The 56,666-nt window shown below is 68.6% G+C and carries 52 protein-coding genes and 2 riboswitches (2 of these 54 running past the window's edge); of the genes, 26 read left to right on the forward strand and 26 right to left on the reverse strand.

Annotation, left to right across the window (positions count from 1 at the left end; all coding sequences use genetic code 11):
* Both BCM27_RS09100 and BCM27_RS09105 read left to right on the forward strand, forming a co-directional pair.
* Positions 1 to 200: the 3' portion of a DUF3017 domain-containing protein gene (locus BCM27_RS09100; RefSeq protein WP_004021699.1), read on the forward strand. 64 nt of this gene lie to the left of the window's left edge; only the last 200 of its 264 coding nucleotides appear in the window; its start codon lies beyond the left edge, outside the window; its stop codon occupies positions 198 to 200.
* Positions 201 to 367: 167 nt separating this feature from the next.
* Positions 368 to 1,945 (forward strand): Hsp70 family protein, encoded by a 1,578-nt coding sequence (locus BCM27_RS09105; protein WP_004021698.1) that lies wholly within the window; start codon positions 368 to 370, stop codon positions 1,943 to 1,945.
* A gap of 33 nt (positions 1,946 to 1,978) precedes the next feature.
* Here the strand turns inward: BCM27_RS09105 and metX are convergent, their stop codons facing one another.
* Both metX and BCM27_RS09115 read right to left on the reverse strand, forming a co-directional pair.
* Positions 1,979 to 3,133, reverse strand: coding sequence for a homoserine O-acetyltransferase MetX (gene metX / locus BCM27_RS09110; RefSeq protein ID WP_004021697.1), 1,155 nt, complete (start codon positions 3,131 to 3,133; stop codon positions 1,979 to 1,981).
* A 16-nt stretch (positions 3,134 to 3,149) separates the two neighbouring features.
* Positions 3,150 to 4,487, reverse strand: a complete 1,338-nt coding sequence (locus BCM27_RS09115) for a bifunctional o-acetylhomoserine/o-acetylserine sulfhydrylase (protein ID WP_004021696.1) — start codon at positions 4,485 to 4,487, stop codon at positions 3,150 to 3,152.
* 62 nt (positions 4,488 to 4,549) lie between these two features.
* A riboswitch (SAM riboswitch) is annotated at positions 4,550 to 4,670 on the reverse strand.
* Positions 4,671 to 4,939: 269 nt separating this feature from the next.
* Here BCM27_RS09115 and BCM27_RS09120 point away from each other — a divergent pair.
* Both BCM27_RS09120 and BCM27_RS09125 read left to right on the forward strand, forming a co-directional pair.
* Positions 4,940 to 6,724 (forward strand): cutinase family protein, encoded by a 1,785-nt coding sequence (locus tag BCM27_RS09120; RefSeq protein ID WP_004021695.1) that lies wholly within the window; start codon positions 4,940 to 4,942, stop codon positions 6,722 to 6,724.
* 128 nt (positions 6,725 to 6,852) lie between these two features.
* Positions 6,853 to 8,130: an MFS transporter gene (locus BCM27_RS09125; RefSeq protein WP_004021694.1), complete on the forward strand. Its 1,278-nt coding sequence runs from the start codon at positions 6,853 to 6,855 to the stop codon at positions 8,128 to 8,130.
* Positions 8,131 to 8,205: 75 nt separating this feature from the next.
* On the opposite strand, the gene bfr is transcribed toward BCM27_RS09125, so the two are convergent.
* Together bfr and BCM27_RS09135 are read right to left on the reverse strand one after the other, a co-directional pair.
* Positions 8,206 to 8,691: a bacterioferritin gene (bfr, locus tag BCM27_RS09130; RefSeq protein ID WP_004021693.1), complete on the reverse strand. Its 486-nt coding sequence runs from the start codon at positions 8,689 to 8,691 to the stop codon at positions 8,206 to 8,208.
* Positions 8,692 to 8,791: 100 nt separating this feature from the next.
* Entirely contained in the window at positions 8,792 to 8,974 is a 183-nt protein-coding gene (locus BCM27_RS09135) for a (2Fe-2S)-binding protein (protein ID WP_010841902.1), read from the reverse strand.
* A gap of 146 nt (positions 8,975 to 9,120) precedes the next feature.
* Here BCM27_RS09135 and BCM27_RS09140 point away from each other — a divergent pair, with 146 nt between their 5' ends.
* The 3 genes from BCM27_RS09140 to BCM27_RS09150 all read left to right on the forward strand — a co-directional run bounded on the left by BCM27_RS09140 (position 9,121) and on the right by BCM27_RS09150 (position 12,253).
* Complete coding sequence (locus tag BCM27_RS09140; protein ID WP_004021692.1) at positions 9,121 to 9,972, forward strand: exodeoxyribonuclease III; 852 nt, start codon at positions 9,121 to 9,123, stop codon at positions 9,970 to 9,972.
* A gap of 23 nt (positions 9,973 to 9,995) precedes the next feature.
* Positions 9,996 to 11,051, forward strand: coding sequence for a tryptophan--tRNA ligase (gene trpS / locus BCM27_RS09145; protein WP_033203737.1), 1,056 nt, complete (start codon positions 9,996 to 9,998; stop codon positions 11,049 to 11,051).
* An 80-nt stretch (positions 11,052 to 11,131) separates the two neighbouring features.
* Complete coding sequence (locus BCM27_RS09150; RefSeq protein WP_004021690.1) at positions 11,132 to 12,253, forward strand: YhjD/YihY/BrkB family envelope integrity protein; 1,122 nt, start codon at positions 11,132 to 11,134, stop codon at positions 12,251 to 12,253.
* A gap of 31 nt (positions 12,254 to 12,284) precedes the next feature.
* Here the strand turns inward: BCM27_RS09150 and BCM27_RS09155 are convergent, their stop codons facing one another.
* The 4 genes from BCM27_RS09155 to BCM27_RS09170 form a co-directional block, all read right to left on the reverse strand.
* A complete protein-coding gene (locus BCM27_RS09155; protein ID WP_004021689.1) occupies positions 12,285 to 13,574 on the reverse strand; it encodes a D-alanyl-D-alanine carboxypeptidase family protein in 1,290 nt (429 codons plus the stop codon).
* 10 nt (positions 13,575 to 13,584) lie between these two features.
* Positions 13,585 to 14,361: a type 1 glutamine amidotransferase gene (locus tag BCM27_RS09160; RefSeq protein WP_004021688.1), complete on the reverse strand. Its 777-nt coding sequence runs from the start codon at positions 14,359 to 14,361 to the stop codon at positions 13,585 to 13,587.
* Between the two features lie 87 nt (positions 14,362 to 14,448).
* On the reverse strand, positions 14,449 to 14,847 hold the full coding sequence (locus BCM27_RS09165) for a hypothetical protein (protein WP_004021687.1): 399 nt from the start codon (positions 14,845 to 14,847) through the stop codon (positions 14,449 to 14,451).
* 117 nt (positions 14,848 to 14,964) lie between these two features.
* The gene (locus BCM27_RS09170) at positions 14,965 to 16,233 is read right to left on the reverse strand and encodes a cytochrome P450 (protein WP_004021686.1); all 1,269 of its coding nucleotides are present in this window, start codon (positions 16,231 to 16,233) and stop codon (positions 14,965 to 14,967) included.
* A gap of 162 nt (positions 16,234 to 16,395) precedes the next feature.
* Here BCM27_RS09170 and BCM27_RS09175 point away from each other — a divergent pair, with 162 nt between their 5' ends.
* Positions 16,396 to 16,950 carry a TetR/AcrR family transcriptional regulator gene (locus BCM27_RS09175; protein WP_004021685.1) on the forward strand — a complete coding sequence of 185 codons (555 nt, stop codon included), beginning with the start codon at positions 16,396 to 16,398 and terminating at the stop codon, positions 16,948 to 16,950.
* A gap of 86 nt (positions 16,951 to 17,036) precedes the next feature.
* On the opposite strand, the gene BCM27_RS09180 is transcribed toward BCM27_RS09175, so the two are convergent.
* From BCM27_RS09180 to sdhC, 4 genes are read right to left on the reverse strand one after another with little or no spacing between them, the layout of a single operon-like run.
* Entirely contained in the window at positions 17,037 to 17,825 is a 789-nt protein-coding gene (locus BCM27_RS09180; protein ID WP_004021684.1) for a succinate dehydrogenase iron-sulfur subunit, read from the reverse strand.
* Positions 17,825 to 19,579, reverse strand: a complete 1,755-nt coding sequence (sdhA, locus tag BCM27_RS09185; protein WP_004021683.1) for a succinate dehydrogenase flavoprotein subunit — start codon at positions 19,577 to 19,579, stop codon at positions 17,825 to 17,827. Before sdhA ends, BCM27_RS09180 begins: the two co-directional genes overlap by 1 nt.
* 14 nt (positions 19,580 to 19,593) lie before the next feature.
* A complete protein-coding gene (locus BCM27_RS09190) occupies positions 19,594 to 20,049 on the reverse strand; it encodes a succinate dehydrogenase hydrophobic membrane anchor subunit (RefSeq protein WP_004021682.1) in 456 nt (151 codons plus the stop codon).
* Positions 20,050 to 20,061: 12 nt separating this feature from the next.
* Positions 20,062 to 20,466 (reverse strand): succinate dehydrogenase, cytochrome b556 subunit, encoded by a 405-nt coding sequence (gene sdhC, locus BCM27_RS09195; RefSeq protein ID WP_004021681.1) that lies wholly within the window; start codon positions 20,464 to 20,466, stop codon positions 20,062 to 20,064.
* A 224-nt stretch (positions 20,467 to 20,690) separates the two neighbouring features.
* Here sdhC and BCM27_RS09200 point away from each other — a divergent pair, with 224 nt between their 5' ends.
* The 3 genes from BCM27_RS09200 to BCM27_RS09210 are packed head-to-tail and all read left to right on the forward strand — an operon-like array spanning position 20,691 to position 23,556.
* The gene (locus BCM27_RS09200; RefSeq protein WP_004021680.1) at positions 20,691 to 21,095 is read left to right on the forward strand and encodes a cytidine deaminase; all 405 of its coding nucleotides are present in this window, start codon (positions 20,691 to 20,693) and stop codon (positions 21,093 to 21,095) included.
* The gene (locus tag BCM27_RS09205) at positions 21,092 to 22,429 is read left to right on the forward strand and encodes a thymidine phosphorylase (protein WP_004021679.1); all 1,338 of its coding nucleotides are present in this window, start codon (positions 21,092 to 21,094) and stop codon (positions 22,427 to 22,429) included. Before BCM27_RS09200 ends, BCM27_RS09205 begins: the two co-directional genes overlap by 4 nt.
* Positions 22,426 to 23,556: an adenosine deaminase gene (locus tag BCM27_RS09210; protein WP_004021678.1), complete on the forward strand. Its 1,131-nt coding sequence runs from the start codon at positions 22,426 to 22,428 to the stop codon at positions 23,554 to 23,556. Before BCM27_RS09205 ends, BCM27_RS09210 begins: the two co-directional genes overlap by 4 nt.
* Before the next feature lie 42 nt (positions 23,557 to 23,598).
* Here the strand turns inward: BCM27_RS09210 and BCM27_RS09215 are convergent, their stop codons facing one another.
* The 3 genes from BCM27_RS09215 to BCM27_RS09225 form a co-directional block, all read right to left on the reverse strand.
* Complete coding sequence (locus BCM27_RS09215) at positions 23,599 to 24,891, reverse strand: hypothetical protein (RefSeq protein WP_004021677.1); 1,293 nt, start codon at positions 24,889 to 24,891, stop codon at positions 23,599 to 23,601.
* 124 nt (positions 24,892 to 25,015) lie between these two features.
* Entirely contained in the window at positions 25,016 to 25,972 is a 957-nt protein-coding gene (locus BCM27_RS09220) for a C40 family peptidase (protein ID WP_004021676.1), read from the reverse strand.
* Complete coding sequence (locus BCM27_RS09225) at positions 25,969 to 26,343, reverse strand: type VII secretion target (RefSeq protein WP_033203583.1); 375 nt, start codon at positions 26,341 to 26,343, stop codon at positions 25,969 to 25,971. Before BCM27_RS09225 ends, BCM27_RS09220 begins: the two co-directional genes overlap by 4 nt.
* Positions 26,344 to 26,463: 120 nt before the next feature.
* Between BCM27_RS09225 and upp the strand changes: the two genes are divergently transcribed.
* Positions 26,464 to 27,093, forward strand: a complete 630-nt coding sequence (gene upp / locus BCM27_RS09230) for a uracil phosphoribosyltransferase (RefSeq protein WP_033203581.1) — start codon at positions 26,464 to 26,466, stop codon at positions 27,091 to 27,093.
* Positions 27,094 to 27,184: 91 nt separating this feature from the next.
* A complete protein-coding gene (locus BCM27_RS09235; RefSeq protein ID WP_004021673.1) occupies positions 27,185 to 28,447 on the forward strand; it encodes an HNH endonuclease in 1,263 nt (420 codons plus the stop codon).
* 94 nt (positions 28,448 to 28,541) lie between these two features.
* Here the strand turns inward: BCM27_RS09235 and BCM27_RS09240 are convergent, their stop codons facing one another.
* Together BCM27_RS09240 and BCM27_RS09245 are read right to left on the reverse strand one after the other, a co-directional pair.
* Positions 28,542 to 29,228, reverse strand: coding sequence for a hypothetical protein (locus tag BCM27_RS09240; protein WP_004021672.1), 687 nt, complete (start codon positions 29,226 to 29,228; stop codon positions 28,542 to 28,544).
* A gap of 40 nt (positions 29,229 to 29,268) precedes the next feature.
* Entirely contained in the window at positions 29,269 to 30,072 is an 804-nt protein-coding gene (locus BCM27_RS09245; protein ID WP_004021671.1) for a purine-nucleoside phosphorylase, read from the reverse strand.
* Positions 30,073 to 30,174: 102 nt separating this feature from the next.
* Between BCM27_RS09245 and BCM27_RS09250 the strand changes: the two genes are divergently transcribed.
* Together BCM27_RS09250 and BCM27_RS09255 are read left to right on the forward strand one after the other, a co-directional pair.
* Positions 30,175 to 30,873 (forward strand): enoyl-CoA hydratase/isomerase family protein, encoded by a 699-nt coding sequence (locus BCM27_RS09250; protein WP_004021670.1) that lies wholly within the window; start codon positions 30,175 to 30,177, stop codon positions 30,871 to 30,873.
* A complete protein-coding gene (locus tag BCM27_RS09255) occupies positions 30,873 to 32,072 on the forward strand; it encodes an amidohydrolase (RefSeq protein ID WP_004021669.1) in 1,200 nt (399 codons plus the stop codon). Before BCM27_RS09250 ends, BCM27_RS09255 begins: the two co-directional genes overlap by 1 nt.
* A gap of 11 nt (positions 32,073 to 32,083) precedes the next feature.
* Here BCM27_RS09255 and BCM27_RS09260 read toward each other — a convergent pair whose 3' ends face one another.
* Positions 32,084 to 32,563: a gamma-glutamylcyclotransferase family protein gene (locus BCM27_RS09260; protein WP_004021668.1), complete on the reverse strand. Its 480-nt coding sequence runs from the start codon at positions 32,561 to 32,563 to the stop codon at positions 32,084 to 32,086.
* Between the two features lie 247 nt (positions 32,564 to 32,810).
* Between BCM27_RS09260 and BCM27_RS09265 the strand changes: the two genes are divergently transcribed.
* The 3 genes from BCM27_RS09265 (at position 32,811) to BCM27_RS09275 (ending at position 36,219) form a co-directional block, all read left to right on the forward strand.
* Entirely contained in the window at positions 32,811 to 34,214 is a 1,404-nt protein-coding gene (locus BCM27_RS09265) for an NAD(P)H-quinone dehydrogenase (RefSeq protein ID WP_004021667.1), read from the forward strand.
* Positions 34,215 to 34,322: 108 nt separating this feature from the next.
* Positions 34,323 to 35,744: a hypothetical protein gene (locus tag BCM27_RS09270; RefSeq protein ID WP_004021666.1), complete on the forward strand. Its 1,422-nt coding sequence runs from the start codon at positions 34,323 to 34,325 to the stop codon at positions 35,742 to 35,744.
* Between the two features lie 34 nt (positions 35,745 to 35,778).
* On the forward strand, positions 35,779 to 36,219 hold the full coding sequence (locus tag BCM27_RS09275; protein WP_004021665.1) for a hypothetical protein: 441 nt from the start codon (positions 35,779 to 35,781) through the stop codon (positions 36,217 to 36,219).
* A gap of 13 nt (positions 36,220 to 36,232) precedes the next feature.
* On the opposite strand, the gene glpK is transcribed toward BCM27_RS09275, so the two are convergent.
* Positions 36,233 to 37,720, reverse strand: coding sequence for a glycerol kinase GlpK (gene glpK, locus BCM27_RS09280; RefSeq protein WP_004021664.1), 1,488 nt, complete (start codon positions 37,718 to 37,720; stop codon positions 36,233 to 36,235).
* Between the two features lie 76 nt (positions 37,721 to 37,796).
* Here glpK and glpD point away from each other — a divergent pair, with 76 nt between their 5' ends.
* Both glpD and BCM27_RS09290 read left to right on the forward strand, forming a co-directional pair.
* Positions 37,797 to 39,539, forward strand: a complete 1,743-nt coding sequence (gene glpD / locus BCM27_RS09285; RefSeq protein ID WP_004021663.1) for a glycerol-3-phosphate dehydrogenase — start codon at positions 37,797 to 37,799, stop codon at positions 39,537 to 39,539.
* 86 nt (positions 39,540 to 39,625) lie between these two features.
* Positions 39,626 to 40,048, forward strand: coding sequence for a pyridoxamine 5'-phosphate oxidase family protein (locus BCM27_RS09290; protein ID WP_004021662.1), 423 nt, complete (start codon positions 39,626 to 39,628; stop codon positions 40,046 to 40,048).
* A gap of 16 nt (positions 40,049 to 40,064) precedes the next feature.
* Here the strand turns inward: BCM27_RS09290 and BCM27_RS09295 are convergent, their stop codons facing one another.
* A complete protein-coding gene (locus BCM27_RS09295; protein ID WP_004021661.1) occupies positions 40,065 to 40,856 on the reverse strand; it encodes a DNA-formamidopyrimidine glycosylase family protein in 792 nt (263 codons plus the stop codon).
* Between the two features lie 8 nt (positions 40,857 to 40,864).
* Positions 40,865 to 45,478, reverse strand: coding sequence for an ATP-dependent helicase (locus BCM27_RS09300; RefSeq protein ID WP_004021660.1), 4,614 nt, complete (start codon positions 45,476 to 45,478; stop codon positions 40,865 to 40,867).
* A 61-nt stretch (positions 45,479 to 45,539) separates the two neighbouring features.
* Positions 45,540 to 45,676, forward strand: a riboswitch (cobalamin riboswitch).
* 75 nt (positions 45,677 to 45,751) lie between these two features.
* Between BCM27_RS09300 and BCM27_RS09305 the strand changes: the two genes are divergently transcribed.
* The 4 genes from BCM27_RS09305 to BCM27_RS09320 all read left to right on the forward strand — a co-directional run bounded on the left by BCM27_RS09305 (position 45,752) and on the right by BCM27_RS09320 (position 48,713).
* Positions 45,752 to 45,988: a CbtB domain-containing protein gene (locus BCM27_RS09305; RefSeq protein ID WP_004021659.1), complete on the forward strand. Its 237-nt coding sequence runs from the start codon at positions 45,752 to 45,754 to the stop codon at positions 45,986 to 45,988.
* A 41-nt stretch (positions 45,989 to 46,029) separates the two neighbouring features.
* Positions 46,030 to 46,860 (forward strand): CbtA family protein, encoded by an 831-nt coding sequence (locus BCM27_RS09310; protein ID WP_004021658.1) that lies wholly within the window; start codon positions 46,030 to 46,032, stop codon positions 46,858 to 46,860.
* Between the two features lie 19 nt (positions 46,861 to 46,879).
* A complete protein-coding gene (locus tag BCM27_RS09315; protein ID WP_004021657.1) occupies positions 46,880 to 47,371 on the forward strand; it encodes a histidine phosphatase family protein in 492 nt (163 codons plus the stop codon).
* A gap of 115 nt (positions 47,372 to 47,486) precedes the next feature.
* Positions 47,487 to 48,713 (forward strand): acyl-CoA dehydrogenase family protein, encoded by a 1,227-nt coding sequence (locus BCM27_RS09320; RefSeq protein WP_004021656.1) that lies wholly within the window; start codon positions 47,487 to 47,489, stop codon positions 48,711 to 48,713.
* Positions 48,714 to 48,761: 48 nt separating this feature from the next.
* Here BCM27_RS09320 and BCM27_RS25940 read toward each other — a convergent pair whose 3' ends face one another.
* Positions 48,762 to 49,103, reverse strand: a complete 342-nt coding sequence (locus BCM27_RS25940) for a three-helix bundle dimerization domain-containing protein (RefSeq protein WP_174316850.1) — start codon at positions 49,101 to 49,103, stop codon at positions 48,762 to 48,764.
* A gap of 136 nt (positions 49,104 to 49,239) precedes the next feature.
* Between BCM27_RS25940 and ppk2 the strand changes: the two genes are divergently transcribed.
* Both ppk2 and BCM27_RS09335 read left to right on the forward strand, forming a co-directional pair.
* Complete coding sequence (ppk2, locus tag BCM27_RS09330; RefSeq protein WP_033203579.1) at positions 49,240 to 50,073, forward strand: polyphosphate kinase 2; 834 nt, start codon at positions 49,240 to 49,242, stop codon at positions 50,071 to 50,073.
* A 65-nt stretch (positions 50,074 to 50,138) separates the two neighbouring features.
* Positions 50,139 to 52,919, forward strand: a complete 2,781-nt coding sequence (locus BCM27_RS09335; RefSeq protein WP_004021653.1) for a cation-translocating P-type ATPase — start codon at positions 50,139 to 50,141, stop codon at positions 52,917 to 52,919.
* Between the two features lie 12 nt (positions 52,920 to 52,931).
* Here BCM27_RS09335 and BCM27_RS09340 read toward each other — a convergent pair whose 3' ends face one another.
* The 4 genes from BCM27_RS09340 to BCM27_RS09355 all read right to left on the reverse strand — a co-directional run.
* Positions 52,932 to 54,269, reverse strand: coding sequence for a diacylglycerol/lipid kinase family protein (locus BCM27_RS09340; protein ID WP_004021652.1), 1,338 nt, complete (start codon positions 54,267 to 54,269; stop codon positions 52,932 to 52,934).
* Complete coding sequence (locus BCM27_RS09345; protein ID WP_004021651.1) at positions 54,266 to 55,717, reverse strand: hypothetical protein; 1,452 nt, start codon at positions 55,715 to 55,717, stop codon at positions 54,266 to 54,268. The genes BCM27_RS09340 and BCM27_RS09345 overlap by 4 nt, the downstream gene beginning before the upstream one ends.
* Before the next feature lie 28 nt (positions 55,718 to 55,745).
* A complete protein-coding gene (locus tag BCM27_RS09350; RefSeq protein ID WP_004021650.1) occupies positions 55,746 to 56,174 on the reverse strand; it encodes a DUF7144 family membrane protein in 429 nt (142 codons plus the stop codon).
* 159 nt (positions 56,175 to 56,333) lie between these two features.
* Positions 56,334 to 56,666 carry the final stretch of a molybdopterin-dependent oxidoreductase gene (locus BCM27_RS09355; protein ID WP_004021649.1) on the reverse strand. It continues 2,433 nt past the right edge of the window, so only the last 333 of its 2,766 coding nucleotides appear in the window; the start codon falls outside the window, past its right edge — the gene reads right to left on this strand; it ends in the stop codon at positions 56,334 to 56,336.

A 56,666-nucleotide genomic window follows, 5' to 3' on the forward strand; every position in this document is an offset into this window, starting at 1 on the left:
TGTTCGATCGCTGGCGGCGTGGGTCGTTCGTCTTCGGGGCGGCGCTGCTCGTCGGCGCCGTGCTACGAGCCTTCATTCCTTCGTCGCAAGCCGGGTTGCTGCAGGTCAGGGGTAAGACGTTCGACGTCACGGTGATGGCGACGGTCGGCGGTGTGATGCTGTGGCTGGCGGCGTCGATCGACTCCTTGGGCACGGATTGATTACAATAGAGACCTGAGCGTGACCTGACGGCCAGTCGTCCGCTCGACCAGGCACTTTCCGCTGCCCTGCCGCAGACGCACCGACCGCTGGAGTTTGTATTACCTCATCACCAACCGACGACACCGTGAGCGAAGTGACGTCCATGGGCGTGTCAGCAGGTGCTGGCATGATCCACTACGTCCTCCTGACGCGTGACGATCTCGGTCGCAGTGTGGTCGACTCGCGCGTCATCGACGTCGACCCCACCGACGGTCTCGATGCCGCCGGCCGCGTCAACGCCGGGATCGACGTGATGCTGACCGCGGCTCGCGAGTCCGCGACGAGGGTGGGACCCATCGGGGTGGCCGCACGCACGGGCAGTCAGCGCCGACAACTGCGTTCGAGGGGCAGCGGCCCCCGCCGCCAGGTCCGCCTCGCCGGCGAGGACGAGGCCGTTCTGGCCTACCTCGCCGACACCGGGGAGGTCGACCGCTTCACCGCCGCGGTCGTCGTCGACTGCGGCGACACCGGTATGTCTCTCTACACCGTCGACCCCCGCGAGGGCCGGATCGGCAATCCCGAACACTCGACGGTTCTGAGCGGCCGTCGCCTGGACCGATCCATCGTCGACCAGCTGACCGCGGACAACCCGGCCCTCGGTGAAGCCGGCCGCACCCGGGCCGATCGCAGCGAGTTGCGCAGCGCCTGCCGGACCGCGAAGGAAGAGATCTCCTACGGCGGGACTTCGTCCGCGGCCGAGTCCGTGGTGGCGGTCTCGGCGGGCGCGGGGCGCGTGACGCTGTCGGCGGCGCATGTCGAGCAGGCGATCGAGCCGATGATCCGGGACGCGAGAGAGGTGTTCACCCGGTACATCGACGCCGCACGATCGCGCGGCGTACGGCCGGACGCAGTGATCTTCATCGGCGGCCTCGCCAACCTTCCCGCGGTGCGCACGATCGCATCTGGGCATGATCTGGAAGTTGTCGGTCCGACCGCTCCGGAATTGGTCGTGGCCACCGGCGCAGCCCTGCTTGCACTCCAGAGTTATTCGGGCGCAGCGCGTCTGGCGTTCATCGGCGGCAAACCGCAACGTGAGTGGCTCTCCGCGACACCCATCGCGGTCGCCGGAGCCGTCATCGCCGCCACGCTCATGACGATCTACGCGGTGAGCTCGTCATTCGCGGATCGTCCGGCCGTTGATCCGCAGCCCTCGGTCAGCAGCAGCGTGCCACCGGCCGCGGCGACCAGTGACAGCGACCCGCCGGTCGCCCCGAGACCCCCCTCGCAGCCGATCACCCGGATTCCGGATGAGCCCGTCGAGCCGACCGTCGTGGCCCCTGTCCCGACCCAACAGCCCGTGCCGCAGACCGGCTGGAACGATCCGCCGGCCTGGGCGACCACGGAGTTGCCGCCGACGCGCCCGTCGACGAGCACCAGCACCCGCACGCTGTCGCCGTTCCCGTGGCCGGAGTTGCCGTTCCCGCCCGGATCGACGCCGACGATCCCGCCGGAACTGTTGCCGCCGGGTTTCCTCCCGCCGAGCGCCGCGCCCACGCCTCCGCCTCCGACGTATACGACGCCGACGCCGGAGTCTCCGCGCACCGGTTCGGCACGGCCGAGCAGCACGCGCGCCCAGGGGGAGACCCAGGCGCCGTCGGTGCCCGACTCAGGGCGGCCCGCTGATCGGGGCGGGGAGTCGGCACCGCAGATCCCGCCGTCGCCTCAGCCCAGCAGTCCGGTGCCCACGGTTCCCGCGCCGCGCTGACGAGAGGTCGCCGACGGCCGGATCGGGACGCCCTCAGGCGTCGCGTCGCGCGAGTTCGACTGTGCGCTTGAGTAGATCGCTGATGGCGTCGAACTCGGTCAGGAAGCCGTCGTGACCGGTGTCGGAGTGGACGACCTGGAGGCCGCCGACGCAGTTGCCCAGCTCCTCGGCGAGTTCGACCTGGAGCCGGATCGGGTAGAGGCGGTCGGAGTCGATTCCCCCGACGATCACCGGAACGGTGCATGCGTTGAGCGCCTTGGCGACTCCGCCGCGACCGCGCCCGACATCGTGATGGTTGAGGACCTCGGTGAGGACGACGTAGCTCGCCGGGTCGAAGCGCGACATCAGCTTCGACGCCTGATGGTCGAGGTAGCTCTGCACCGCGTAGCGCCCGCCGGTCAGCGGATTCTCGTCGCCCTGGGCGTCGTTCGCGAATCGGCTGTCGAGCTCGGGTTCGCTGCGGTACATGAGATGGGCGATTCGACGAGCGATTCCCATGCCCTGCAACGGGATTCGTCCAGTGCCGTGATAGTCGCCACCGCGCCAGTCCGGGTCGGCCTTGATCGCGGCGATCTGAGCGGACTGGATACCGATCTGGTCCGCGGTCGCGCGGGCGCCGACGGCGAGGACGAGTGCACTGCGCACCCGGTCGGGGTACTCGATGACCCACTCGAGGGCGCGCGCGCCACCCATCGACCCGCCGAGAACCGCACCGACGCTGGTGATTCCGAGGCGATCGAGGAGTGCCACCTCGGCGCGGACCTGGTCGAGGACGGTGATCTGTGGGAAACGCGAACCCCACGGACGGCCGTCGGGGGCGATGGAACCCGGGCCGGTGGACCCCTTGCATCCCCCGAGGACGTTGGCAGAGATGACGCACCACTCGTCGGTGTCGATGGCCTGCCCGGGCCCGATCAACCCGTCCCACCATCCGGCCGAGTCGTGGTCGGCGTCGGCGGGGCCGGTGACATGCGAGTCACCCGTCAGCGCATGAAGAGTGAGGATCACGTTGTCGCGGGACGGCGACAACGTCCCCCAGCGCTGGAACGCCAGGGTGACGTCGTCGATCCGTGCTCCGCTGTCGAGAGGCAGCGACCCGATCGGGATGCCGACGAGTTCCCCGTCCGGGAGAGACTCCCAATCGGGCTGATCAGACGCTGTCGCGTTCAGGTCGATACTCACCGACAAAGCTGCCTCACCTGTTTCACTTGGCCGCCGCGAATCCCTGTTCGAGGTCGGCCAGGATGTCGTCGATTCCCTCGATGCCCACGGCCAGTCGGACCAGTCCGGGGGTCACGCCCGCGGCGAGTTGCTCCTCGGGGGTCAACTGACTGTGCGTGGTCGAGGCCGGGTGGATCACCAGCGAGCGCACGTCGCCGATGTTGGCGACGTGGCTGTGCAGGCTGAGCGCGTCGACGAACCTCTTGCCGGCGTCCACGCCGCCGGTGATCTCGAAGGCGATGATCGCGCCCTGACCCTTGGGGGCCAGTTCCTGGCCGCGCTTGTACCAGGGGGAGGACTCCAGGCCGGCGTACGCCACCGACTCGACCTGGCCGTGTCCCTCGAGGAAGGCGGCGACCTTCTGCGCGTTGGCGACATGGCGCTCGATGCGCAGGCTCAGGGTCTCCAAACCCTGCGCGAGCAGGAACGCGTTGAACGGCGCGATGGCCGCACCCGTGTCACGCAACCACTGCACGCGGGCCTTGAGTGCGAACGCGGGCGCCCCGAGGTCGGCGAAGACCGCGCCGTGGTAGCTGGGGTCCGGGGTGGTGAAACCGGGGAACAGGTCTTTCCCGTCGCGCTGGACACGCCAGTCGAAGGTCCCGCCGTCGACGATGACGCCGCCGATCGCCGTGCCGTGGCCGCCAATGTACTTGGTGGCCGAATGCACGACGATGTCGGCCCCGTGGGCCAGCGGATTGATCAGGTACGGCGTGGCGACCGTGTTGTCGATGATCAGCGGTACGCCGTTGCGGTGGGCGACCTCCGAGATGCCGGGGATGTCCAGGATCTCGTTGTTGGGGTTGGAGATCGACTCACCGAAGAACGCGCGGGTGTTGTCCTTGACCGCGGCCTGCCACGACGCCGGATCCTCGGGATCGTCGACGAACGTGACCTCGACGCCCAGCTTCGGCAGCGTGTAATGGAAGAGATTGAAGGTGCCGCCGTACAGGCGCGGGCTCGACACCACGTGGCCGCCGGTCTCGACGATGTTGAGGATCGCGTAGGTCTCCGCGGCCTGGCCCGATGCCACGAGCAGCGCGGCGACGCCACCCTCGAGTGCGGCGATCCGCTGCTCGACGGCATCCTGGGTCGGATTCATGATGCGGGTGTAGATGTTGCCCGGCTCGGCGAGCCCGAAGAGGTTCGCGGCGTGCTGTGTGTCGTTGAAGACGTACGACGTCGTCTGGTAGATCGGCAGCGCCCGCGCGTTCGTCACCGCATCGGCGGCCTGTCCGGCGTGGATCTGCTTGGTCTCGAAGCTCCAGTTGTCCACTGGGGAGGTGCCGTCGGCGGAAGTGCCGTCAGGGGCATCAGACATGGCGATTGATCACTTTCTACGGTCGGCAGGGCCAACTCGACCCTGGTGGGGTCCGACCTTCGGACCCGCGCTTGCCGGGGATCGTCGCTGCGATCCCACAACCCGGTCATCACCCGGAGCACCCCACCGCGGTTGGAGGGTTGCCGATCAGCCAGCCGGGGCTTGACGCTGATGCTCATGACCTGGCGACAAGGATATAACACGGATGTGAGTGCCGGAGAACCGTCCCGGTCAGGCCGCGTCCAACACTTTCCAAGCGCGGTCCGAAGGTGGCATGAGCTGTCCTCCGACCGAGTGAAATCACGTGTGGTCAGGGGCATAGTGCCAGGTCACGGTCGTTAGCGTCCCTCAGCGTGCTGTCGGTTTCACCGTCGCGGATCTAGCGTTCGGACCAGCCCCGGCTGCGTCGGAGGATTCCGATCGGGTGGTCCGGGTTCGCACAGGAGCGCCCCATGGCCGCGATCGCTCGTCTCCGAACCCGACGGACCTCGCTCACGATCGCCGCTCTGACCGCCCTGGCGGTCGCGGCAGCTCTCAGCCTGTCCGGGGCCCCTCCCGCGACGGCCGCCGAATGCAGCGACTCGGGCGCGGTCATCATCGTGGCCGGGACCAACGACCCGGAGAGCGCCCATCTCGTCGGTGTGAAGCAGCGCTACACCGGCAAGGTGCCGACGGTGGAGAACGGCGAGGTGGTCATCGAGGACGACCCGGGAAGTCCCTATCTCGCCGCGCCCAAGGACGTGATCCACGTCGACTACCCGACCACGCTCTGGCCACTCGGTGCCGCCGGATACGACGACAGCACCGGACAGGGCACGAGTGCGACGGCGTCGGCGATCGCCGGCTATCAGCAACGATGCGGAGCAGGCGCCGACATCGTGGTCGCAGGCTATTCCCAGGGTGCCCGTGTCGCCGGGGACGTACTCGCCGACATCGGGAACGGTCGCAACGTCGAGCAGGTCGTCGCGACCGACGAGAACGGCGACGTCATGCTCGACGAGCAGGGCAATCCGGTTCTGGTGGACATCGTGACGGGGAACATCTCCGGCGAGCTGTACGCGGATCCCCGCCGCTCCGGCGACAAGACCGGCCGCGGTATCGAGTTGTCGCTGATCGGGATCATCCCGGGTCTGACGATGGCAGGGGCACGAGGTGCGTCCGAGACCGACGGCGGGTTCGGAGACCTCGAGGGCCGGGTGGTGTCGGTCTGCATCGATGGCGATCCCATCTGTGACCTGCCGGATCCGATCCACGACCCGATCGGCGCGATCGACGGCCTGCTCGGCTACTTCACCAAGCACAACCTCTATCCGTTCCAGATGTATCGGGATCCGCGCACATCGACGTGGAACGACGGGCGGACCGTTCGCTGCGATCCGGGGACCGCGGTGTGCGTGGTCACCGCCGATTCCGCATTCGCCGAACTCGTTCAGGGGTGGGCGCGCGATCTGGGATTTTCCGGTGACATCGGGGACTTCTTGTCCGGTCGTCCGACGATCGACTTGCCGTACGGCATCGAACTCGCGAACCTGCAGCCGGTGATCCGGCTCGTGCAGGACCTCCTGCCACCGCTGCCGAAGCTCGGATATGGCGCCTATCTGCCGGATCTGTTCGTCTTCGAGGACATCCTGCAGGGGATCCTGACGCTGTCGCCGGCGAGATTCGTCGACGGAGCCACCGCCCTGGCCGCGAGCCTCCGCAGCATCGTCCTGCTCCCGGTGAACTTCGTGCGGTACTGGGCGGGAACGATCGTCGGACCGGTGGCGCCACAGGCCGGCACCGTCACGGTTCTCGCGGCGGATGCGTCGAGTCTGCGGTCGTCGACGTTCACGAGGCTCGCGACCGCAACCGGTGACGTCATCGAACCGGTTCGGGTCGAACCGGCCACCGGATCCGACGACTCGGTGGCGCCGCCACCGGCCCCGGCCGACCCGACCGCCGACACTCCCGGGGGACCCGCCGGCACCGACGACGCGAGCGGTGTCGAGGCGCCCGACGAGGATCCCGCCCCGGCGCCCGTCCGCGACGAGGTCCCGGCCGCCACCGATCCGTCGTCGGGCGAGCTGTCCGGGGACGAACCGTCCCGAGAAGAACCGGCCGGGGAGGAACCGGCCGGGGAGGAACCGGCCGGGGAGGAACCGGCGGGGGACGAGCCGCCCGGAGACGACCCGGAGGCGGCCGACACGGCCCCGGCGGGAGACGGGTCCGGGGGCGGCGGCGCCGAGGCCGGCAGCTGATCCGGGGCGCACGGTCGCGGCGCCCGACTGCGACCCGGCCGATGCGATGACCGCGCGGGCAGGGGGGTGTGAATGAACTCACCGCCGTGTCCGGAATCAGGGCGTCTCGGACACGGTTGGCATCAACCGTGTCTGACGCTCTTTCCACCACCGATGCCCCGGCCGACGTCTCGCTGACGGATCGGCTCGCCGCTCCGGAGGTCCACCGTCCCGAGGGGGCCGTCTCGGTCGGCGTGTCCCGCCGGGTACGTCGCTGGACGATTCTCGCCCTCGCTCTCGGCGGTTTCGGGATCGGTACGACCGAGTTCGTCGCGATGGGTCTGCTGCCCAACATCGCCGGCTCGCTCGGAGTGTCCGAACCGACTGCCGGACATGTCATCTCGGCGTACGCGATGGGTGTGGTGGTGGGGGCTCCGCTGATCGCGGCGCTCACCGCGAGGATGTCTCGACGCACGTTGCTCATCGGTTTGATGGTGGCGTTCACCGTGGGCAACCTGGCCACGGTTCTCGCGCCGGACTACGGGCTGCTGCTGGTGGCGAGGTTCGTGGCCGGTCTGCCACACGGCGCCTACTTCGGCGTCGCGGCGCTGGTCGCCGCTCACCTCGCGGGCCCGCGGAATCGCGCCAAGGCCGTGGGGCAGGTGATGCTCGGTCTGTCGGTTGCCAACGTGTTCGGCGTGCCGGCTGCCGCCTGGCTCGGGGAGACCTTCGGCTGGCGGTCGGCGTTCGCGATCGTCGTCGTCATCGGGGTCGCCACCGTCTTCGCACTGATGCGCGCCCTTCCGGCGCTCACCGGGATGAAGACCACCGATCCGCTCACCGAGCTCGGTGCACTCAAGCGGTCCCAGGTCTGGTTCACCCTCGTCATCGGGACCGTCGGATTCGGCGGGATGTTCGCGTTCTACACGTATCTGAACTCGGCGTTGACCACTGACACCGGGCTGTCGGTGTCGGTCGTGCCCTTCGCGCTCATGCTGTACGGACTGGGCATGGTGACCGGCAACTTCGTCGGCGGCTACATCGCCGACCGCAGCGTGTCGGTGGCGATCCTCGGTGGCCTCGCCGCCAGCGCCCTATCGCTCGGCGCGTTCGCGGTGCTGGCTGAGAACGCCTGGGCAGCGCTGTTTCTCACGTACATGGTGGCGCTCACCGGTACGGCGATGCTGCCCGCGCTGCAGACCAGGCTGATGGATGTGGCTGCTGACGCGCAGACCCTGGCCGCCGCGTTGAACCATTCGGCACTCAACATCGCCAACGCGGCCGGAGCGCTGCTCGGTGGTGTGGTGGTCAGCGCAGGCTACGGGTATCTCGCACCGTCGGTCGTCGGGGTGTTGCTCGCGCTGGCCGGCATCGCGGTCACCGTGGTGGCCCTTGCGACGTCGCGGCGCCGGCCGGTCGGATCCTGACCGAGCGAAGTCTTCTGTTCGACGACGAGGGCCGACCGGAGAGTTCCGGTCGGCCCTCGTCGTCGAACGCGTGGGTCAGCTGTTGGTCGGTGGTGTGGCGATGGTCTTCGAGAGATAGAGCTGTTCGCCGAGTTTGTTGATCAGCTCGAGTTGGGTTTCGAGGTAGTCGATGTGTTCTTCCTCGTCGGCGAGGATCTGCTCCAGGAGGTTCGCGCTCGTGATGTCACCCTTGGACCGGCACAACGCGATTCCGGGGCGGAGTCGTTCCACGACCTCGACCTCGATCGCCATATCCGATTCGAACTGCTCGCGGATCGACTGTCCGATGCGCAGCGGCAGCAGGCGCTGGTAGTTGGGGAGGGCATCGAGGAACAGGATTCGATCGGTCAGGATCTCGGCGTGCGTCATCTCTTCGATCGACTCGGCCCGGGTCTTGGCCGCGATCTCGGTCAGCCCCCAGCTCTGCTGCATCTTCGCATGCAGGAAATACTGGTTGATCGCCGTGAGCTCACTGGTGAGCTGTTCGTTGAGCAGTTCGATGACCTCGTCGTCGCCACGCATGTGTCAGCCTCCGGTTCGCCGTGAATGTCCGGTCGAACCGTAACACGACAAAACCCCCCGCGCGTCGTGTCGCGCGAGGTTCGTCGGGTCGGCTGTCAGGTCATGCAGCGGTCGTCGCGGTTGACGCCCTTTCGCTCAGGATGTCGTGCAGTTGGTCCAGGCAGGTTCCGCAGCCTTCGCCCGCGCCGCATCGGTCGCTGATCGCATCGACGGTGTACGCACCTGCGTCGCAGTGTGCGTGGACCTCGTCGACCGTCACGGCGCGGCATATGCAAACGAACATCTTCGGACTCACCTTCGTGCCTGGATTAGGCAATGCTTACATATCTTAGGGTGTCCGCACAAGGGTTGCCTTACCTCTATCTGGCCGTGTGCGCCGCGGCCACGGCCGGCCGGGGCTGTCCGACCCGGTCCGTAGGATGTGGCCCCGTGCCACTCACGATCTCCACGGTGAACGTCAACGGAATCCGCGCAGCGGTGAAACATCGGTCGGAGGCCAACCGCGGCTTCCTGCCCTGGCTCGATCAGGCCGGACTGGAAGGGTCCGGGTTGGACGTGGTCCTGCTGCAGGAGGTCCGGGCCAGTGCGGAACTCGCCCGCGACGCCCTGGCGCCGGCGTTGGCCGAGGGCTGGCATCTCACGATGAGCGAGTCGGCCGTGAAGGGCCACGCGGGCGTCGGCGTGCTGACCCGGGGCGAACCCGCCGCGGTGCGGGTCGGGTTCGGGAGCGCCGAGTTCGACGAACTCGGGCGCTATGTCGAGGTCGACCTCGACACCGATCTGGGGCCGCTGACCGCCGCGAGCCTGTACCTCCCCAAGGGGGCCGCGCTCTCCGACGCCGCGAAGGACATCGCCAAACATGACGAGAAGGTCCGGTTCATGGCCGAGTTCGGCGACCATCTCGGCCGGCTCGTCCGTCGTCGCCGGCATGTCGTCGTCGGTGGCGACTGGAACATCGCGCCCGCCGAGGCGGACATCAAGAACTGGAAGGGCAATCTGAAGAGCCCCGGTTTCCTGCCACATGAGCGTGCGTGGGTGGCCGATCTGCTGGCGGCCGGGTGGCGCGACGTCATGCGCGAGCTGTTCCCCGACCACGCCGGTCCCTACTCCTGGTGGTCGTGGCGCGGAAAAGCCTTCGACAACGACTCCGGGTGGCGTATCGACTACCAGCTCACCAACAAGATGCTGGCCGGCCGCGCGACCAAGGCCGAGGTCGCACGTGCCGCGGCATACGACCTCCGCTGGTCCGACCATGCGCCGGTCACCGTGCGGTACGAGTGACGGGATCTGACAAACTGGGCGTCATGACCAGCGACGCAGAGCGCACCGGAGACCCGTCGGCCGGTGCGGTGCCGACCCGCCCGCGTGTGCTGTCGGGCATCCAGCCGACCAGCGATTCCTTCCACCTCGGGAACTATCTCGGCGCCGTCCGGCAGTGGGTGGCGTTGCAGGACGATTTCGACGCGTTCTACTTCATCCCCGACATGCACGCGCTGACCGTGCCGTTCGAGCCGAAGGTCCTGGCCGACCGCACCCGTCTGAGCGTTGCCCAGTTGCTCGCCGTCGGCGTGGACCCCGAGCGTTCCACCATCTACGTCCAGTCCCACATCCCCGAGATCGCACAGCTGACGTGGGTCCTGTCGTGCATCACCGGCTTCGGCGAGGCGAGCCGGATGACCCAGTTCAAGGACAAGTCGGCGAAGCAGGGCGTCGACGCGGCGGGTGTCGGCCTGTTCACCTATCCCATCCTGATGGCCGCCGACATCCTGGCGTTCGGAGTCGACCGGGTGCCCGTCGGGGAGGATCAGCGGCAGCACCTCGAACTCACCCGCGATCTCGCGCAACGCTTCAACTCCCGCTTCGGCAAGGTGCTCAAGGTGCCGCAGGCGCACATCGTCTCCGAATTCGCCAAGATCTACGACCTGCAGAACCCGACCGCCAAGATGAGCAAGTCCGCCGAGACCGACAAGGGTCTGATCAACCTGCTCGACGACCCCAAGCGTTCGGCGAAGAAGATCCGCTCCGCCGTCACCGACACCGGATCGGAGATCCGGTTCGATGTCGCCGAGAAGCCGGGCGTCTCCAACCTCCTGACCATCCAGTCGGCGTTGTCCGGCGTCGGCGTCGACGATCTGGTCGCCAAGTACGAGGGCAAGGGTTACGGCGATCTGAAGGTCGATACCGCGGAGGTACTCGCCGAGTTCGTGACCCCGCTACGGGGACGCGTCGACGAATACCTGTCGGACCCGGCCGAACTCGACGCCGTCCTGGCCCGGGGCGCGGCCCGCGCTCGGACCGTTGCCTCCGAGACGCTGGCATCTGTCTATGACAAGGTGGGATTCCTGGCGCCTGGCCGGTGACACCGGACCCGCAGGACGCCCGTACCGGGACCGAACAGGGACGGCCGGTCCCGCGCTCCGACCGACCAGGAAGGCCATTCATGACCTCCGCGCCAGACCCGGCGAAATCACCGGTCGACACTGCGAAATCGCCGGTGGACACTGCGAAGTCGGCGGTGGACACCGGGAAGTCGACCGTCGACAAGGCCAAGGCGGCCTTCGCGGCGGCGCGGGAGAAGTGGCCCGCCGTCGAGCATCTGGTGCAGACCGTCGAGCGCTACAACGATCGGCGCGGCAACGTGTACGCCGCAGCCATCAGTTTCAACGGCATCCTCGCGCTCGTCCCGATCATCATGGTGGTGTTCTCGGTGGCGGCCTTCGTGCTCGCCAATCAGCCCCAGTTGCTGGAGGACCTGCAGAAGGCCGTCGTCGAAGCCGCGCCGGGCAAGATGGGTGAGCAACTCAGTGAGGTCATCGACTCGGCGATCTCCTCGCGCGCCGCGGTCGGGATCGTCGGGCTGATCGGTGCCGCGTTCACCGGGATCGGGTGGATCTCCGGCGTCCGGGTGGCCTTCACCGAGATGTACGGAGGCCGCGTCGACCGCAACCCCGTGCTGTCGAAGGTGTGGGACCTCCTCACGTTCGCGTTGCTGGGTATCGCCTTCGCTGTGACGATGGCGCTGACGACCCTCGGCAACAGCGGCCTCACCACCACGATGCTCTCCTGGGTCGGACTCGACGACGCGTCGTGGGCCCCGGTCGTGGTGCGGGCGGTCGCCATCCTCGTGTCCGTCGTCGCCAGCTGGCTGCTCTTCACCTTCGTGCTCGCGCGGCTTCCGTTGGTGCCCTTGCCCATGACACACGCGATGAAGGCCGGCTTGATCATCGCGATCGCCTTCGAGCTGATGAAATCGCTTGGTGGACTGTACCTTCAGTCGGTCCTCAGTTCCCCGGCCGGGGTTGCGTTCGGCCCGATCCTCGGTGTCTTCGTCTTCGCGTATCTGGCGTCGCGGATCGTGCTGTACGCCACCGCCTGGTGTGCGACCGACCCCATCAACAGCTCGTATCAGGTGGTCGAGGAGCCCGACGCGGAACTCCGGCGGCCGGTGGTGATCTCGCCGACCGTCGAGGTGAACCCGGCGCCCCGGGCGGGTGTTCTCGCAGCCGCTGCCGGAGCGGGCGCGGCGGTCGCGGCGCTGGTCGGAATCCTTCGACGACGCTGACGCCGGGCCGGTCTGTGCGGCCCCGCCGTGCTCAGCGTCGTCCGGCGAGCCGCAACCCGAGCAGGAGCAGGACGACCGCCACCAGAGCTGCCACGAGTCCGATCAGGATCTGGACCGAGGTCGACGACGCCTGGTCGGAACCGGTTGCCGTCGCGCGATTCTCGGTGTGCGGTGGCGGTGGTGTCGAGGACACCCCGGCGGTGGCAGAGGGTTCGACGAGGCGCCCCACCGAGACGGCGGGGTCGGTGCGGAAACCATAGTCGAACATGGACCGGGCCTGATCCCAGTAGAGGTCGCCGTCGACGGACAGACCGAACATCTGCACGACGATCACCGTCCGGCCGTCCCGCTCGGCGGCACCCACGAATGTCTTGCGCGCATCGTCGGTGTAGCCGGTCTTCCCGCCGACCACCCCCGGATACCCGTCGAGGAGAAGGCGGTTGGTGCTGTACATGTCGTACGGCGGATGGTCCTTGTCGCCCGGCACATCCGGCCGCCGCGGATATCCGGGAAAGCGGAACGTGGGCATCGCGATCAGCTCGCGAAAGGTCGGCTCGGCCAGCGCGGCCCGGAACATCAGCGCGAGGTCGTACGGCGAGGACGACATCCCGGCGGCGTCGAGGCCGGACGGGCTCGCGGCACGCGTGTCGTGTGCTCCCAGTGCTCTCGCTCGGTCGTTCATCTTGTCGAGGGCGGCGTCGACGCCACCGAGTTCCCGCGCCAGCGCATGTGCGCAGTCGTTGCCCGACACGAGCAGCAGGCCGGTGAGCAGATCGCGGACGGAGTACACACCGCCGGGGCCCATCCCGCAGGAATCGCCCTCGGCGCTCCAGTCCTCGGCGGTGGGGACGACGTGTGCGGCGAGGTCGAGCTCATCGAGGACCACGAGCGCGAGCAGGACCTTGATCGTCGACGCCGGCCGGTAGCGGCCGTGGGGATCCTTGGCGGCGATGATCCGTCCGGATTCGAGGTCGGCGATCAGCCAGCCCGCCGAGGTCAGGCGTGGTGGGACAGGACCCGCGGCCGGGTCGGCGACAACCCCGCAACCGGCGAGGTCGTCACCGCCGACGGCCGGAGTCGGAACGGGGAGGGGAGTGGGCGTCTCGGAACCGGGTGCGACGACCTCGGATTCGTCGACGGCGGGCGGAGTCGCGACCTTGTGCGGGCAGTGGTCGGTGACCGGGGTGGTGACGGCCGGCGGCGGCGGGGCCGGCAGCGGGACGGCGACCGCGGGCTCGGTACCGACGACCAGGCCCACGAGCCCGAAGGTGAGCACGGCGACGAGAGCGCACGCGGTACGACGAGTCCACGTCGAGGTCATCGGCCGCACGTTACCAGCGGGAGCGCCCGTTGCCGACGACCTCGTGCAGCCATCGCCGCATCACCGCATCCGCCATCGGTGCGGTCACGCTCTCGGTGGCCGCCGCGTCGGCGGCGAACCGATCGGTGGCGGGTTCGCCGAGTACCTCGACCACCGAGGACCGCGAATCCGGATGTGACAGCCAGTCGCCGACGAGCTCGCCGCCGGCCTCGAGGTGGAACTGCACGCCGTAGCAGTTGTCCACGCGGAACAGCTGAGCAACGCAGGTTTCCGACGATGCGAGCAGTGTCGCCCCGGGCGGCAGGGTGAAGGTGTCGAAATGCCACTGCACGGTGTCGATCTCGCGAGGTGTGGGTGCCGTGACCGCGCCGCCCCACACCGGATCGGCCATACCCGCGTCGTTCAGGATCACGCGGTGCACGCCGAGCTCCGGTGCGTCACCGGTGGACACCTCGCCGCCGAGCGCCGCGGCCAGCATCTGCGCACCCAGGCAGACGCCCCAGATGGGCATTCCCCGGTCACGGGCTCGACGCAACAGGTCGAGTTCGTCGCCGATCCATGGGATACGGTCCGCGTCACCCACGCCCATCGCGCCGCCCAGAACGACGATGGCGTCGAAACCCATCAGATCGACCGACGCGGACTCGCGCCAGATCCGTAGCGTGGTCGTCTCGGTGGTGTCGTACAACGCGGGCCCGTATGCGCCCGGTGGCTCGGACTCCGCATGCCGGATCTCCAAGACCCGCAGCCGCTCCGGCGGCTCGATCCGCTCTGTTCTGGTGCTCATGACGAGAGCAAGCGTACGGCCGCGGCGGCCATTCCTCTCGTCGACGCGGTCGGGAGTGGATCGAGCCGGGGGTGCACAGCGCCGGGATCAACCGGTGCGACACGAGCTCGTGGGGCGCGGGCCGTCTGCGGTGTGGTCGGCGACGTGCTCGCCGTCGATCCGGATCTCGCATCGGGAGAGGCGACCGCCGGACTGGAACAGGGCGTCGACCGGCAGATCGCCCGCGGCTCTCGTGTACACCAGGGACGCCGTCCAGTTGCCCTCCGAATCCCGTTGCAGAAGTGGGACATCGGACTGTGTCCGCAGTCGGCCGTCCGCGTCGGTCCAGGCGACGGCGCCGTTGTGCTGCTGGTCGGAGGTCAGGGTGATCGTGATCCGTTGGGTGTCGGTGGTGGGTGCTGCCGCGGCCGGGGTGAAGACCAGAAGGCAGGCGAGCACACTCACCGCGAACGTCAACAGCAGCCGAAACAACAGGGCGCGGGCCATGGGGAACTCCGTTCGATGTGCGAGAGCCGATCCGGCGACCGTCCGGTCGTCCTCGGTCTCTCTTCGACGCATCGAGCGCCGGATCGGTTCCCTCGGATTTGCGGTCCTGTCCCTGCGTCAGGTGGTGACCGTCAGCGGCAGCGTGGTGAAACGGCGGACGAGGACCCCCGGCTCCCAGTGCGTCTGCCCCAGATCGATGCGGAAGGTCGAGGTGGAAGTCAGCAGATGCTCTGTCGCGAGTCGCGCCTGGAGCCGCGCCAGTGCGGCCCCGACACACAGATGCAGACCCTTGCCGAATGCGAGGTGCGACCTCCGGGCCGCCGGATCGAGGTCGATCGCAGCGGGGTCGTCGAAATGGGCCGGGTCGCGGTTGGCTGCACCCCACATCAGGAAGACGTGCGAACCGGCCGGAAGCCGCGTGTTGCCGAGCGTGGTGTCGGCGACGACGTGCCGGAAGTGGCCACGGAACGGGGTCTCGAGTCGCAGGGCCTCCTCCACGAACACCGGGATGAGTTCGGGGTCCCGGCGCAGACGATCGACGACCTCGGGATGACGGTCCAAGAGCCAGACGACACTGTTGAGCAGACTCGTGGTGGACTCGGCGCCCGCGGCCACCAACTGGAACAGGATCATCACGGCCGACTCGTGGTCGAGGCCACCCGCCGCGACGCGGGCGGCCACCTCGGCCAACGCAGTCCGCGCGCCAGACCCGCTCGCTTCGCTCCCGGCGCCGGTCATCTTCGGCCCGCTCGCTCCACTCCCGGCGCCGGTGTCATTCGGCCCGCTCGCTCCGCTCCCGGCGCCGGTCAACGCCGCTGACAGATACCCCGTCAGCTCGCCGACCGCCGCGGTCGCCGTCGTCAGCTGCTCCGGCGTGATGACGCCGTCGATCAGGACATTGGTCGCGATCGCCCACCGGGTGAGTGCGGCACGGTCGTCGGCCGGGAATCCGAGCAGCTCGCATGCGACCGCCATCGGAATCCGTTGTGCCACAGCGCTCACCCAGTCGATCCGACCGTCGTGCAGATTCGCGTTCCAGGATCGCTTGAGGTGCCCGCGGATGGTCGGCTCCAGCTCACGGATCCGCGCCGGCGAGACCGACGTCATCGCGAGCTTGCGATGATCCCGGTGGCGGGCACCGTCGGCGGTCGCGAGGACGTGCATCGCATCGCCCAGACCCGCGACCGGGAACTCCGAGACCGAGCCGTCGCCGTGCCACACCATCGTGGCGGTCAGGTTCGACGAGAAGTCCTCCGGGCGGCGGACCGCGTCGGCGATGAGATCCCAGGAGCCGACGGCGAAGAACGAGGAGTCGCCGATGCGCTGTACCGGGGAGTCGGTGTGAAGGCGCGAGTAGAAGGTCGTGGGGTCCTCGGTGGTGTCCATGACACCAGGGTCGACGGCGGCGGACGCGGTGGCACGCGATTCCGGAAAGAGGAGATCGGTGGGATCGACTGGCACGCGGTAGCGTCTCACCGTAGCGTCGTGACCAGCGGGTGACGGGCGCCCAGAGGGTGCGATCCGTCTCATGGTGAGAATGGAGGGCTCGTGGCCCAGGACTGGCTGGTCGGTGGTGAACGGCGGGACGCCGCCCGCGAACGGCTCGTCGCGCACGCCGCGGCTCTCATCGCCCGGCGCGGACTCGACGCGTTCGATCTCGACGAGCTCGGTCGCCGGGCGCACTGTTCGAGGGCGACGATCTACCGGCACGCCGGCGGGCGGGCCGCGGTGATCGAGTCGGTTCTGGCCACCACCTCGGCGCCGGTGCTGTCGGCGATCCGGGCCTCGATCGCGGAACTCACGGGACCCGAACGTGCCCGGACGGCGATCATCGAGACCTTGCGGGCCCTGCGGGGGGACCGGGTCATCCGGCAGTTCCTCCGGCCGGACAACCTGATCGACGCGACGCCGACGGTCCTGTCGTCTCCCGCAGTGCACGCGGTGGCCGCCGATCTGGTCGGCGTCGATCCCCACGACCCCGCGGATGCGCGGTTCCTCATCCGTTCGGTGCTGGCAATGTTGCTGTGGCCCGCCGACCCGGACGAGGAGGCGCGCAGCGCGGAATCCATTGTCGCCGGCCTTTTCCGCCCGGAAGTACCCTGAGGGCCACCTCGACCGTCACCGACGACGACGGCCCGCACCCCTGAGGGTGCGGGCCGTTGCCGGGCTGCAGAGAGAGTTCGAAAGGGTCAGCGCGAGAACATGAGCGCGCGCTTGACCTCCGAGATCGCCTGGGTGACCTGGATGCCACGCGGGCAGGCGTCGGTGCAGTTGAAGGTCGTGCGGCAGCGCCACACACCGTCGACGTCGTTGAGGATGTCGAGACGCTCGACGGCACCCTCGTCACGGCTGTCGAAGATGAACCGGTGCGCGTTGACGATCGCGGCCGGGCCGAAGTAGGAGCCCTCGGTCCAGAACACCGGACAGCTCGTCGTACAGCAGGCACACAGGATGCACTTGGTCGTGTCGTCGAAACGGGCGCGGTCGGCCTGGCTCTGGATGCGCTCGCGGGTCGGCTCGTTGCCCGAGGTGATCAGGAACGGCTTGATCGCGCGGAACGCGTCGAAGAACGGCTCCATGTCGACGACGAGATCCTTCTCCACCGGCAGGCCGCGGATCGGCTCGATGGTGATCGTGATCTCTTTGGACTTGTCCTTGGGGAGCATGTCCTTCATCAGGAGCTTGCAGGCGAGACGGTTGACGCCGTTGATCCGCATCGCGTCCGACCCGCACACGCCGTGGGCGCAGCTACGACGGAACGTGAGGGTGCCGTCGAGGTAGCCCTTCACGTACAGGAGCAGGTTGAGCAGACGGTCGGTCGGCAGCGCCGGGACGCGGAAGCTCTCGAAGCCCTGTGCGTCGGGGTTCTCCGGGTTGAAGCGGAAGATCTTGAGCGTCACCATGGTGGCCTCGTCGGGCACCGGTGGCAACGGCGGCTCGTCGGAGGACGGCGCGGGCTTGTCCAGAACAGATGTCATCAGTACTTACGCTCCATCGGCTCGTAGCGGGTTTCCACGACCGGCTTGTACTCCAACTCGATGTCCGAAAGGAGATCGGTGCCCTTCTTGTAGGCCATGGTGTGCCGCTTGTAGTTGACGTCGTCACGATCCGGGTAGTCCTCGCGGGCGTGGCCGCCGCGCGATTCCTTGCGGTTCAGGGCTCCCGCCACGGTCACCTCGGCCATCTCCAGCAGGAAGCCGAGTTCGATGGCCTCGAGGAGATCGCTGTTGAACCGCTTGCCCTTGTCATGGACACGGATGTGGGCGTAGCGCTCCTTGAACCCGTGGATGTCGGTCAGGGCCTGCTTGAGGGTCTCTTCGGTGCGGAACACCGAGGCGTTGGCGTCCATCGACGCCTGCAGTTCGGTGCGGATGTCCGCGACGCGTTCGTGGCCGTGATCGCTGAGCAGCAGTTCGAGCCACGAATCGACCATCTCGGTGGGCGTTTCGGGGAGTTCGGCGAACTCGGCCGAGTTCGCGTAGTCCGCCGCGGCGATGCCCGCCCGGCGTCCGAAGACGTTGATGTCGAGCAGCGAGTTGGTGCCCAGGCGGTTGGCCCCGTGGACCGACACGCACGCACACTCGCCCGCGGCGTACAGGCCGTGCACGACCTCGTCGTTGTTCCGCAGCACCTGGCCGTTGATGTTCGTCGGGATGCCGCCCATGACGTAGTGACACGTCGGGAACACCGGCACGTATTCGGTGACGGGATCGACGCCGAGATACGTGCGCGCGAACTCGGTGATGTCGGGGAGCTTCTCGTTGAGGACGTCCTCGCCGAGGTGGGTCACGTCGATGTAGACGTAGTCCTTGTTCGGCCCGGCGCCGCGACCCTCGAGCACCTCGAGCACCATCGAACGGGCGACGATGTCGCGCGGCGCGAGGTCCTTGATGGTCGGGGCGTAACGCTCCATGAAGCGCTCGCCGTCGGCGTTGCGCAGGATGCCGCCCTCGCCGCGGACCGCCTCGGAGATGAGGATGCCGAGACCCGCCAGACCCGTCGGATGGAACTGGTGGAACTCCATGTCCTCGAGGGGGAGGCCCTTGCGGAAGATGATGCCCATGCCGTCGCCGGTCAGCGTGTGCGCGTTGGACGTCGTCTTGTACATGCGGCCCGAGCCGCCGGTGGCGAAGACGATCGACTTGGCGTGGAACACGTGGATCTCGCCGGTCGCGAGTTCGTAGGCGACGACGCCGGTCGCGACCTGCTCGCCCTTCTCGTTCTCGGTGAGGCAGATGTCGAGGGCGTAGAACTCGTTGAAGAACTCGACGTCGTGCTTGACGCAGTTCTGGTACAGCGTCTGCAGGATCATGTGGCCGGTGCGGTCGGCCGCGTAGCAGGCACGCCGGACCGGCGACTTGCCGTGGTCGCGGGTGTGGCCGCCGAAGCGCCGCTGGTCGATCTTGCCCTCGGGCGTCCGGTTGAAGGGCAGACCCATCTTCTCGAGATCGAGCACCGCGTCGATGGCCTCCTTGGCCATGATCTCGACGGCGTCCTGATCGGCGAGGTAGTCACCACCCTTGACCGTGTCGAAGGTGTGCCACTCCCAGTTGTCTTCCTCGACGTTGGCGAGTGCCGCACACATGCCGCCCTGGGCCGCGCCGGTGTGGCTGCGGGTCGGGTACAGCTTGGTCAGCACCGCGGTGCGGGCACGAGGGGCGGCTTCGATCGCCGCGCGCATGCCTGCGCCGCCGGCGCCCACGATGACGACGTCGTAGCGGTGTTCCTGCATGTTCTAGGTCTCCTCTAGCCGACGCTGTTGACGTCGAAGGTCAGGAGGGCGTAGGTGCCCATCGTGAGGACGAGGATCATCGACACGGCGAGCAGCACGTTCAGCCAGAAACGGGTCGAGTCCTTGCGGGAGTAGTCGGCGATGACGGTGCGCACACCGTTGCCGCCGTGCAGCTGGGCCAGCCACAGCATGGTGAGGTCCCAGATCTGCCAGAAGGGCGAGCTCCAGCGTGCCGCGACGAACGAGGCGTCGATGCGATGCACGCCGCCGTCCCACGCCAGCATGATGAACATGTGGCCGATCGTCAGGACGACGAGCAGCAGACCCGAGAACCGCATGAACAGCCACGCGTTCTTCTCGAAGTTGCCGCCCTTGGGCTTGCGGGGCGAGCGCGGGTTGTCCAGGCTCGCGGGACGGTCGTGTTGCGTGCCGAGGGTCTTGGCGACACCGGTGGCTTCCGAGGTGGTCATCTCTGGTGTCTCCTACAGGTGGCTGAACAGGATCTGCAGCAGGCGGACCGTGCCGGCACCGAAGACGATGACGAACAGGGTCATGGCCACCCACAGCATCTGCCGCTGGTACTTGGGTCCCTTGGACCAGAAGTCCACGAGGATCAGGCGCACACCGTTGAAGGCGTGGAACAGGACGCAGGCGACCAGGGCGATCTCCATGAGGCCGATGATCGGCGTCTTGTAGGTCTCGATGATCGCGTCGTACTGGTTGGGATCGACGCGGATGACCGCGGTGTCCAGCACGTGGACGAACAGGAAGAAGAAGATCGTGACGCCGGTGATGCGGTGCAGGACCCACGACCACATGCCGGGATCGCCGCGATAAAGAGATCGTCTGCGCACCGGGTCGGGTGCGACTTCGGTCGAGGTGCTCATCGGGAAAGTGGCCTCCAACATCGTCGATGGACGCGTCGAATCGGCATGCTCCGACTCGACCATGGACCCATAGGAAGAGACTCTAAACCCATGCCCATTCCGGTGGTAAATTGCCCGAACCGATCTGAGCGACAAGACATTACGACTTAGGTTTGCCTTACCCAAGCTTTGCGGTGATGAAATCCGGATGAACGGTCGATGACGCCGTGCGACAGGAGATTCACGTGGTTGCTGATATCGAGTGGGATGTGTTGCGGGACAAGGCGAAATCGATGATCGACCGGGCCTATGCGCCGTACTCCCGGTACCCGGTGGGCGCTGCCGGGATCACGGCCGAGGGTCGTGTCATCGCTGGTTGCAATGTGGAAAATGTCTCATATGGGCTGGGGATCTGCGCCGAGGTCGCGCTGGTCGCCGCCCTGGTGAACGGGGGCGACCGGGCACTGCGGGCCGTCAGTGTCTGCGACGCCCGCGGAGTGGTCCTGATGCCCTGTGGCCGGTGCCGGCAGGTGCTGCTCGAGCACGGCGGTCGCGAGCTCCTCGTCGACCACCCGGCGGGGCCCCGGCCGCTCGCGGCTCTGCTTCCCGACGCCTTCGGACCCGACGATCTCGACGCGGTCCGCTCATGACGGTCGAGGACCGGGAGATCATCCACGCGGTGTCGGTCATCGCCACCAAGCGGGGCGGGCGCGCTCTCAGCGACGCCCAGATCGCGTGGGTGGTCGACGGCTACACCCGAGGCGAGGTGGCGCCGGAGCAGATGTCGGCGCTGTTGATGGCGGTCTGTCTGCGCGGCATGGATCGCCGGGAGATCGCGTCCTGGACGCACGCGATGATCGACAGCGGACGCCGGCTGGATCTGTCCGGGCTGCAGCGGAACGGGAAGTCACTCGCCACCGTCGACAAGCACTCCACGGGCGGCGTCGGCGACAAGATCACCCTCCCGCTCACGCCGCTCGTCGCATCGTTCGGTGTCGCCGTGCCGCAGCTGTCCGGCCGCGGGCTCGGTCACACCGGCGGGACGCTCGACAAGCTGGAGTCGATCCCGGGATGGCGTGCCGAGGTGAGCACGGCCGACATGCTCGACCAGCTGGAGCGGGTCGGCGCGGTCATCTGCGCCGCGGGTGCCGACCTGGCCCCGGCCGACCGCAAGCTCTATGCGCTCCGCGACGTCACCGGGACGGTCGAATCCATTCCGCTGCTGGCCTCGTCGATCATGAGCAAGAAGATCGCCGAAGGGACCGGCGCGCTGGTTCTCGACGTCAAGGCCGGTTCGGGCGCGTTTCTGCCGGATGAGGACGACGCCCGCGAACTGGCGTCCACGATGGTCGAACTCGGCCACGACGCCGGTGTCGACACCCGCGCGCTGATCACCGACATGAGCACACCGCTCGGACTCGCGATCGGGAACGCCGTCGAGGTGGCCGAATCGGTGGAGGTGCTCGCAGGAGGCGGTCCAGCCGACGTCGTCGAGCTCACCCTCGCCCTCGCCCGGGAGATGCTCGACGCCGCGGGGCTCGTCGACGCCGATCCGGCAACTCATCTCGCCGACGGTCGGGCGATGGACACCTGGCGGGCGATGATCGCCGCACAGGGTGGAGATCCGGACGGGCCGCTACCGCAGGCACGACACCACGACACCGTCACCGCGTCGCGCGACGGCGTCGTCGCGCAGATGGATGCCCGGGCGGTCGGCGACGCCGCGTGGCGTCTGGGCGGCGGCAGATCGAAACCGGGGGAGGCGGTCGCGGCCGAGGCGGGAGTCATCATCCATGCGAAGCCGGGGGAGCGTGTTCGGGCGGGTCAACCCTTGTTCACCGTGCACACGCAGGATGAGGACCGGATCGCCGGTGCCCGCTCGTCTCTGGCCGGGGCGACGACCATCGAGCCCGACACCGTGGAACACGCGGTCGGCGCGGGCGCCCGGCCACTGATCATCGACCGCGTTAGGTTCACTCCATGACGACGCTGACCCCGGCGAACATCTCCCTCGCCCCGAAGGTGCTCCTGCACGACCACCTCGACGGCGGACTCCGGCCCGCGACGGTCCTCGAGCTGGCCCACGAGGTGGGTTACGACGGCTTGCCGCGGGACGAGAACGGTATACAGATCGACGATGCCGAGACGCTCGGGCGCTGGTTCCGCCGGGCCGCCGACAGCGGCTCGCTCGAGCGCTACCTCGAGACCTTCTCCCACACGGTCGCGGTGATGCAGACCGCTCCTGCTTTGGAGCGCGTGGCGCGGGAGTGCGTCGAGGATCTCGCCGACGACGGCGTCGTCTACGCCGAGGTCCGGTACGCGCCCGAACAGCATCTCGAGGGCGGGCTGGATCTCGACGAGGTCGTCGAGGCGGTGCTACGGGGGTTCGCCGAGGGTGAGGCGGCGGCGGCCGAGCGGGGTCGGAGCATCACCGTGCGCTGCCTGGTCACCGCGATGCGCCACGCGGCCCGGTCGCGTGAGATCGCCGAACTCGCGGTCCGCTACCGCGACCGGGGAGTCGTCGGTTTCGACATCGCGGGCGCCGAGGCCGGGCATCCGCCGACCCGTCACCTCGATGCGTTCGAGTACATGCGTGCCAACTGCGCGCCGTTCACGATCCATGCCGGCGAGGCTTTCGGGCTGCCGTCGATCCACGAGGCGATCGGCTTCTGTGGGACGGACCGGCTGGGCCACGGCGTCCGCGTCTTCGACGACATCGAACTGCCCACCGGGGTCGATCTCGCCGCCCACTCGTTCGCGGATGCCCGGCTCGGACAGATCGCGAACATCGTGCGGGACAAGCGGATTCCGCTGGAGTTGTGCCCGAGTTCGAACGTCCAGACCGGCGCGGTCAGCTCCTTGGCCGAGCATCCGTTCAACGTGCTGGCCCGACTCCGGTTCCGCGTCACCGTCAACACCGACAACCGGTTGATGTCCGACACCACGATGAGCAGGGAATTCGGTCTGCTCGCCGATCAGTTCGGTTACGGCTGGGCCGACTTCGAGCGGTTCACGGTGAACGCGATGAAGTCGGCGTTCATCCACTTCGACGAGCGGTTGGCCTTCATCGACGATGTCATCAAGCCCGGCTACGCGGTGCTGCTCGGCTGAGCGGCACCCGCGCCGGCGTGCGATCGACCGCCGACGGGCCGGTCAGCCCTTCTTGGTGAGCCGGGCCTCGAAGTCGTGCTCGAGCGCGCGCCACGCCTCGGCCTCGTTGTCGAACGGGCCGCTGGGCGCCATCCGCTTGGGGTCGGGGTTGACCGTGTAGTCCACGAACCATCCCAGCGGGGTGGTGGTGCCCAGGGCCTCGGTGACCGTGTTGTCGCCGGCGTAGTCGGCTGCGTCGGTGAACAGTTCGACGGCGAGGTCGAGCTGGTCGCGATCCATGCGACGCGGACCGTCGGCGATGTCGTCGGCCAGGCCGGGCAGCACGTACACGTTGTCGTCGATGACGTCGAATTCGAGAGAGCCGTCGGTCGCCTCGGTGCGGACCTCGTCGAAGGTCGACAGGTCGGCGAGGTCGTGCTCGTTCTCGTCGGCGAGGAATCGCGACAGCGAGCGCGCCGAGGTGAACACGAATATCTTGCCCTTGCTCCCGAGGAAGACCGGATCGTCGCCGAGGTAGCAGCGGAGAGTGAGGTACTCGCCGGCGCTCGTGACGATCTTGACCGGGTCGATACCGACCGACGCCCAGAAATCGTCGTCGTCGTAGTCGTCCTCGTCGTCATGGTCGTCGTCGACGTGCTCGTCGTCCTCGGTGTCCACGGACTCGTCATCGTCGGTGTCCGCGGCACCGACGATCTCGATGTCGTCGTCGGTGGGCTCGTCCTCGTCCTCTGCGGACGCGGCGGCCTCCAACTCGGCCTCGGCGGTTTCGACGGCCTGTGCATCGACCTTCGGGGTGCTGATGACCCCGTCGATGGCGTCGAGCACGTCGTCCCAGTGCTTGGCGATCAACCGGCCGATGCGGACCCAGAGGTCGGTGCCCTCGCGGCCGTCGAAGTTGCGTGTGCCGGTCGTGACGGCTCCGAGGATCGGGTTGCCGTTGAAGAACTTGGTGACCGGCGTCAGTTCGCAGACCTCGCCGAGGATGCGCACGATCTCGAGAGCGTCCTCGAGCTCGGCGATGACCTCCGGCGTCGGGTCCTCGGCGGCGAGCTCGGGCACACCGACGAGGTCGTAGCTGTGACGCTCGTCGGGGACCAGTTCCTCGGCCTGCACACCGACCACCGTCGACCAGGCGGGATGCTCGACGAGGTCGTTGTCCTCATTGGTCCGGATGAAGGCGGCGAGCTCGGCGACGCCGGGCAGTACGTACAGGTCCTCGTCGAGTCCGAGGAAGGCCTCCCACTCGTCATCGCCCTCACGCCAGCGGGGTGCCCACAGGGTGAAGCTGTTTCCGTCGGTGAGTCCGAGCTCAATCGGGACGATGTCTCCGGCCATGGGGACACAGCCTAGCGATCGTCGACGGCGAATCCAGTAGTGCCCCCACAACCGGTCGGTGGTGTGCCGACGACATTTCCGTGAACTCGGCGGGCCGATGTCGGACATGAGCGTCCCCGGGTGCTCACCGCGGCCGGAAGAAGCCCTCGAACGTCTGGTCGAGGTTGGAGGTCCGCACCGGCGAGACGCCCACCGGGTCACCGGCTTCCACCATCTGACCGTTGCCGATGTACATGGCGACGTGCCCGGACCACACCGCGAGGTCCCCGGGTTGCAGTTGCGACTGCGAGACCTGATGGCCTGCGGTGTCCTGGTCCTGGGCGAGGCGGGGTAGCTCGAGTCCGGCCTGACGGTAGGCCCACTGGGTGAAGCCGCTGCAGTCGAATCCGTCGGGTGTGGTCCCGCCCCAGACATACGGCACCCCGCGTTGGCTCAGAGCGGCCCGCACGGCCGTGGCGGCTCGCTCGTTCGGCGCGTGGGCGACCGAGCCGTCGGGCAGCGTGATCGGGATGCCCCCGGGGGTGGGGGTCGTCGACAGCTGCGCAGCTCCACCCGCGACACTCGTCACCTCGGCGGGCGCGGTTCGACGGGTCAGGGCGGTCATCGCCTCCGTGTCCGAGCCGAGCTCGGCGCGCGCGCGACCCACGATCTGCACGCCCCGGCCGAGATACTCGACGGCGATCGGCAGTATCGCGAGAAGTCCTGCCGGAGTGTTCAGTCCGCCTGCGAGACCGCGGACCTGGCGTTCCAGTGCGGACAGGAGGTCGTTCAGCCCGGTGGACGCGGTGTGGACGGTGCGACTCGCCTCCTCGACGAGCCGGCCGAACTCGACGGCGCGGTCGGTGAGTCCGGTGAGCTGCTGCTGGACTGCCGTGGTCGCGTCGTCGGCCCCGGCCGCACCGGCTCCGTCCCACTGCGTGCGGACGGACTCGATGGCCGACCTCGACCGGCTGCGCACCGACTCGACGGTGCCGGCGGTCGTGCGAACCTGATCGGCGGGGTTGCCCGGCACCAGGACGCCCGTCCCCAACGCGGTGATCAGCTGGCGCAACGGCTCGAAGAAGAGCTCGACGGGGATCACAGCGTCAGCTCGCGGTGGGCCACGACCCCGTCGGCGGCCGCGCAGTCGCACGCGGCGTAGGTCGTGCTGGCGGAACTCGTGGTGGACCCCACGCGCTCCTCACGTGCCGCAGCGGACTCGACGCTTCGGCGATGGAGTTCGAGGAACTCGACGACGGCGGCCAGGAACTCGAGCCCGATCAGCCCGAAGGTGATCGCGAGGTCGACCATGGCGGCCTCGTTGCTGCCCGATGCCTCGTCGAGCATGCGAGCGTTCGCGCGGTGGGCATCGGAGAAGTCCTGCAGCGCAGACGGTTCGACAGACAGCCGGCTACTGGTCGAGAAGCCTGGGCGGGCGGGGACGTGATCGGGGTGAGGGATGGGCGGGCTCATGGGATTTTGACGCGGCGCGGCCGTGATGGGTTCCATCGGATTTCGTCCGCGGTGCCGATGGGCGTGTCCGGACTCGCCCAAGAGGCACGCGACGCGCACGGAGGAAATAGGGTGGTCGGCATGGAGTCCCTGATCGTCGACCATCCCCTCGCGGCCGCGCGTCTGACCACCATGCGCGACGAGACCACCGACAACGCCGGATTCCGGGCCGCGCTGTCCGACCTCACGCAGATGCTGATCTATGAAGCGCTCGCCGGCGCCCCGCGCGCCGACGTGCAGATCAACACCCCGTTGACGACGCACACCGGGTCGAGGCTGGCCTCGCCGCCTCTGCTGGTGCCGGTGCTGCGCGCGGGGCTCGGCATGGTCGAGCAGGCCCACGCGATGGTCCCCGAGGCGCATGTCGGTTTCGTGGGTCTGGCGCGGGACGAGGAGACCGCTCAGCCGGTCCCGTACCTCGAGTCGTTGCCGGAGGATCTGTCCGGGCGGCCGGTGTTCGTCCTCGATCCCATGCTGGCCACGGGCGGTTCGATGCTCCACACGATCGAACTCCTCGTCGCTCGCAACGCCACCGACATCACCGCCGTGTGCGTCGTGGCGGCTCCCGAAGGTGTTGCCGCGCTGAAGGAGTCGGGGCACCCATGCCGACTCGTGGTCGCCGCGGTCGACGACGAACTGAACGACGTCAACTACATCGTGCCGGGTCTCGGCGACGCCGGCGACCGGCAGTTCGGTCCGCGGTACTCCTAGGGGCGCGGTATTGCCCACTATCGTCGAATCATTATAAATAGCAACATATTTCGAGTCTGCCGGGTTGTGGATACTTCTCGTAGTCGAATGAATGTTCCCGTACGGTGGAGCTATGCCAGAGCTCACCGCCCTTCTCGACCAGCTCATCGAGAGCACCCCGCCCGCCGACGACCCGACGGGCGCAGCGACATTCGACGCACTCAATACTTTGCGCCTGCTCCGCAACACCATCGATCATCAGATCGTCACGCACGCAGCGCAACTCGAGGAACTCGGGGTCGCACAGAAGGCCGGTGGGACCACCAAGAAGGTGTTGATCGAGATGGGTTACGCACCCGCTGCGGCGTTACGTGCCATGCGGAGCGTCGACGCTCTCCCCACGCTGCCCGTCCTGGCCAGGAACGCTGCCGACGGACGGCTGTCCGCGGAAGTCGGTGACGCCGTCATCCGCGGCATGATCCATATCGACAAGCGTTCGCCGACAGAGCTTTCCGACGAGGAACGCGCCGGCTACGAGACCGCCCTGGTCGGTCAGGCCCTGTCGGGGGCAACACCGACAGAAGTAGACAAGTACGCCCGCGCCATCGGCAACACCATCGCCGACACCACCGACCGCGGCATCCCCGCCGCCGACGATTGGTCGTTGAACACGGTCAACGCCCACACCACCGACGACGGACGCGTCGAGATCCGCGCCGACCTCACCCAAGTAGTAGGCGAAAAGTTCCTCTCTATGATCGACGAACGAGCCTGCCCACGACCCGAACCCGACGGCGCCGACGACCGACGTACCGCTGAGCAGCGACGCGCGGATGCCTTCGAGCTGATCCTCGACCAAGCTGCCCTCGGCACGAGCATCGACGGTGTTGGGTCCCCGCGCACGCAGCTGATGCTGACGATCCCTGCCGCCGGCGCGGACCCCGCAAACCTCCCGTGGACCGGGACGGTCAGCCGGGCCGTCGCCAGACAAGTGTCTTGTGACGGAGAATTGACGGAGATCACCCTCGACGGTGAAGGCGTACCGCTGCAGATGGGACACACCCACCGCCTGTTCCCACCGCACCTACGCAAAGCAGTGGTCGTCCGAGACGAGTGCTGCGTCAAATGCGGTGCACCACCATCACATACCCAAGTGCACCACCTGGCGCATTGGGCTGATGGTGGCCCGACTGATCTCGACAATGGTTGCCTGGTGTGTCAGCGCTGTCACACCCAGGTGCATCACCACGGCTGGGACGTCGTGATGGGTTTCGACCGACATCCCTGGCTGGTTCCACCAGCCGGCATCGACCCACACCGACGACCGCTACCCGCCTACAACCGCCGCACCATGCGACTCGACAACGCCGCCTGACCGACCGGTCCACAACAGTCCTCGCGTAGCACCTTGCACCCGAGCCCAGCTCGGGACCGCATCCGTCCCTTGACAACTCCACAGCGAAGGCCGGTCAGCCCGGCAGTGACCAGTACGCCAGCATCGGCTCCTCGGCGAGCACGGCACCACCCTCGACGATGGTCAGGCTCGCCGGTGAGACGAGGTAGCGCACTGCGCCGTTGCGTGCCTCGAAGGTGTCACCGGTTCGGGTCGGGAACTGCAACTCGATTCCGCCCTCGGGTGCGAGGCCCTTGTAGTACCACCGGCCCGTCTGCGTGCCGACCTGACAGATCACGACGCGCGATCGTGAGGTCTGCCCCACGACGACGGCGGGGTCGCCCGCGGCGTTGCAGCGCGGGCCGGTGGTGAACCCCTGCCAGTCGGCGCCCGCGACTGTAGGGGCCGGCCGCACGGGAGTGGGCGACGTCAGTGTCGGAGTTGTCGGAGTGGTCGTGGGGGCCGTCGTCTCGGCGGGTCGGGTGACGGTGCTCGTGACGGTCGACCCCGACGGGGGTCCGCCGTCGGCGGTGTCGCGGTCCGCGGAGTCGTCGTCAGCGGGGATCAGGAGCAGTGCCGCGAGCACGCCCACGACCACGAGGAGCACGCCCGCGCCGATGGCGACGAGCACTGCGGGCGAGGACCACGGCGACCGAGGCGGACCGGGTGGCACCTGGCCCGACGGATAGCCGCCCGATGGATAACCGCCCTGCGGGTAGTCGCCGTGCGGATAGCCGCCGGGACCGCTCGGTGGATAGCTCATGTCGCTCCTTCGGTTCGCCGGGGCGGAAATCCGTGCGGTCCTACAGTTCGCCGATGATCTGTGCGAGCAGTTCGCCCATTCGGGCCGCCGACGTACGTCCCACCTCGAGAACCTCCGCGTGGCTCAGGTGGTCGCCGGTCATGCCGGCTGCGAGATTGGTGACCAGCGAGATGCCGAGCACGTCGAGCCCGGCGGCCCGGGCGGCGATGGTCTCGTGCACGGTCGACATCCCGACCAGATCCGCGCCCATCGTCCGCAGCATCCGGATCTCGGCGGGTGTTTCGTAATGCGGGCCGGGCAATCCGGCGTACACACCGTCGGCGAGCTTCGGGTCGATGCCGCGCGCGATGTCCCGTAGGCGCGGCGAGTACGCGTCGACCAGGTCGACGAAGCGGGCGCCGACCAAGGGGGAGCGGGCCGTCAGATTGAGGTGATCGGAGATGAGGACGGGTTGCCCGACCGACATGTCCTCGCGCAGGCCGCCTGCCGCGTTGGTGAGGACTACGGTGTGGACACCGGCGGCCGCGGCGGTGCGGATCGGGTGGACGACGCGGGCGAGGTCGTGACCCTCGTAGGCGTGAATCCGGCCCAGCATCAACAGAACACGGCGATCACCGATCCGGATCGAGTGGACGACGCCGCCGTGGCCCGCGGCCTCGGGTGGGGAGAACCCGGGGATCGACGCCATCGGCAGGGAGCGGATGGGCCGCCCGAAGGCGTCGGCCGCGGGTGACCACCCCGACCCGAGGATGACGGCCACATCGTGTGCAGCGGCATCGGTCTCGGCGGCGATCGTGGCCGCGGCGACGATGGCCGCGGCGTCTGCGTCGGCGATTGGATCCATGCGCCAACCCTAAACCTTTCCGCAGGCCGCCCGGCCGCTGAAGCGCAGCGCGCCGACCGATCGGGTCGGCGAGCGTGAGACCCGGGGCGATAAGGTCGGGACATGCCATTTCTGAACGATGCCGGGGAGGTCGTCGAACTCCATCTCGGAGCGCACGGTGAGGAGATCAGCGAGTCCAATCCGGAGAACCGGTTCCGGGTGGAATGGTTGGACGAGGTCGAGCGGCTGCTGGACGAGGTCGTCGCCGCCCCGACGCGTCCGCTGGTGGTCACCGCCACCGGGAAGTATTTCTCGAACGGACTGGACACCGACCACATCTTCGCCGCCCCCGATCAGCTGCCCGCCTACCTCGACCGTGTTCACGCGCTGTACGCGAAGGTCCTCACCCTGCCGGTCCCGACGGTCTGTGCCGTGAACGGGCACGCCTTCGGTGCGGGCGCCATGCTCGCGCTGTGCACCGACCACGTCCTCATGCGCACCGAGCGCGGATTCTGGTCGCTGCCCGAGGCCGCCCTCAGCATGCCCTTCACCCGCGGGATGGCCACCCTGCTGCGCACTCGCCTCACCGACCGCACCGCGACCGAGGCGATGTACACGAGCCGCCGCTACGGCGCCGACGACGCGGTCGGCGCGGGGATCGTGGACGAGGCCGTCGGTGCCGAGCACCTCACGGCCCGGGCCGCCGAGGTCGCCGGCGCCCGCGCCGCGACCGTTGGCGCCAATCTCGCACTGATCAAACGCGGACTGCGCGCACCCCTGCTCGACGATCTCGCGCGTCCGACCCCGCCCGGGGTCTTCTGATGTCGGCCGCGGGAGCGGGTTTCGCCGCGGCGGGCGATCCCATCGACTCGTGGCTCGCCGAGCACGGCACCGACCTCATCGCGTGGCGCCGCGAGATCCACGCGCATCCGGAGTTGTCCCGGCAGGAGGTGCGCACCACCGAGTTGGTGATGAGCGAACTCACCGCCGCCGGGCTCGACCCGCGTCGACTCCCGTTGGGTACCGGCGTCGTGTGCGACCTGGGACCCGCCGGTGAGCCTCGGATCGCCCTGCGCGCGGACATGGATGCTCTGCCGGTCACCGAACACACCGGACTGCCGTTCACCTCGTCGGTGGAGGGCGCGTCGCATTCGTGCGGGCACGATGCGCACACGGCCATCCTGATCGGCGTCGCGAAACTGCTCGCCGCGGCCGAACCGCTGCCCGTCGGTGTCCGGTTGATCTTCCAGGCGGCCGAGGAGGTCATGCCCGGTGGCGCCCTCGACGCCATCGAGGCCGGGGTCACCAGCGGTCTCGGTCGCATCTTCGCCCTTCACTGCGATCCGCGACTACCGGTGGGCACGGTCGGGCTGCGGTCCGGCCCGTTGACCTCTGCGGCGGACCACATCGATCTGCAACTGCATTCCGCAGGCGGGCACACGTCACGCCCACATCTGACCGGGGACCTGATCTACGCGATGGGCACCGTGATCACCGGACTGCCCGGGGTGCTGTCGCGTCGCGTGGACCCGCGGTCGGGGACGGTGATGGTGTGGGGTGCGGCCAACGCAGGCAGTGCTGCCAACGCGATCCCGCAGGAGGGACGCATGCGCGGGACGGTCCGCACCGGTGACCACACCACCTGGGCCGAACTCGAACCGCTGGTTCGCAGCGTCGTCGGTGAACTCCTGGCACCGCTCGGGGTCCGCTACGACCTCTCGTACTTCCGTGGCGTGCCGCCGGTCGTCAACGACGAGATCGCGGTCGCGATGTTCGAGCGGTCGGTCGCCGCGATCGGGCCCAGGGCCATCGCGGACACGCCGCAGTCGCCCGGTGGGGAGGACTTCTCCTGGTATCTCGAACAGGTGCCCGGAGCGATGGCCCGCCTGGGCGTGTGGGACGGGTTCGGCCCGCAGGTCGATCTGCATGCGCCGAACTTCGACCTCGACGAGCGCGCCCTCGCGATCGGCGTCCGTGCACTCGCCGGGATCGTGCTGAACGCGACGAGCGCGGCCGGTTAGTCAGCCGTCGGCTACTCCGCGGGACCCGGGCCGGGACCGACGTTTCGCGACTCGCGCAGTCGCAGATCCTGCACGTACTCGGCGGGTGCACCCGCGATCTCGGCCGCCTCGGCCATGACGCCCAGATAGCGCGCCGAGGGAAGTCCGCCCTCGAATGCGTCGAGGACGTAGAGCCAGGCGAGGACCGGGCCGTCCGCCGTGTCGACGCGGGCCCGGATCTTGCGGTGGATGCCGAGTTCGGAGCCCTCCCACCGGTCGAGGAGGTCCTCGTCCTCGGTGGTGACGTCGTAGAGAACCACGAACACCCGCGCGTCGGGATCGTCGCGGTCCTCGGTCACCGTGGCCAGCGACCCCTCCCAGCCGATGTCGCCGCCCCCGAAGGTCAGACGCCAGCCCCGAAGCCATCCGGTGCCCGACATCGGCGAGTGCGGCGCGCGCTCGGCCATCTGCTCGGGATGCATGTTGGATCCGTAGGCGGCATAGATGGGCACGGAAGGAGCCTAGATGGTCGTCGCCGAGTCCGGAAGGCGACACCGTCGCCCCGGCGGTGTGTGCGACCACGTTCACACCGCCGCACCCGCACGACTAGTTTGGTAGGCGGCGGACACGGGGTCGACCGTCTCGCCGACCCGAGGGAACGCACCACCCCGCGCTCCCCGTCGAGCTACAACACGCAGCCGGACGCCGCATCCCCACAAAGGATGGCGCGACGACCCGGCGTGGAGAACAGGAGTGACAGTGACCAGGATCGTCATCATCGGCGGTGGACCCGCGGGTTACGAGGCGGCGCTCGCGGCGGCCGCCTACGGCGCCGACATCACGGTGATCGATTCGGACGGGATCGGCGGTGCCTGCGTGTTGTGGGACTGCGTGCCGTCCAAGACCTTCATCGCGTCCACCGGCATCCGCACCGAGGTCCGGCGAGCTGTCGACCTGGGAATCAACATCAAGACCGACGACACCTCGGTCACGCTCCCGCAGATCCACCAGCGGGTCCGCGACCTCGCGTTCGCGCAGTCCGCGGACATCCGCTCACGGCTCATCAGCGAGGGAGTCAAGCTCGTCGCCGGTAGTGCGGTGCTCGACGAACGGCAGGTCGGCGTCTCGACACACAGCGTCGTCGCGACGCTGGCCGACGGGACCACCGAACGCTACGACGGCGACGTGGTGTTGTTGGCGACGGGAGCGTCGCCGCGCGTCCTGGACGACGCCCGGCCCGATGGCGAGCGCATCCTCACCTGGCGTCAGCTCTACGACCTCGAGGAACTGCCCGAACACCTCATCGTGATCGGCTCGGGCGTCACCGGCGCCGAGTTCGTCCACGCCTACACCGAACTGGGCGTGAAGGTGACGCTGGTGTCCAGCCGCGACCGGGTGCTCCCGCACGAGGACGAGGATGCGGCCCTGGTCCTCGAGGACGCGCTCGCCGAGCGTGGCGTCGAACTGGTCAAGCACGCCCGCGCCGACAAGGTCGAGCGCCACGGCGACTCGGTCACCGCGCACCTGGCCGACGGGTCGACCGTCACCGGCAGTCACGTGCTGATGACCGTCGGTTCGGTCCCGAACACCACCGACCTGGGGCTCGACCGCGCCGGCGTCGCCGTCGGCAAGGGCGGCTACATCGAGGTCGACCGGGTGTCCCGCACATCGGTCGCCGGGATCTATGCGGCGGGTGACTGCACCGGTCTGTTCCCGCTCGCCTCGGTGGCGGCCATGCAGGGCCGCATCGCGATGTATCACGCCCTCGGCGAGGGCGTGAGCCCGATCAAGCTGAAAACCGTTGCCTCCGCGATCTTCACACGCCCGGAGATCGCGACGGTGGGGGTGTCGCAGAACGCGATCGACACCGGCGAGTACCCGGCCCGCACCGTGATGCTGCCGTTGGCCACCAACCCGCGCGCCAAGATGAGCGGTCTTCGGCGGGGCTTCGTGAAGATCTTCTGCCGGCCGGCCACCGGCGTGGTCATCGGCGGCGTCGTGGTGGCACCGAATGCCTCCGAACTGATCCTGCCCATCGCCCTCGCGGTGCAGAACAAGCTCACGGTCGGCGACCTCGCGCAGACCTTCTCGGTGTACCCGTCGCTGACCGGGTCGATCACCGAGGCCGCGCGCCAGCTGGTCCGCCACGACGACTTGGACTGAGTCGGGCCTTCCGCTGTGCACAGGCGGTGCCGGTGTTCACCGCGGCCGGGGATGCCGCGGTAGGGTCGGACGAATTCGTTCGTCCCGGCCAGCGACCAAGGGGGTGTCGTGACCTCGCCGGAGGAGTCCTACAACACCCACGGCAGTCGCAACGAGCGCATGTTCGACGGCGACCGCACGGAGTGGGCCGGTATGAGCATCGACGAGATCCTCGACGTCCTGAGCACCATGGAACCGGGACGTGCGAGTGGTGACGTCCAGACGATCCTGACGGCGATCGAGTCCGTCCGGCGAGCGGCCGAACGGATGCATGCGATGTTCGGCGACAGCATGCTGGGGCTGGCGTCCGACGCGGCGCTGGAAGCGGGCCGGTCGCTGTCTGCTGATCTGGCGGCGACGTCGGACACCGCGAGCCGGATCGGTGATGCGCTGACCGGTGCGACGGGCATCCTCGGGTCGGCGCGCGGCCAGGAGGGACGGCTGCGCGAGTTGCAGCAGCACATCCGGGACCACCCCGAGGACGCCCCCACGGTGCGGCATGAGGCCGATCGAACCATGACGGGCGCGTACTCGTCGCCGATGATCGGGCTGCAGCACTCTCTCCCGCACGACCCGTCCGGCGCGAACGGGGTCACCGGCGGCCTCGGGTCAGCAGCGGCCGGTGGGCCGTCCGGCACCGGGGGCTACGGGTCGGATGCCGCGCGCGGCCAGGCGGGCAACACCGTGGATGCCGGTGACTTCGGCCGCCCGGCATCCTCCGGTGTGCCGGTGCCGGCCGGGGCGGCCGGGCCACCGCCGGGAGGTGGTGGCCCGGGTTCGTCGACGACGCCGGCGGGGCCGGCAGGTCCGCCGTCGGGCCCCGCGGGGCGCGGTGGCACCGATGGGTCCGACGGCCTCCTGCGTGGTGGTCGGGCGACCCCCGATTCGTCGCCACGAGGTGCGGCGACCTCGGGATCGCATCGTGGCGTGGGCCTCGACGGGACCGGGGAGTCCGGGTCCCGCGGAGGCGCTCCGGGCAGCGGCGTCGGATCGGGTGTCCCCGCGTCGGCGGCCACGCCCGCCGTCCTGACTCCCGGGGCGGTGCCACCACCGCTCTCGGCCCCGTCCGCCACTCCGACACCGGCGTCCCCGGCGGCCGGCGCACCGACATCGGCAACCCCGGCCGGCCCGGTCGGCCAGCGCCCCGCGGGGATGCCGCCCGCCGGCATGCCGGGTGGCGGCCGGCGCCCCGGGGCGGACGACGCCCCTCACCGCGCCGCGCCATACCTGCACAACCGGGAACACGGGGCGGAGATCGTCGGCGACATGCCGCTCGTGGGTCCGCCCGTCATCGGCGACTGGATCCGGCAGGCGTTCCCGACAGTCCCCGAACCGCACCCGGCCGATCCCGGCGGGACCTCGTCCCCGCGGTCCGCCCCGCCCGGTGACGCCGATTCCCCTGACGGCAACGGCACTGCAGCGCAACCGGTTTCGAACGACGACCGAACGACCGCGGACGGTCCGGTCCTCGCGAGACCGGAGCCGGTGTGATCCGGAAGTCCCGCAGGCGACGACGGGTGACACCGTGCTGAGGCGTGTCGACCGGCTGCCCGGCGGCGTCGCCCGACTCGTCGATGCGGTCCCGGACGAAGACCTCACCGCGTGTCTGCACCTCATCGTCGCCACCGTTCTGGATGTGACGGCGGTGTCGACGCCCGAGATCCGGGAGATCATCGGCCAGTGGCGTCGGCAGGGCGTTACGACGGCGGCGGGGATCGCCCGGCTCCGTCTCGTCGCGGCCCAGCACGACTTCGACGCGTTCGCGCATCAGCGCCGCGGCGACGTCGGCGCCCAGCGCGAGAGCTTCCGCCGCGCCCGCGCCGTCGATTGCGCGGTCGCCGCGATGTCGACGTCGGCCGCCGGCGAATCACCCCGCGACGCGCTCCGCGACACGGCATACGAGGCCGCGGCCGCGCTCGGCGGGAGTGCCGGCGTGGTCGCCGTCCTCGCCGACCACGTGGTGTGAGGGGCGGCTTCGGTCAGGTCAGGCCGAAGCTGTGCTCGACCGCCCGGTTCCACCCCGCATAGAGGCGGTCGCGTTCGTCCGCATCCATCCCCGGCTCCCACCGCTTGTCCTCGGCCCAGTTGGCGCGGATGTCGTCCTCGCTCTCCCAGAAGCCCACCGCCAGCCCGGCCGCATAGGCCGCGCCGAGGGCGGTCGTCTCGTTGACGACCGGGCGCACGACGGGGACGTCCAGGATGTCGGCCTGGAACTGCATGAGCAGTTCGTTCACCACCATCCCGCCGTCGACCTTCAGCGTCGACAGTTCCACCCCGGAGTCGGCCTGCATCGCCTCGATGACCTCACGCGTCTGGAAAGCGCTGGCCTCCAGCGCCGCCCGCGCGATGTGGCCCTTGTCGGCGAACCGGGTCAGACCCACGATGACGCCACGGGCGTCGGGGCGCCAGCGCGGTGCGAAGAGTCCGGAGAACGCCGGGACGAAGTAGACGCCGCCGTTGTCGTCGACCCCGCCGGCCAGTTTCTCGACCTCGGACGCCTGCGAGAACAGCCCGAGGTTGTCGCGCAGCCACTGGATGAGCGAACCGGTCACCGCGATCGAGCCCTCGAGTGCGTATCGTGCGGGCTGCTCGCCGATGCGGTAGCAGACGGTGGTGAGCAGTCCGTGCTCGCTGAAGACCGGCTCGGTGCCGGTGTTGAGGAGCAGGAAGTTGCCGGTCCCGTAGGTGTTCTTGGCCTCGCCGGGTTCCAGACAGGCCTGGCCGAAGGTCGCGGCCTGTTGGTCGCCGAGGATGCCGGCGAGCGGTACCCCGGGGAGGGGGCCGTTGCCCCGGAGGGCGCCGAAATCGCCTGAAGAACTCCTGATCTCGGGCAGCATGGCCATCGGGATGCCCATCTCGGCGCAGATGTCGGCGTCCCAGGTCTGGGTCCGCAGGTCCATCAACATGGTGCGCGAGGCGTTGGTGACATCCGTGACGTGCCGGCCGCCGTCCACCCCGCCGGTCATGTTCCAGGCCATCCAGGAGTCCATTGTGCCGAAACACAATTCACCGTTCTCGGCGCGTTCGCGGAGGCCGTCGACGGAGTCGAGGAGCCAGCGGGCCTTCGGGCCGGCGAAGTAGGTCGACAACGGCAGGCCGGTGCGATCGCGGAACCGGTCCTTGCCGACATCTCCGGCCAGCTCGGTGCACAGATCATCGGTTCGCGTGTCCTGCCACACGATGGCGTTGTGCACCGGCTTGCCGGTGTCGCGCTCCCAGATCACGGTGGTCTCGCGCTGATTGGTGAGGCCGCAGGCGACGATGTCCTTCGCGGTCAGTTCGGCCGACGCGAGGGCGGCGGCGCCGACGCGCCGGGTGTTACGCCAGATCTCGGCGGCGTCGTGCTCGACCCGGCCCGCGCGCGGGAAGATCTGTTCGTGTTCGAGCTGCTCGACGCCGACGACGCGACCCTTGTGATCGAAGATCATCGCCCGGGTCGAGGTGGTGCCCTGGTCGATCGCCGCCACGTATTTGCCTGACCTACCCACGCCGGACAGTGTCGCACGCTGTCCGACTCGCCGAGATCAATTAGGCTCGGCAACCATGAACACCGAGTTCAACCCGGACCGGCCGGCCGACATGGGGCCCCTCTACCGCGCCGAGGCGTGGCGGAGATTCGGGGAGGAGCAGTTCGACGTCGTGGTCATCGGCGGCGGCGTGGTGGGCGTCGGCGCCGCACTCGACGCGGCGACGCGCGGCCTGCGGGTGGCGCTCGTGGAGGCGCGCGACATCGCCTCGGGCACGTCGAGCCGGTCGTCGAAGATGTTCCACGGTGGGCTCCGTTATCTCGAACAGCTCGAATTCGGGCTCGTGCGTGAGGCTCTGCGCGAACGCGAGTTGTCGCTGCGGTTCCTCGCCCCGCACCTGGTGAAGCCCCTGCCGTTCCTGTATCCGCTCACGCAACGTGTCTGGGAGCGGCCCTATGTCGGAGCCGGCATCTTCCTCTACGACCGGATGGGTGGCGCCAAGTCCGTTCCCGGACAACGGCATGTCACCCGATCGGGCGCGCTGCGCGTGGCGCCGGCGCTCAAACGCAACTCGCTGATCGGCGGGATCCGATACTACGACACGGTCGTCGACGACGCCCGCCACAGCCTCACGGTTGCCCGCACGGCGGCCAACTACGGGGCGGTCATCCGAACCTCCACCCAGGTGATCGGATTCCTGCGCGAGTCCGACCGCGTCCTCGGAGTCCGGGTGCGCGACACCGAGAACGGCGACGTCACCGAGATCCGTGCGCACTGTGTGATCAACGCAGCCGGGGTGTGGACCGACGAGGTGCAGGCGCTGTCCAGACAGCGCGGGCACTTCAAGGTCCGCGCCTCCAAAGGGGTGCACATCGTGGTGCCCCGCGACCGCATCGTCAGCGAGACCGCGATCATCCTCCGCACCGCCAACTCGGTGCTGTTCGTCATCCCGTGGGAGACGCACTGGATCATCGGCACCACCGACACCGACTGGAACCTCGACCTCGCGCATCCGGCCGCCACCCGCGCCGACATCGACTACATCCTCGAACGCGTCAACGAGGTCCTCGTGACCAAGCTGACGCACGACGACATCGAAGGTGTGTACGCGGGACTGCGTCCGTTGCTCGCCGGTGAGGACGACGAGACCTCGAAGCTGTCGCGCGAGCACGCGGTCGCGACCGTTGCACCCGGTCTCGTGTCGATCGCGGGCGGCAAGTACACCACCTACCGGGTGATGGCCGCCGACGCCGTGGACGCCTGCAACGACTTCATCCCCACCCGCGTCGCGCCGTCGATCACCGAACGGGTCCCGCTGCTCGGCGCCGACGGCTACTTCGCGCTCATCAACCAGTGCGAGCACCTGGGGCAGCGTTTCGGCTTGCACCCGTATCGCATTCGGCGGTTGCTCAACCGGTACGGCTCACTGATCGACGACGTGCTCTACTACGCCGACGGTGACAAGAGCCTGCTGCAGCCGCTCGCCGCGGCGCCGCAGTATCTGCGCGTCGAGGTGGTGTATGCGGCGGTCGACGAGGCGGCGCTGCATCTCGAAGACGTGCTCGCCCGCCGCACCCGTATCGCCATCGAGTACTCCCACCGCGGGGTCGACTGCGCCGACGAGGTGGCCGACCTGCTCGCGCCGTTGCTCGGCTGGACCACCGAGCAACGCGACTTCGAGGTCGCGACCTACATCGCGCGGGTGGAGGCCGAGGTGGCCTCCCAGCAGCAGCCCGATGACGACTCCGCCGACGCATTACGCGCCGCGGCGCCCGAGGCGCGCGCCGAGATCCTGGAGCCGGTGCCCGTTCCGAAGTGACGGCGGCCCGGTCAAGTCGGGACGTTGGCCTCTGTCGCTGCCCCTGATCGCGCGGCACGATCGGGGTGGGGGAGAAGGAGACGGTCATGGTCGACGAATCGGTTCGGGTACTCACCCCCGACGAGGCCTGGAAGCTGTTGGGAGCCGCTGATTTCGGCAGGCTCGCCCTGAGTGTCGACGGTCAACCCGACATCTTCCCGGTGAACTTCCACGCGATCGACGGCCGCATCCTGCTGCGGTCCGGCGAGGGCACCAAATTGTCGGAGCTGGCGGTGAATTCGCGGGTGGCGTTCGAGACCGACGGACACACCGACGCCGACGGCTGGAGCGTGGTCGCCAAGGGGAAGGCGCGGATCCTCGTGTCGTTCAACGAGATCGAGGCGGCCGACCAGCTTCCGCTGCGACCCTGGATCGCAACGATGAAGTACCACTACGTGGAGATCACGGTCGACTCGATCACGGCCCGCCGCTTCGAGTTCGGGCCCGAGCCCGAGCGCTACCCCGTGTGAGGGGGCCCCGGCCGCCTCAGATCTGACACCGGGGACACCAGTAGACCGAGCGCTCCCCGCCGGGGGATTCGAGTTCGCCGCGCTTCACCGGGGTCGCACAGCGCCGGCACAACCGACCGTGACGTCCGTACACCCACATCCGCGCGTTGGGTGAGGTGTTGCCCGTGGTGGTGCGCGCCGAGCGCATCCGGTTGGCCCATAGGAGACGCCGGCTGAGATCGACCACCGGGCCGAGATCCACCTCGCCCACCGGCCGGGTGGGGAGGACACGGCGGAGGAAGCAGATCTCACTGCGGAAGACGTTGCCGATCCCCGCGATGAGGCGTTGATCGAGGAGTGCCGACCCGATGGTCTCGTCGGGGTGCGCGGCGAGTCGCCGGATCGCCTCCTCACGATCGAAGTCGTCGGCGAGCAGGTCGGGACCGAGGTAGGCGAGCGCCGCGTCCGGGTCGGCGAGGAGTTCGAGGACCCCCAGGTCGAAACCCACGGCCTCGTGGTCGGCAGTTCGCAGGACCGCACGCGCTTGATAGGCGGGCCGCCGCCACCGTTGCCCGCGAGGATGAACGTGCCAGGCCCCCTCCATCTTCAGGTGCGAGTGGATGCTGACGGCGTCGCCGGCTCCCGGGCTGCTGTCGGCGACGTCGATCAGCAGATGTTTGCCCACCGAGCGCACCGCCGACACCTCGCGTCCGGAGAGATCCGCGGTCGCCAGTGACGGGATGCGGAGGTCCGACGACTCGAGCACGCGACCGGCGAGACCGGCCCGCAGACGCGCCGCGGCGGCGAAGACGGTGTCGCCCTCAGGCATCGCTCTCCTCAGGCATGATCACCGTAGCGTAGCCGGATGCCGCGCGGGGTCGTCGAGAACCCGGCTTCGACGAGCACCTTGCCGAAGTCGGTGGCGCGCACCGGCTCCGAGTCGATGTGATCGATCGTCAGGCGGGAGATCCGGCCGCGCCGAACCAGTGCGACCAGCGCCCCGGCCGCCGACTCCAGCCGCGGGATGGAATCGCTGAACGTGAGCAGCGTCTTGCCACCGCGCTCGACGAAGCACACGAGTTCGCCGTCGACGAGCACCACGAGCGCCCCCGGTTTGCGACCCGGGCGGTGTCCGGCCTCGGTGTCGCGGGACGGGGGCCAGTCCAACGCCGCACCGAAGGGGTTGGCCGGGTCGGTCGCGGCCAGCACTGTCGCCTCGCGGGGCGGTTTGCGATCGGGGAGCGCATGCCGACGCAGCTCGTCGACCGTGGCGGGCGAGGCGAACTGCGCCCCGCCGAGACCGTCGACGTAGTAGCCGCGGCGGACGTGTCCGTTGTCCTCGAAGACGGTGAGCGCCTTGTAGACCCGCGCGAATCCGCCGGTGACCTCTTCGGAGACGACGCTCCCGCGGGTGATCACGCCGTACCGGGTGAGCAGTTGGTCGCAGAGGCCCTGGGTGGCGATCGTCGGTTCGGTCGAGGGGTGGTGGAGGGCGAACCAGCGGCCGCTCGCGGTCGGGGACACCGGCGGTGACGTGGAGTGTTCGGTCAGGTACCGGGCGGACAGACGACCGGCGCGGAGGCGGGGCGCCCGCCCCCGTGCGCGATGAGCCGGGGCCGAGCGAGGGGCGGACGGGTTTCGTCGTGGCTGCAGGAGGGCCCGGACGGGCGCGAAGCTGTCGTTGCTGACCTGTCCCGCCCACACCAGGTCCCACAGAGCGGTCTCGATGTCGGCGGCAGGCGTCGTGGTGCCGGTGCTGATGTCGGCGGCGATCTGTGGGAAGCGCAGTGCGCCGCCGGGTTCGAGTGCGGCCGTGACCCCGTCGTGCACCGGGGTCGTGTCGATCTCGTCGGCGTCGGGCAGCGTGAGGACGGCGACGTCGGCCGGATGCAGCGCGACCCACCCGTCGGAGTTGCCGATCCGGCCGTGCCCCGACCAGATCACCTCGCCGGCGCTGAGCAGTTCGTCGAGCATCGGCGGCGCGTAGTCGGAGACCCGCGCGGGCAGGACCAGTGACTCCCATGCCGACGCCGGGAGCGGGAATCCGGCGAGCTGGTCGATGACGGTCGCGACCCCGTCCACGCCGCGCAATCGGGTCCCGGGCGAGGCGTGCTGCCAGTCGAGGAGAAAACGGGTGAGGACGTCGGTGCCGACCGGAGCGACCTCGGCGCGGCTCGCCGCGAGGGAGCCGCGTCGGATCTGCCCCAGCACGTCGGTGTGGCACCACTGGCCCTCCCGCGGAGTGGTGTCGCCACCCTCCGGCAGGAAATCGCCCTCGACGACGCGTCGTTCCGAGGCCAGGCGGTTCAGGGTGTCGCGCACGACCCCGGTCGCGATGCCCAGCGCCGCGGAGGCCTCGGGCACGCTGAACGGCCCGTGGGTACGGGCATACCGGCCGATCAGGTCCCCGACCGGATCGGGGACCGGTTCGAGAAAGGCCGCCGGGATACCCAGCGGTGCAGGGACTCCCAACGCATCCCGCAACCGCGCGGTGTCGTCGATTGCGGCCCACAGCGCGCGCGAGTTGTGGTTCACCGAGATGATCTGGCCGCTGCGGTGCAGCTCGGCGAGGACATCGGTCGCCGGCTCGTCGCCGCGGTACCGGGCCTCGACCTCCTGGGTGGTGAGGGGTCCCAGCCACCGCAGCAGGTCGACGACATCCTCGGCGTCGCGGGCCTGGCGTTCGGGAGACAGGCGTTGGAGACGGGCGATCACGTCGGCGATGACGGCCGGATCGAGGAGTTCGCGGAGGTCGACGCGACCGAGGAGTTGTGCCAGCAGGCTGGTGTCGAGCGAGAGCGCGGCCGCCCGGCGCTCGGCGAGCGGGGCGTCGTCGGCGTACATGAACGCCCCGACGTAGCCGAACAACAACGATGCGGCGAACGGTGACGGGCTCTGTGTCTCGGTCTCCACGACCCGGATGCGGCGTGTGCGGATGCGGGTCAGCAGATCGAGGAGGGCGGGGAGGTCGTAGACGTCCTGCAGGCACTCGCGGACGGCCTCGAGCACGATCGGGAAGTCGGGGAACTTGGAGGCGACGGACAGCAGTTGGGCGCTGCGCTGGCGCTGCTGCCACAGCGGAGCGCGCCGTCCGGGGTCGCGTCGCGGCAACAACAGTGCGCGAGCGGCGCATTCGCGGAACCGGGAGGCGAACATCGACGAATCCGCGAGACCGTCGGTCACGAGCTGCTCGACCTCGTCCGGGTCGAGGAGGAACACGTCGGCGCCGGGCGGGGCGTCGTCGGTGTCGGGCATGCGCAGGATGATCCCGTCGTCGGAGGCCGTGGTGGCACCCTCGATGCCCAGGGTCTCCAGCAGGCGCTGCGAGATCGCGCTCGCCCAGGGTGCGTGGACACGTAAACCGTAGGGGGAGTGCAGGATCACCCGCCAGTCGCCGAGCTCGTCACGGAACCGCTCGACCACCAGGGTGCGGTCGGTGGGGAGGTGTCCGGTCGACTCCCGCTGCTCGGCGATGAGGGTCTCGAGGTTGGTGCGGGCGTTGTCGGTGAGGCCGAGGCGTGCGGCATGGTCGTCGAGCTTGCCGGGGTCGGCGATCGCACCGGTGAACGCACCGATCGCGGCGCCGAGTTCGGCGGGGCGTCCGATCGCGTCGCCGATCCAGAACGGCAACCGGCCCGGCTGACCGAACGCGGGGGAGACCAGGACGCGGTCGTGGGTGATGTCCTCGATCCGCCAGCTGGTCGCGCCGAGTGCGAAGACGTCGCCGACACGCGACTCGTAGACCATCTCCTCGTCGAGTTCGCCGACGCGCGTTGCCTTCTCGCCGACCATGAACACACCGAAGAGGCCGCGGTCGGGGATGGAACCGCCCGAGGTGACCGCGAGCCGCTGCGCTCCGCGCCGGCCGGTGATCACCCCGGCGTCGCGGTCCCAGTTCACCCGCGGGCGCAGTTCGGCGAACTCGTCCGACGGAAAACGACCCGCGATCAGGTCGAGGGTCGCGTCGAAGACGCCCCGGCCCAGTTCGCGATAGGGCGCCGCGCGGCGAATCACCTCGTACCAGTGGTCGACCTCGAGGTCGTCGACCGCGGCGGCCGCGATGGTCTGCTGGGCGAGGATGTCGAGGGGATTCTGCGGGACCTTGATCTCCTCGATCGCCCCGTCGAGCATGCGGCTCACCGTCACGGTGCAGTGCAGGAGATCGGTGCGGTGCTTCGGGTACAGGATGCCCTGGCTGATCTCGCCGACCTGGTGGCCGGCGCGGCCGATGCGCTGCAGCCCGCTGGCCACCGACGGCGGGGACTCCACCTGGATCACGAGGTCGACCGCGCCCATGTCGATGCCGAGTTCGAGGGAGCTGGTCGCGACGACGCAGGACAGGCGCCCGGCCTTCAGGTCGTCCTCGATCTGGGCGCGCTGCTCCTTGCTGACCGAGCCGTGATGCGCGCGGGCCAGGACGGGTTCGGCGCCCGAGCTCGCGCCGCTGCCCATGACGAACGCGGGGGCGCCGCCGGCGACCGACGGATTGCCGGTCGGTTCGGCCGGCTGCCCGTGGCGTTCGGCGTGGATCTCGTTGAGCCGGGCGGTGAGTTTCTCGGCGAGGCGCCGGGAGTTGGCGAACACGATCGTCGCCCGGTTGGCCTCGATCTGGTCGACGATCGAGGCCTCGACGTACGGCCACAGCGACCCGGCGGTCGGGGAGAACGCGTCGTCGAGTGCGGCGGGGTCGGCATCGGACACCGGGGGTGGGATGTTGGCCATGTCCTCGACCGGGACATCGACGCGGAGGTCGAACGTCTTGTCGGCCTTGGGCTTGACCACCTGACACGGCGCGGCGCCGGACAGGAACCCCGCCACCACCTCCGGCGGCCGGACGGTCGCCGACAACCCGATCCGCTGCGCGGGCTTCTCGAGCAGCTCGTCGAGTCGTTCGAGGGTCAGCGCGAGGTGCGTACCGCGCTTGGTGGCGGCGACCGCGTGCACCTCGTCGACGATGACGGCCTGGACGCCGGTGAGGCTCTCTCGCGCGGCCGACGTGAGCATCAGATACAGCGACTCCGGCGTCGTGATCAGGATGTCGGGCGGTGTCTTGACCAGTGCGCGGCGGTCCGCGGCGGAGGTGTCACCGGACCGGACGCCGACGGTGATGTTCGGTTCGGGCAGGTTGAGCTCCTGAGCCGCCCGCGTGATGCCGGTCAGCGGGGCCCGCAGGTTGCGTTCGACGTCGACGGCCAATGCCTTGAGCGGCGAGATGTAGAGGACCTTGGTGCCGGCGGGCCGCGAGTCCGGGTCGGCGGCGAGGCGGTCGAGGGCCCACAGGAACGCGGCGAGGGTCTTGCCCGATCCGGTGGGGGCGATGACCAAGGTGTGCGAGCCGTCGGCGATCGACGTCCACGCACCCTTCTGCGCGGCGGTGGGAGCGGTGAAGGCGCCGGAGAACCACCGTCGGGTGGGGGCGGTGAAGCGGTCGAGCACCGAAGCGCGGGGCATCTCTCCACTATGTCTCACGCGTACGACAGAACGCGGTATAGAGTCATCCCACGCCTGTGCGGGGAATCCGGTGAGAGTCCGGAACGGTCGCGCCACTGTGAACGCTGCCCATATCGACACCGTAGATATGTCGACGCGGTCGACGTGTCGACATATCGACGCGGTCGATGGTGACGGGGTGACGTGAGTCAGGATGCCGTGCCGGCGTGTAGCAGTCCTCCGGACTGCTACACCACGACATCTCCGACGCGAGATCGGCGAAAGGACCCCACCATGACAGCTCCCCGCACTGTTGCAGCCGTACAGGCCGCCCCGGCCCGTGCCCTGCCCGTACCGAACCTGTCGGTCGCGAGTGCAGCCCTCTGGCTCAGCCTGACCGTGCTCCTGGCGGGTCTCGCCTACTACTTCCTCGGGTACGACCAGGGCGTCGTGTCCGTCTTCGGCTCCGACACCCACGTCCACGAGTTCGTGCACGACGCACGCCACTTCCTCGGCTTCCCCTGCCACTGAGCCGGCCTGACCGGCCGTATCCCACAGGAAGCCAAGTACATATGGAGAAGAAATTCATCGGCGCCGGCCTGCTCGCAGGTCTGATCGCCGGAATCGTCTCGTTCGTGTTCGCCCGGTTCTACCTCGAACCGGTCGTCGCCAAGGCCATCGACTACGAAGGCGCCCGCTCGGAGGCCGAGGAGGCACTGGCCCACGCCGCCGAACCGGGTGGCCACACGCACGGTGAGGGCGGCGAGCTGTTCACGCGGGCCATGCAGGAGAACCTCGGCGCCGGTGTCGGCAACGTCGTGTTCGCGGTGTGCATGGGTGCGTTCTTCGCGGTGGCGTTCACGGTGCTCTGGAGTCATCTCGGCAGTCGCCATCCCGCGACCGACCCGCGCGCGGTCGCGGGTGTGCTCGGCGCGATCGGTTTCGTCGCCGTGTTCGCCGTGCCGTTCTTCGCCTACCCGGCGAATCCGCCCGCCGTCGGCGACGACGACACCATCGGCGAGAGAACCGGAGCCTTCCTCACCATCAGTGTGGCGTCGGTGATCCTGGCCATCGCGGCCGTGGTCCTGGCGTTGTGGCTGCGTCCGCGGATCGGCGGATTCGTCTCGGCCGTCGCCGCTGTCGCCGCCTACCTGGCCGGCGTAGCGATCGTGCTCGCGTTCCTGCCGTCCTTCGCCGAGGTCCCCGAGCCGGTTCGCAACGACGCCGGTCAGATCGTGTTCCCGGGCTTCCCCGGTGACGTGATCGGGGACTTCCGGGTCTACGCCATCGCCAACCAGGTGATCCTGTGGACGGTTCTCACCGTGGTGTTCGCCCTGCTGCTGGGGGCGATGGCGCGCTCGCGTACCGCCGACCGCGCCCCGGCGGTCGCCGCCCAGCACTGAGGCGGCGATCGTTTCGCGCATGCAGATCATCACCGCCGGTCGCACCGGCCCCAATCGGTCGGTGCGATTCGGCGGTGATCAGGTTCTGGACGAGCGGGGCCGCCGGGACGTGCTCCGCCTGGCCGCGACTTCCACGCGCACGGTCGGCAGTTGTGGTCCGGAGATCGCGACCCGGGAGACCGCCGAACTCCTGGGTGCCTCCGACGCCCTCGTCGACGACGCCCTGCGGACGCTGGACGTCGGAGCGTGGGCAGGCCGCACTCCGGAGGAGATCGATCCCGTCGAGCTCGGCGCGTGGTTCGCCGATCCCGGTGCCCGGCCACACGGGGGCGAGAGCCTTGCGGATTTCGTCGGCCGCGTCCATCTCTGGCGCGACGGCCGCTCCGGGCTCGCCGACCGTTGGGTGGTGGTGGCGATGCCGGTGGCCCAGGCCCTGCTGTGCCCGGGCGTGGAGCGGTTCTTCGCCCACGAGGTCCGCCCGGCGACCATCTACACCTGCGCAAACACCTGATAGGAACAGATTCGCGACGGCGTACCTAGACATCGGCAGTGACTCCTGACACAGTTGGGGACGACAAAACTGAAACATGTTCGCCCCGGGCGGACACCGGTCTGGGAGTGTGACGATGTTCGAGTGGTCCGATGAAGATCTGATGGTTCGGGACGCCTTGCGGGCGTTCATCGACAAGGAGATCCGGCCCCATCTCGACGAACTCGAGTCCGGCGTCCTGCCGCCGTACGACATCACCCGCAAGCTGTTGTCGAGCTTCGGTGTCGATGCCATGGCCAAGGATGCGCTCGAGAAGGAGCTCGAGGCAGAAGCCAAGGGCGAGAAGAAGAAGTCCTCCGGCGATGGCGGCGGCATGGGCGGATCGATGTTCATGATGGTCAACATCGAGCTCGCGGGTGTGTGTCTGGGCCTCGTCGCGTCGCTGGGAGTGAGCATGGGGCTGACCGCCTCGACCATCCGCGGCAAGGGCACGCTCGCGCAGAAGAAGCGCTGGCTGCCCGAGTTGGTGACCATGGAGAAGGTCGGCGCCTGGGCGATCACCGAACCCGACTCCGGGTCGGATGCGCTCGGCGGCATGAAGACCACGGTTCGTCGTGACGGTGACGACTACATCCTCAACGGGCAGAAGACCTTCATCACGAACGGCCCCTACGCCGACACCATCGTCGTGTTCGCCAAGCTCGACGACGGCAGCGGAACGCCGATGCGCGACCGCAAGGTGCTGTCGTTCGTGCTGGACAAGGGTATGCCGGGGCTCACCCAGGGTAAGCCGTTCAAGAAGATGGGCATGATGAGTTCGCCGACGGGCGAGCTGTTCTTCGACAACGTGCGCGTCGGCAAGGACCGACTGCTCGGCGAGACCGAGGACACCGGTTCGGACGCGCGCGGATCCGAAGGCGCCAAGGCCGGTTTCACCGCGGAGCGGGTCGGGATCGCCGCCCTCTCGCTGGGCATCATCAACGAGGCGCAACGGCTTTCGATCGACTACGCGAAGAACCGCAAGCTGTGGGGCCAGGAGATCGCACAGTTCCAGCTCATCCAGCTCAAGCTGGCCGAGATGGAGGTCGCGCGCATCAACGTCCAGAACATGCTCTTCAGTGCCCTCGAGCGGGGCAGGGCGGGCAAGCCGCTGAGCTTGTCCGAGGCGTCGGCGATGAAGCTGTACTCGTCCAAGGCGGCCACCGACGTCGCGATGGAGGCGGTGCAGTTGTTCGGCGGCAACGGTTACATGGCCGAGTACCGCGTGGAACAGCTTGCGCGCGATGCCAAGTCGCTCATGATCTACGCGGGGAGCAACGAGATCCAGGTGACCCATGTCGCCAAGGGGCTGCTGCGGGGCTGACGAACAGGCCCGGTCGTGTCGGACCATGCCGACACGATCGGGCCGGGTTCAGGCGACCTCGTCGGCGCGCACCTCGGGCGCCCGCGGCGTGGTACCGGGCGTCGGCGACACAAGCGTCAGGTGGTCCGGCTGTGCCAGGAAGTCCTCGATGTCGCGTCGAGCCGCCTTTTCGATCAGCAACGGCACGAAAATCCTGACCTTGCAGTCGGCGAACCGTCCGTGAATGGCGCGCACACGAGCGTTGATGTCATCGACAGTCATAACCGGAAACCGTGCGATCAGGCGACGAATCACCTGTTCGACTTCGAGCATCTCCTCAACCCGAGCCATTGGCACATTCTGCGGGAAAACCTTTGCGGCTGCCGGCTCATCGGGGAAACGATTGGTCACGATCGAGCATGCGACGGTGTGCCCCGTACCGGCCACGACAATTGCGCGTCGTCTTCGTCGGTTACCGCGCGGATGTCTCGGACGTGGCACAGAATGACCAGTTAGTCATTCGGTCCAGCCACGGGAGCGTACGGCCATGCCTGATTTCTCATCGTCCTCGGGTCAACTCCGAGGCCCGGATCACGACGGCCCGTCGGGCCCGATGTCGGGCAAGAAGTACCGCAAGCATCTCGAACCGCTGCACGCCGAGTTGGTCGCCATGCAGGAATGGGTCCGTGCGACCGGGGCGAAGGTCTGCATCGTCTTCGAGGGCCGGGACACGGCGGGCAAAGGTGGTGTCATCAAGGCGATCACGGCCAGGGTGAGCCCGCGGGTCTTCCGCGTGGTCGCGCTGCCCGCTCCCACCGAACGGGAGAAGTCGCAGATGTACCTCCAGCGGTACATTCCGCATCTGCCCGCGGCGGGCGAGGTCGTCATCTTCGACCGCAGTTGGTACAACCGGGCCGGTATCGAACGAGTGCTCGGGTTCTGCACGGAGAAGCAGGCCCACCAGTTCCTGGAACAGGTGCCCACGGTAGAACGGTCGATGGTCGAGTCGGGGATCATTCTGCTCAAGTACTGGCCCGAGATCAGCGAGGAACAGCAGACCCTTCGCCTGCAGAGCCGGATCGACGATCCGCGGAAGATCTGGAAGCTGTCCGACATGGACCTCGCGTCCTACAGCCGCTGGTACGACTATTCGCGGGCCCGCGACGAGATGTTCCGGTTCACCGACACGGGCTGGGCGCCCTGGTATGTCGTCTCCACCGACGAGAAGAAACGGGGTCGGCTGAATGTGATCGAGCATCTTCTCGGTCAGGTTCCCTACACGCCGCTCGAACGTCCCCGGATCGAACTGCCGAAGCGGCAGAAGGCCAAGGGCTATCGGCCACCCGAGCAGGCCCTGCACTGGATCCCGACCCCGTATTGACGACCCGATACCGAACCGCAGTCGAGTAGTCACCACACCGCCCGAGCCCGAGGCAGGAGAGTTGTATGGCCATCGCACGCCCGCCGTCGTCACCGGAACGTCGGGAGGACGACGCCCCCGCACCGGCCTGGCACGTCCAGGATGTCGAATCCGTCGTGTCGGCGCTCGAGTCCGACAGCACCGGTGGACTGTCGTCGGCCGAGATCGACGACAGACGGACGCGGTATGGCGACAACGTGATCGCCGCAGAACCGGCCCCGTCGGTGGCCGCACTGGTGCTGCTGCAGCTGAAGGACCCGATGAACCTGATGCTGATCGCCGTGGTGATCGTCAGCCTGGTGATCGCGGAGGTCTCGACCGCGCTGGTGGTCGCCGCCCTGGTGGTGCTCAACCTGGTGCTGGGCACTCGGCAGGAGCTGAAGGCCCGGGCCAGCGTGGACGCTTTGGCGCGGATTCAGGTTCCGCAGGCCCGCGTGGTCCGGGGTGGAGTCCTGGTCGAAGTGCCAGCGGCGCAACTCGTTCCCGGGGACATCGTGCAGCTCGAAGCCGGCGACTTGGTGCCGGCCGACGGACGTCTGGTGCGGGCCGCCACGCTGGAGACCCAGGAGGCCGCGCTGACCGGCGAGAGCGCGCCGATCCCGAAGGACCCCGCCGCACTCACCGATGTCGAGCTGGCCCTGGGTGACCGCAGCAACATGCTCTTCCAGAACACCTCGGTCACCCGCGGCACGGCGACGATGGTCGTCACCGAGACCGGGATGCGGACGCAGATGGGGCAGATCGCGTCGATGCTGTCGGCGATCGCCCCGCAGCGGTCACCTCTGCAGCGCGAGCTGGATTCGCTCACCAAGATCCTGGGCGTGATCGCCTGGACCGCCGTGGCGATCATCGTGGTGATCGGGCTGGTGCGCGGACAAGACCTGGCGACGGTGATGCTGCTCGGTATCTCGATGGGCATCTCGGCGATTCCCTCCGGTCTGCCCACTTTCGTGCAGGCGATGCTCGCCTTCGGGGCACGGCAGCTCGCGGATGCGAAGGCGGTCGTCAAGAACCTCACCGACGTGGAGACGCTCGGCGCTACGAGTCTGATCAACTCGGACAAGACCGGGACGCTCACCATGAACCAGATGATGGTGCGCTCGTTGTACTTCCACGGTCAGTGGTTCGCCGTCGACGGTGAGGGCTACGGCAAGACCGGGAGCATCACCCAGGCGGCGGGCGAGCCGGTTCCCGACTTCACCATGCTCGCGTACGGACTGTGCCTCGACAGCGACGCCACCGTGTCGGACGCCGGCGCCGTCATCGGCGATCCGACCGAGGCGGCGCTGATCGTGCTGGCAGCCAAGATGGGGGTCGACGCGCCGCTCACCCGCCAGACCTATCCCCGTCTCGCCGAGGTTCCGTTCGACTCGGCCTACAAGTTCATGGCGACGTTCCACCGGCTGCCGGTGGACGGCACCGTCCGTTTCGTCGAGATGGTCAAAGGCGGTCCGGATGTCGTGTTGAACCGCTGCCGCTGGGCGTTCCGCCCCGGACGGGAGATGGTGGAGCTGGCGGAGGTCCGGGCCGAGATCGAGGCGGCCAACGAGCAGATGTCGGCCGAGGGCCTACGTGTGCTGGCCTTCGCCGCGCGCGTGCTCGACGGCCGGGAGGCCGAGGTGACCGCCGACCCGATGGCGTTCGTGGACGATCTCGTCTTCGTCGGGATGGTCGGGATCATCGACCCGTTGCGTGCCGAGGCCGTCGACGCCGTCCGGACGGCGCACGCCGCGGGGATCGATGTGCGGATGATCACGGGGGACCACACGGGAACCGCGTCGGCGATCGGTGCGCAGCTGGGACTCGGTCCCGGGGCCATCAGCGGTACCGAACTCGCCGCGATGTCCGATGAGGAACTGGCCGAGGCGCTTCCGCGGTTGCATGTGTTCGGGCGTGTCACGCCGTCGGACAAACTCCGGCTCGCCGACGTGATGCAGCGCCAGGGCGCGGTCGTCGCGATGACCGGCGACGCGGTCAACGACGCGGCCGCGCTGAAGAAGGCCGACATCGGTGTGGCGATGGGCTCGGGCAGCGAGGTCACCAAGCAGGCCGGCAAGCTGATCCTCACCGACGACAACTTCGGGACGTTGATCACCGCGATTCGCTTGGGGCGCAGCGTCTACGACAAGATCGTCGCCTACATCCGCTACCAGATGTCCAAGCTGTTCTCACTGGTGCTCCTGTTCCTGGTCGCGAGCATCTTCGACATCAACGAGGGCGTCGCGCTGGCGCCGCTGATGGTGGTCTTCCAGCACTTCTTCATCACCCTGTTCCCGGTGATCGTGATCATGCAGGACCCGCCGGCACCGGATCTGATGGCCAAACCACCACGGGACCCGAAACAGCCGATCACGAATCGCGCGTCGTTCGTGCAGTGGTTCGCCTACGGGGTCCTGCAGTTCGCGGTGACCTTCGTCGCGATGATGGTGGCGCCCGGTCCGATGAGCCCGACCGAACCGAACGTCCCGATGACCATGGGCTTCGTGGTGCTGTCCCTGGGTTCGGTGTTCGCCGGGCTGGTGATGCGGCGCGATCCGGAGTCGGGCCTCACACCTCCAATCGTCAACGCCGTGAAGATCCTGTCGATCCCGATCATCGTCACCGTGCTCGCGGTGGAGCTCGGATTCTTGCAAGACCTGCTGCAGACGACCTCGCTGACCGGCGGCCAGTGGCTCGCCTGCATCGGATGGTCGCTGATCATCCCCGTCGTGGTGGAGGCGGAGAAGTGGGTGCGACGTCGCCGGAGTCCGGCGGTGTCCGCGATCTCGGCCGTGGAAGCGGTGGCACCCCGGCGAGCTCTTCGCTGACCGAACGGGCGGCTACGAGGCCCGGTGTGGGTTCCACGCCAGATACCACAACTGCAGCCAGTCCAGTTGTGGTGGCGCGACCCGGGTCTCGGGCCGGTGCCGGGGGACTCGTACGCGGAGCGCTCCGGGCGTGATGGTGCACCGCACCGGCGTCGTGAGCTGGAGCGATTCGCCGTCGACCCCGACCGGGATGACCTCGGCGTCGGCGTCGACGGTCACGTCGGTGGCGGTCCGCTGGACGAGCCCCTGATCGTGTGTACGCCGCAAGAGTCCGACGGCCTGCCGGGTGTCGGACACCGAGACGGTGACGACGCCCAGGCGCCCCTCGTCGATGCGGGTGCGACGACCGAGCCCGGCCACGTCGTTGGTGGCATACGGGCCGTTGCTGACCAGGATCGCCTGGGGGTCGGCGACCGACTCGTTCCCGATGACAGCGCGCAGACCAGACGTCGAGCCTCTGCCCAGCAGGTCGGGGAGCATGCGTAACACCGTGCGCGTCTTGTCATCCCGGTATTGCGGGCTCTGGACGACTTCGGCGTAGATCCCGAACGACGCGTTGTTGACGAAGGGGCGGCCGTTGATGTGACCGAGGTCGACGCGGAACTCCACGCCGTCCCGTAAAGCGTCGAGACACCGGGCGGGATTCTGACGGTCGAGTCCGAGATCGAGCGCGAAATGGTTTCGGGTGCCGGCGCTGACGACCAGGAAGGGGACGCCGGATTCAGCGGCCACGCCCGCGACGAGCGCCTGGGTGCCGTCACCGCCCGCGACCCCGAGCAGGTCGGCTCCGCGGGCCACGGCGTCTCGCGCCAGCTGCACCACGTCGATCTCCACCGGCCCGTCGAGCAACGCGACTTCGGCGCCCAGGGACTCGGCCTGACGCTGCAGGTCGAACCGGACGACCTTCCCGCCACCGGAACGTGGATTCATGATGATGAACGGACGGTGGACATCCGGGGCCGCGTGCTCGGGCATCAGCGAGTCGATGCGGGACGGTCGGAGCGCGCGCCGGCCGCACCCCACCGCTGCGGCTGCCAGCAGCGCCGCGGCGATCACGACCCAGAGCTGTCGCTCGCGAAGGAGGAACACCACGAGAACCGCCACCGGCAGGACGGCGAGAGCGGCCGAGACGATGCGGAGGACACGACGGCTGATGAAGAACCAGTACACCGCGGCGACGATGACGACGGCACAGACACCACAGATCGCCAGGAGGCCCAGCAGGCGGAGGAGGCCGGCGGCGGCCACCGGCAGCAGGATCGCGGCGACGGCCAGCGCCATGGCCGCGCGCGCCCACCATCTGCGTGTCGTGGGCGGCGCGACCTCGGCGGCGACCGACGCCTGACTCATACCGTCTCGACGGCCGGCGTCGCCGCGCCGGGCGTCTCCTGATCCGGTGGGTCCGACTCCTCGCTCCGGTCCTTTGCGGCCCAGGTCTTCGCCGGCCTGATGACGAGTTCGAGGATCAGCAGGGCGAGGAGCCCGAAGACGGCGATGAGCAGCACCACCAGCCCGGTCGGATAACTCCAGAACACGAGGAGCAGCGCTGCGATACCGATGATCGCGCTGCGCAACGCGATCCGTGCACGGAACAGGCTTTCCTCGAACGCGTTCGGCGGTCGTGACCGCCGCATCCGTTGCACCGAGTCGAGGCCTTGGCCGAACCCGCGTCGCACCGCCGCGGCCGACGCCGACCCGCCCAGCAGGTAGGCACCGACGGCGACCACGAGGCCGAGGACCGCCACGGCACGCAGGGCCAGACGCAACGGGTCGAGCACGGTGTCGATGGCGGCGGATGCGGCGTCGGGGGAGAGGATGTCGGGAGGCATCGCATCGAGGTAGAGCGCTCGCCCGATCAGCAGGCCGATGGCCAGGACGAGCATCGCGAGGACCAGCGAGAGCCCCGCGAGTGACAGAGCCCGCATGCGCCGGCCGCGGGGTGCGACCGCGACCGCGGCGAACGCGAGCGCGATCGTCAGCCACGGCAGGACGTCGGCGGCGGTGTCGAGCGCCGAGACGGCGCGTTGGGCCCGAACGAGTTCGGGCGAGCGAAAGAGGACGAACTGCTTGTCGACAGCGGGTATCTTCTCGGCGAAGGTGAATCCGCGGTCGAGCAGGCGTGCCTTGACGTTGTCGATCACGGTGCCCAGCGAGATGCTCACCGTGCCGGAGTCGTCCACGGTCACCGACGACGGCCCGACATCGCCCGTCACCACCGCGACCAGGGCCGTGTGTGCGGCCCGATTCGCCTGCAACCACAGCGTTTCGAACTGATCGCTGGCGACGAATGACGACACGGTCTGCTGGACGAATCCGCGTGCCTGGCCGGCCAGCACTGGTGCGAGGCCCTCGACCGCACGATCGACGCGCGGTGCGTTCTCGGTGGCCGGAACCGCGTCGGTCAGGGTGGTCAGCGCGGCCGCGGTGAGCGCCTCGACGTCGATGCGACCGAAGATCTCGTCGGTGATCGTGTTCGAGATCTCCGCTTGGACAGCGGGGTCCGAGGCGAGCGGGGCGACGGTGCTGACGTAGCGATCGGTGTCGAGGATCTCGCCGCGGATGAACCGCGAGGTCACCGAGGTGATGGCGAGCACCGCGACGAGCACGCACAGGAGCGCGACCGCGAACCAGCGCCACCGGTGCCGCTGTATCGACGTCGCGGCACCGGACGGAGGCCCGCTCCCGGTCTCCTGGCGTAATTGTGCGACTTCGGCTCTGAGTCGTTCGAGTTCGGCGCGTTCGGCATCGGTGATGCCGACGCTGCGCTCGACGTCGTGCCCGTTGGTGTCCGTGGCCATCTCGACCGCGCCTGGTCGCCCGGGCCCCCTACCGGTACTCGGCCTTCGGGTGCCAGGTGGACACGGCCCAGATGACCACGATGTCGAGGGCGATGATCAGGATCGACCACCACGGGTAGTAGGGCAACCACAGGAAGTTGGCGATGATCGAGAGGCCCGCGATCACGATCGCGGTGAACCGCGCCCAGGTCGCGCCGGTCATCAATGCGATGCCCACGATGACCATCACGACGCCCAACGCGATGTGTATCCAGCCCCAGGTGGTGAAGTCGAGCTTGTAGATGTATTCGACGCCGCGGACGAAGACCTCGTCCTCGGCGACTGCGGCGATGCCCTGGGCCAGTTGGATGACACCGAGGACGGTCAGGATGATCGCGGCGCCGACGGATGTCCCCGCGGCGATGCCCTGCTTGACGGATGGACCGTGGTTCTCGTTGGTGGGTGCGGTGTGAGTCATGGCGACGCCCTTCTCTGGACAACTGTGACAAGCAGGAGTTTCCGCCCGAAGTTCCGCCGCCGCAAGCGATAGGCGAGAGTGGGCGCAGATTTGTGACCACCGCGCCGCGACCCGAAGTGGCTGTCGCGCAGAGTGTTACGCGGTGCTAACGAGTCGGGTTCATTCCGACCGGGTGAGCCGCCAGATCCGGTCTCGCGACATCGGTGTCTCGCGGGGTCTGATCCCGAGCGCCCGTCGGATCGCGTTGGCGAGTGCCGGCGCGACCGGGTTGTACGGTGACTCGCTCATCGACTTGGCGCCGAACGGACCCAGTTCGTCGCTGGTGTCGGCGAAATAGACCTCCGTGACGGGGACGTCGGCCATCTGCGGCACGCGGTAGACCCGGAAGACGTTCGTCAGTGGCCGCCCGTGGTCGTCGATCATGATCTCTTCGTACAGGGCGGTCCCGATTCCCTGTGCGACACCGCCTTCGACCTGTCCCCGGCACTGCTC

The sequence above is a fragment of the Gordonia terrae genome, from assembly GCF_001698225.1.
Taxonomy (GTDB): domain Bacteria; phylum Actinomycetota; class Actinomycetes; order Mycobacteriales; family Mycobacteriaceae; genus Gordonia; species Gordonia terrae.

Excerpts from the sequence above, each read along its gene's own strand:
- BCM27_RS09105 (WP_004021698.1), top strand. The coding sequence starts at position 368 with ATGATCCACTACGTCCTCCTGACGCGTGACGATCTCGGTCGCAGTGTG.
- BCM27_RS09115 (WP_004021696.1), bottom strand. The coding sequence starts at position 4,487 with ATGTCTGATGCCCCTGACGGCACTTCCGCCGACGGCACCTCCCCAGTG.
- BCM27_RS09120 (WP_004021695.1), top strand. The coding sequence starts at position 4,940 with ATGGCCGCGATCGCTCGTCTCCGAACCCGACGGACCTCGCTCACGATC.
- bfr (WP_004021693.1), bottom strand. The coding sequence starts at position 8,691 with ATGCGTGGCGACGACGAGGTCATCGAACTGCTCAACGAACAGCTCACC.
- BCM27_RS09135 (WP_010841902.1), bottom strand. The coding sequence starts at position 8,974 with ATGTTCGTTTGCATATGCCGCGCCGTGACGGTCGACGAGGTCCACGCA.
- trpS (WP_033203737.1), top strand. The coding sequence starts at position 9,996 with ATGACCAGCGACGCAGAGCGCACCGGAGACCCGTCGGCCGGTGCGGTG.
- BCM27_RS09150 (WP_004021690.1), top strand. The coding sequence starts at position 11,132 with ATGACCTCCGCGCCAGACCCGGCGAAATCACCGGTCGACACTGCGAAA.
- BCM27_RS09155 (WP_004021689.1), bottom strand. The coding sequence starts at position 13,574 with ATGACCTCGACGTGGACTCGTCGTACCGCGTGCGCTCTCGTCGCCGTG.
- BCM27_RS09160 (WP_004021688.1), bottom strand. The coding sequence starts at position 14,361 with ATGAGCACCAGAACAGAGCGGATCGAGCCGCCGGAGCGGCTGCGGGTC.
- BCM27_RS09165 (WP_004021687.1), bottom strand. The coding sequence starts at position 14,847 with ATGGCCCGCGCCCTGTTGTTTCGGCTGCTGTTGACGTTCGCGGTGAGT.
- BCM27_RS09170 (WP_004021686.1), bottom strand. The coding sequence starts at position 16,233 with ATGGACACCACCGAGGACCCCACGACCTTCTACTCGCGCCTTCACACC.
- BCM27_RS09180 (WP_004021684.1), bottom strand. The coding sequence starts at position 17,825 with ATGACATCTGTTCTGGACAAGCCCGCGCCGTCCTCCGACGAGCCGCCG.
- sdhA (WP_004021683.1), bottom strand. The coding sequence starts at position 19,579 with ATGCAGGAACACCGCTACGACGTCGTCATCGTGGGCGCCGGCGGCGCA.
- BCM27_RS09190 (WP_004021682.1), bottom strand. The coding sequence starts at position 20,049 with ATGACCACCTCGGAAGCCACCGGTGTCGCCAAGACCCTCGGCACGCAA.
- sdhC (WP_004021681.1), bottom strand. The coding sequence starts at position 20,466 with ATGAGCACCTCGACCGAAGTCGCACCCGACCCGGTGCGCAGACGATCT.
- BCM27_RS09205 (WP_004021679.1), top strand. The coding sequence starts at position 21,092 with ATGACGGTCGAGGACCGGGAGATCATCCACGCGGTGTCGGTCATCGCC.
- BCM27_RS09210 (WP_004021678.1), top strand. The coding sequence starts at position 22,426 with ATGACGACGCTGACCCCGGCGAACATCTCCCTCGCCCCGAAGGTGCTC.
- BCM27_RS09215 (WP_004021677.1), bottom strand. The coding sequence starts at position 24,891 with ATGGCCGGAGACATCGTCCCGATTGAGCTCGGACTCACCGACGGAAAC.
- BCM27_RS09225 (WP_033203583.1), bottom strand. The coding sequence starts at position 26,343 with ATGAGCCCGCCCATCCCTCACCCCGATCACGTCCCCGCCCGCCCAGGC.
- upp (WP_033203581.1), top strand. The coding sequence starts at position 26,464 with ATGGAGTCCCTGATCGTCGACCATCCCCTCGCGGCCGCGCGTCTGACC.
- BCM27_RS09235 (WP_004021673.1), top strand. The coding sequence starts at position 27,185 with ATGTTCCCGTACGGTGGAGCTATGCCAGAGCTCACCGCCCTTCTCGAC.
- BCM27_RS09240 (WP_004021672.1), bottom strand. The coding sequence starts at position 29,228 with ATGAGCTATCCACCGAGCGGTCCCGGCGGCTATCCGCACGGCGACTAC.
- BCM27_RS09245 (WP_004021671.1), bottom strand. The coding sequence starts at position 30,072 with ATGGATCCAATCGCCGACGCAGACGCCGCGGCCATCGTCGCCGCGGCC.
- BCM27_RS09250 (WP_004021670.1), top strand. The coding sequence starts at position 30,175 with ATGCCATTTCTGAACGATGCCGGGGAGGTCGTCGAACTCCATCTCGGA.
- BCM27_RS09255 (WP_004021669.1), top strand. The coding sequence starts at position 30,873 with ATGTCGGCCGCGGGAGCGGGTTTCGCCGCGGCGGGCGATCCCATCGAC.
- glpD (WP_004021663.1), top strand. The coding sequence starts at position 37,797 with ATGAACACCGAGTTCAACCCGGACCGGCCGGCCGACATGGGGCCCCTC.
- BCM27_RS09290 (WP_004021662.1), top strand. The coding sequence starts at position 39,626 with ATGGTCGACGAATCGGTTCGGGTACTCACCCCCGACGAGGCCTGGAAG.
- BCM27_RS09295 (WP_004021661.1), bottom strand. The coding sequence starts at position 40,856 with ATGCCTGAGGGCGACACCGTCTTCGCCGCCGCGGCGCGTCTGCGGGCC.
- BCM27_RS09300 (WP_004021660.1), bottom strand. The coding sequence starts at position 45,478 with ATGCCCCGCGCTTCGGTGCTCGACCGCTTCACCGCCCCCACCCGACGG.
- BCM27_RS09305 (WP_004021659.1), top strand. The coding sequence starts at position 45,752 with ATGACAGCTCCCCGCACTGTTGCAGCCGTACAGGCCGCCCCGGCCCGT.
- BCM27_RS09310 (WP_004021658.1), top strand. The coding sequence starts at position 46,030 with ATGGAGAAGAAATTCATCGGCGCCGGCCTGCTCGCAGGTCTGATCGCC.
- BCM27_RS09315 (WP_004021657.1), top strand. The coding sequence starts at position 46,880 with ATGCAGATCATCACCGCCGGTCGCACCGGCCCCAATCGGTCGGTGCGA.
- BCM27_RS09320 (WP_004021656.1), top strand. The coding sequence starts at position 47,487 with ATGTTCGAGTGGTCCGATGAAGATCTGATGGTTCGGGACGCCTTGCGG.
- ppk2 (WP_033203579.1), top strand. The coding sequence starts at position 49,240 with ATGCCTGATTTCTCATCGTCCTCGGGTCAACTCCGAGGCCCGGATCAC.
- BCM27_RS09335 (WP_004021653.1), top strand. The coding sequence starts at position 50,139 with ATGGCCATCGCACGCCCGCCGTCGTCACCGGAACGTCGGGAGGACGAC.
- BCM27_RS09340 (WP_004021652.1), bottom strand. The coding sequence starts at position 54,269 with ATGAGTCAGGCGTCGGTCGCCGCCGAGGTCGCGCCGCCCACGACACGC.
- BCM27_RS09345 (WP_004021651.1), bottom strand. The coding sequence starts at position 55,717 with ATGGCCACGGACACCAACGGGCACGACGTCGAGCGCAGCGTCGGCATC.
- BCM27_RS09350 (WP_004021650.1), bottom strand. The coding sequence starts at position 56,174 with ATGACTCACACCGCACCCACCAACGAGAACCACGGTCCATCCGTCAAG.